This is a genomic window from Muricomes intestini, assembly GCF_004346165.1.
GTDB classification, from domain to species: domain Bacteria; phylum Bacillota; class Clostridia; order Lachnospirales; family Lachnospiraceae; genus Muricomes; species Muricomes intestini.
In genome coordinates this window covers 1-57671 of the sequence record NZ_SLZZ01000019.1, presented here as the reverse complement: position 1 = coordinate 57671, position 57671 = coordinate 1, and the positions used below count along the sequence as shown (strand labels likewise).

The following is a 57671-nucleotide window of genomic DNA, read 5'->3' as shown; positions in this document are numbered from 1 at the left end:
ACGTCCATGTACACTATGTTTGTAAACGGCGGGAATATGATACAGCCCATTATTCTCTACCAGGAGAATCCCCAGGGCAAAGTCTGGAAGAAGCAGGTAGTTTCTCAGGAAACTGCAGAGCTGGTGAAAAATGATCTGATACAGGTTATTGAGAATCCGTCCGGGACTGGGGCAAAGGCAAAGATTGACGGCGTTACTATGCTGGGTAAAACGGGAACCGCAGAAATCAAGGAAAGCCAGGATGATACTTCAGGCGTGGAGAGAGGCTGGTTTGTTTGTGAGACTACAGAGGATATTGCAAACCCCTTTGTCATAGCAGGGATGGTAGAAGATGTGAAGCAAAAAGGTGGAAGTACTTACGTGACAGAAAAGGTAAGGGAAATCGCGGCGGCATATAGCAGATAGGTGGGACTTTCATGAGAGAATTATTAGAGCGCACACTTCCTTTTTGGAAACATTTAACAAGGAGTGAGCAGAATGCCTTGGCAGAAGGAGTAGTGGAGGGTCTATATAAAAAGGGTCAGGTACTGCACTACGGAGGTAGAGAGTGTGCTGGTGTGCAAATTATAAGAAAAGGGCAGACAAGAGTGTTTGTGACTTCGGCCGGAGGCGGAGAAATCACCTTGTTCAGACTTTTGGACGGTGATGTGAGTATACTAAGCGCCGCATGTATGTTGAAGGGGCTGGATATCGAGCTAGACATGGAGATAGAGGAGGACTCATTCATTTGTACCATACCCAAAGCGCTATATAAAGATATCAGTGACCACAATGCAAAGGTAAAGGACTATACACTGGAGATGGTATCGGAAAAATTTTCAGATATCATGTGGCTGTTTAATCAGTATGTATTTTCCAACGTAGCTGCCAGACTGGCAGATGCGATACTCGAACACAGAGCACTGACCGGTTCAGACACTCTCGCGATCACCCATGATGCTCTGGCGCGGGATATCGGCACGGCAAGAGAAGTAGTGAGCAGGCTTTTAAAACAATTTCAGACAGATGGACTGGTAAAGATTACCCGTGGGCATATTGAAATATTAGATGCGGCAAAGCTGGAAAAAGTCTGACCTTGGTCAAATTAAGAAATTTCTCCTTTCTTTTGTGATTTTGTCACATAAAAATATGGAAAGTATGTTATACTTAATCATAATGAAAGATGAATTACAGATGTAAACAAAGGAGGAAATAAATATGGCAATCACGAAACTTACAGCACAAAACTTTGACCAGGAGGTTTTACAGTCAGATAAGCCGGTACTTGTTGACTTCTATGCAGACTGGTGTGGACCATGCAAAATGATGGCTCCGGTAGTAGAGGAAATTGCAGAAGAAAAGTCAGATGCTAAGGTATATAAATTAAATATTGACGAAGAGATGGAAATTGCTCAGAAATACGGGGTTATGAGTATTCCTACATTTATTGTATTTAAAGACGGACAGGTAAGTAAAAAGGATTTGGGAGCGAAGCCCAAGAGTGATGTACTCGCCCTGTTTGATTAAAAATGCGGTGCCACTAAGATAGTGGCACCCTTTTTTTAAAAAGAAATTTTATGATGTAGGGGTCAAAAGGTATTTTGCCCCCTGATACCTACGGATTGCTCCGCACTTTGTGCTCCCGCAATCCTAAAAACATTCGAAATCCGCCCTATTCGGGCTACTTTCTCATGTTTTACGGGCCCCAAGGTCATGCTTTTTCATGCAAGCATGAAACGCATGACCTTTTGACCCTGGTATCATTTTATGAAACTTCTACCACATTTGTCGATATATTATTCTGGAACATCTCATCGTGCTCAACGAACAGCATGGTTGGTTTATACTCCATAATCAAATCTTCTATCTGTATGCGTGAAAGGACATCGATAAAATTCAGTGGCTCATCCCAGATGAACAAATGTGCCGGTTCACACAAACTTTTTGCCAGAAGAACCTTCTTCTTCTGTCCTTCGCTGAATTGCCAGATGTCTTTCTCAAACTGAATCCTGTCAAATCCCAGCTTCCGCAGTAATGCTTTGAAGACACTCTCTTCCAGCTGATGAATCCGGGCAAAATCGGTGAGATTTCCTCTCAGCCAGGAGGTATCCTGGGAAATATAGGAAATCTTTACTCCCGAACCCAGGCGGAAATCACCGGTATAGGGAACCGATTCTCCGAGTATCAGCCTGATCAGGCTGGTTTTCCCACTGCCGTTCTTTCCTTTCAGACAGATACGGTCTCCCCGGTGTATTGTAAGATCAATGTCATGGCAGACATCCGTATTTTCATAGGAGATACTGACATTTTCCATGGATAGCAGGATATCTGCGTGATAGGTCAGTGGAATCAACTTTAAACTGTCCGCCAATTCTATGTTTTTCAGCAGTTTTTCCTTCTCTAAGATTGCATTTTGCTGTCTTTTTTCTATAGATTTGGAACGTTTCATCATTTTGGCGGCCTGGTGCCCGATATACCCTCTGTCAGGAACTTTGGCTCCTATTTTTGTTTTCTCAATTTTATCCGACCATTTGCCGCTTTGCCTGGCAGAGTCCTGCAGCCTGCGGATATCCTGGGAAAGGCGGGCGTTTTTCTCCAGCTCTAGATTATCCTGCGCCTCCTTGTTTGCATACCAGGAAGAAAAGTTGCCTTTCTGTACTTCGATATTGTTCTTGTTTATGGATAGCACATGATCAATACAGCCGTCCAGAAAAGTACGGTCATGGGAGACAAGTATGAAGCCCTTTTTTAAGTTCAGATATTGGGCAACCTTTTCTCGGGCCTGAATATCCAGATGATTTGTGGGCTCGTCAATGAGCAAAAAACCATTCTCTTTCAGGAACAGCGCCGCCAGCAGAACCTTTGTGCGCTCGCCGTTACTCAAGGTAAAAAAGGGACGGTAGAGAATTTCCACGTCTGTATCCAGCAGATTTAGCTCCCGCAATATCTGCCAGTTCTCCGCCGCCGGGTTGATTGATTCTACAACAGACAAAGTCATATCATTGGGATTTTTCACCTCATAAGGGAAATATTCAAAGTTAACACTGGTAGATATAATCCCGCTGTAGTCATATTTTCCCAGCAAAAGACTTAAAAAAGTTGTTTTGCCCCGCCCGTTTCTTCCGATAAATCCCAGTTTCCAGTCAGTATCTATCTGAAAGGACACATTTTCAAAAATGTTATCATAACTGCTGTCATAAGCAAAAGTTAAATTTGATACTTGAATTCTAGACATAAAAAACACCTCCTTTGGATATATAAAACCGCAGAAAAGTCATTCCTGCGGCCTCTTACAACATATCCATAACGGTACAAAGGTATCTGCCGGTTTGTTTACAAGTATTAGCAATCAAAAATTCAGCAGCCTATATGTCATGAGAAGAAAAATGAATGAGCTTTCCTGCAACAGCACAACAAAAACAAACCGATTCACTCGGCCGGATATCTTGTTATGCAATAAATAATCAGCAAGAAAACATCTTCATTCTTTCATCTCCTATCTTTCTAAGTTGGTCACATAATAACAAATAGAAAGAAAAAAGTCAACGGGGAAAAGCATATAGAAATATGGTATAATGAGAAAAACATGTCAAAGTAAGTCAAAGGGGACACTCCCCTTTTAGAATATTTCTTTCAGGAGGTTTTGTATGTCTTTACAGTTTGTCTTTGGAAATTCCGGTGCAGGAAAGTCTTACTATTTATATCAAACGGTTATTGAGGAGTCTATGAAAAGACCGGATATGAATTATCTTGTGCTTGTGCCGGAGCAGTTTACGATGCAGACCCAGAAGGATTTGTGTATGATGCATCCCAGACATGGGATTATGAATATTGATGTTTTGAGTTTCGGCAGACTTGCTCACCGTGTTTTTGAGGAGATTGGAGGGGACACGAAACAGGTTCTGGACGACGAGGGTAAAAACTTGATTCTGCGGAAGATTGCGGGGAGCTATGGGGAAGAACTGCGGGTTTTGCGTGGAAATCTCAAAAAGCAGGGGTATATCAGCGAGGTGAAGTCTGTCATCTCGGAGTTTACTCAATATGGAATTGGGCCTGGGGATTTGGACGAGTTCATGGAGGGACTGATACCGGATAGTTACCTATATTATAAACTTCAGGATATACGCAAAGTTTACAATGGCTTTGAAAAATTCCTTGCCGACAGATACATTACAAAGGAGGAATTACTGGATGTGCTGAGCGGGGTAGTGAAAAGGTCTGCCCTTCTGCAGAAGAGCGTGGTGGTACTCGATGGATTTACTGGATTTACACCGGTTCAGAATAAGCTTCTCGGGGAATTGCTGGAGACCTGTGAGCAGGTGGTCGTGACTGTGGAGATGGACAAAAGGGAAGACCCTTACGTGTACCGTCACCCCTACCAGTTATTCGCTCTAAGTAAACAAATGGTTACAGGCCTGGTCAAGATTGCCGGGGAGCACCAAGTTGCGATAGACGATGATGTTCGTCTGTACAACAGGCCGGTGTATCGTTTCAGGTATAATGAGGCTCTGGGGTTTCTCGAATCTGAGTTGTTTAGATATTCGAAGAAGCAGTATGAGAAGGAGCAGGATGCCCTGACAATGCACGCGGCGGGAAGCCCGAAAAGAGAAGCAGAGTATGTGGCCTCCCAGATCCGGCGCCTGGTCCGGGAAAATGGTTACCGCTACCGTGACATTGCGGTGATTGCAGGCGACTTGAACACTTATGCGGTGCATATGGAAAAGGCATGTGAGGCCTATGGAATTCCAGTGTTTATGGATCATAAAAAGAGTATTCTCCTCAATGCTTTTGTCGAGTATCTGCGGAGCCTTCTTGCTATGGTGGAGCAGAATTTTTCCTATGAAAGTGTATTTAGGTTTCTGCGCACCGGCATGACCGGATTTGGCCGCAGAGAAGTGGATATGATGGAGAATTATGTACTGGCACTTGGCATAAGAGGCTACAACAAATGGAATTCGGTATGGGTAAGGCACACATCCGGCATGGATGAAAAAACACTGGCTGTCTTAAATGGGCTGAGGAACCGGTTTGTGGAGCAAATAGATTCTCTGGTGATGGTTCTAAAACAAAGGAATAAGACGGTAGGTGAAGTCACAGCTGCAGTCTATGATTTTTTGGCGCGCCACCAGATGCAGACACGTCTAAAGGAGATGGAAAATCATTTCCAGGAGCAGGGAGAGCTGGCTCTGGCAAAAGAATATGCGCAGGTGTACAGAATTACGATAGAGCTGTTTGACAAATTTGTGGAGCTTCTGGGTGACGAGAGGATTTCTTTAAAAGAGTACTGTGAGCTGCTTGATGCAGGGCTGGAGGAGGCAAAGGTAGGTGTGATTCCGCCGAGCCTGGATCAGGTTGTTGTCGGTGATGTGGAGAGGACTCGTCTAAAGGACGTGAAAGCTCTGTTTTTCATGGGGGCCAATGACACACTGCTTCCGGGCAGCCTGGGACAGGGCGGCCTGCTTTCCGAGCGGGACAGAGAACACTTCGCAAAACAAAAAATCAGCCTGTCACCTGGGGCAAAAGAAAAAACTTACATCCAGAAGTTTTATTTATATATGAACCTGACGAAACCCACAGAGTATCTTTTCCTTTCTTTTTCCAAAGTTTCTGCGGAAGGGAAAACCTTGCGCCCGGCTTATTTGATACAGGATATCCGAAGGCTATACCCGCTTCTACATATTGAAGACGAAGAAACGAAAGACTTAAAGGAGAGGGAACTGACGGAGAAAACTGCGGCCGACTACCTGGTACAGGGACTTCGGGACAGGAGGCTGGGGCTTTCCCAAGAGTGGAAGGAACTTTATACATGGTATGTAAAGAAAAACCAGGCGGGTTCAATACTGGACGCTGCATTTTTCAAAAGAAAACCTGACAGAGTGGAAAAAGAAGCGGCAGTGCAGATGTACGGAGATGCATCCCGGTTCAGCGTGACCCGGCTGGAGCGCTTTGCTTCCTGTGCGTATGCACATTTCCTGACTTATGGACTGCGGCTTTCCGACAGGGAGCAGTATCAGTTTGAAGCCATGGATCTGGGAAATATTGCACATCGGTCTATGGAGCTTTTTTCCAGAAAGGCAGAGGCAGAAAGAGTACCGTGGACAGAGATGGGGGAAGACCAGCGTGTACAGTGGATTGAAGAGAGCGTGGAAAAAAGCATTACAGACTATGGAAATACCATCCTTTATAGCACCGCCCGCAATGAATATATGATTACACGCATTAAGAAATTAATCCATCGCTCCGTGTGGGCTCTCACCGAGCAGCTGAAAAAAGGAGATTTTATTCCCAGCGGCTATGAGATGAAGTTTGGCAGCGGGAAGATTGATAGGATTGATACCTGCACGGATGAAAATAAAATTTATGTAAAGGTTACAGACTACAAGACCGGTTCTAAAAGCTTTGACATTACTGCCTTTTATCACGGACTGCAGATGCAGCTTCCAGTGTATCTGAATGCCGCGATAGAGATTGAGCAGAAAAAACATCCGGGTCAGGAGGTGCTTCCGGCAGGGATTTTTTATTACCGGATGAAGGATCCGATTGTGGAAAAAGAGAAAAACGAAACTCTGCTGAGGAAAAAAATTTTGAAAGAGCTGAAATTGGACGGGCTCGTGAATTCTGATGATACAGTAATTGGGCATTTAGAGCATGATTTGATAGGAAATTCCAATCTGATCCCTGTGGGGAGGAACAAGGACGGGAGTCTTAGCCGTTATTCCAGGACGCTGGAGCCGGAAGAATTTGAAGCACTGCTGTCTTACACAAAGAAAAAGGAGCAGGAGTTAAAGGCAAGAATTTTGAGCGGGGAGACATCCGCCCGGCCCCATGAGCTGGGACTGGAAACCGGGTGCGATTACTGTGCCTATAGAGATATCTGTGGGTTTGATCCGAGACTGTACGGCTGTGAATATCAGCGGATGGAAAAGCTTGGAAAGCAGGAAGTTGTAGAAAAAATGAAGCAGACAGGGGAGGGGCGGGACAATGGGTGTGAACTGGACTGACGAACAGCAAAAAGTTATTAATTTGAGAAACCGCAATATTCTGGTTTCGGCTGCGGCAGGTTCCGGAAAGACGGCAGTGCTGGTAGAGAGAATTATCCGGATGCTGACAGATGAGAGTAACCTGGTCAATGTGGACAATCTTTTGATTGTAACATTTACAGAGGCGGCAGCGGCGGAAATGAAAGAACGTATCCGGGAGGCTGTAGAAAAGGCACTGGAGGAACACCCGGGAAATGTTCATCTGCAACGTCAGGCGACCCTGATACATAGTGCACAGATTACGACCATACACAGTTTCTGCCTTTCCGTAATACGGGATCATTTCCATATACTGGATATTGATCCGGGCTTTCGCACTGCTGAGGAAGGAGAATTGAAACTGCTCAAACAGGATGTTCTGGATGAGCTGCTGGAGGAGCGCTATGCGCAGTCAGAGGATAGATTTCTGGAGTTTGTGGAAAAGTTTGGTACCGGCCGCAATGATAAGAAAATAGAGGAGATTATCCTGCAGCTTTATGAATATTCCCGAAGTTATCCACAGCCGGATATGTGGCTGGATGACTGTGTAAAAAGCTACAGTGACGATGGGGGGGATTCTGACTGTATCCGGCGGGTGGAAATGCTGGTAAGGCAAAAGGCAGGGGATGTTCTGGATATTCTGGATGAAGGGCTTAAGATATGCAGCATGCCGGATGGGCCCTATATGTATGAGGACATGCTGGAATCGGATAAAATAATCTTTTCCGGTCTGGTGAAGGCGGAAAATTTTGAGAATATGTACCGGTTGGCGGGGGAAATCAAATGGAAACGGTTATCCGCGAAGAAAGATGAGACTGTAGATGCCGGCAAAAGGGATCAGGTGAAAACTCTTCGTGAAAAAGTGAAAAAAATGGCGGGGGATATTACGGCCATGTACTTTTATGAGGAGCCGGAAGAAATTTTCCGGGATATGGCCCAATCCGCCTCCGCGATGCAGGTACTTGTGGATATTGTAAAAGACTTTGGAACTGCGTTTTCAGAAATGAAACGGAGCAGGAATATGATTGACTTCAATGATATGGAGCAGTTTGCCCTGCAAATATTGACAGAGGAGGGGGAAGACGGACTCGTTCCTTCGAGGGCGGCATCTGAATATCAGGAACAGTTTACAGAGGTTATGATTGACGAGTATCAGGACAGCAACCTGATTCAGGAAGCAATTTTGACCAGCGTATCCCGGGTAAGTAAGGGGCAGAATAACATTTTTATGGTCGGAGATGTGAAGCAGAGTATTTATCGGTTCCGCCTTTCCAGACCGGAGCTGTTTATGGAAAAGTATGACACCTACAGCCTGGAAGAGAGTGGCAGACAGCGAATTGATCTGCACAGGAATTTCCGAAGCAGGGAAGAAGTGCTGCACAGTGTGAACTTTATTTTTGAACACATTATGCGAAAAGAATTGGGCGGGATTCGCTATAATGAAGAGGCAGCGCTTTTTCCGGGGGCAGCCTATGAGCCACTGCTGGACGAGACAGGACAGTCTGTCTGTGAGACAGAACTTTTGATTGTCGATACGGCAGAACAGCCAGAAGAAGGAGAGATGGAAGCCACCGTTGGAGGCCAGGAAAGCCCCAGGGAGAGAGAAGCCCGGGCGGTGGCACACCGCATCAAGGATTTGCTGCAGAATGGAAGCGTACTGGATAAGGCTGCGGGGACATACCGGGCTCCGGAATATAGGGATATGGTAATTTTGATTAGAAGCATAAAGGGCTGGGCAGACATATTTTCTACCATATTGGCCGAGGAAGGAATCCCGGCTTACGCTGGCAGCAGGGAAGGATATTTTGAGACTTATGAAGTCAGCGTTCTTCTGGACTATCTGAAAATATTGGACAATTTTATGCAGGAGCTTCCTCTGACTGCTGTTTTGACTTCCCCCTTCGTGGGACTGAATGCTGCCCAGCTTGCGGATATTCGAAATGCATATCCGGATGTACCGTTTTACGAGGCTGTGGAAAAATATGCTGCGGCTGAGATCCGAGAAGGAAAACTACAGGGTATTTTGAAAGAATTCCTGGAGACTTTCCGTAGTTTTCGGGAAATGGTTCCCTACACTGCAATCCATGACCTTTTATGGCATATTATTGAGGATACAGGATACGGAACCTTTATCGCGGCAATGCCGGGAGGAGCCCAGCGGACGGCAAATGTGGAAATGCTGGTTGAAAAGGCATCGGCATTTGAGGGTACAAGCTATAAGGGGCTCTTTAACTTTGTGCGCTATATCGGACAGCTGAAAAAATATGATGTAGATTATGGGGAAGCAAACATTGCGGATGAGCAGTCGAATATGGTCCGCATTATGACTATACATAAAAGTAAGGGGCTGGAATTTCCCATTGTGTTTGTGTGTGGCATGGGAAAACATTTTAATACCCAGGATATCAGAAGCAGTATTGTAATTCATCCCAAGTGGGGTGTGGGTATTGATGCCATAGATTTGGAAAAAAGGACAAAGATTCCTACGATTCTGAAAAAGGTGATTCAAGAGGAAGTTACAAGGGAAAGCCTGGGGGAGGAACTCAGGGTGCTGTACGTGGCACTGACCCGCGCGAAAGAAAAACTGATTATGACAGGAACACTGTCAGGTGCTGCAAAAGCTCTTGAAAAACAGCAGGAACAGAAAATGTGGTCGGTCAGACACAAAAGCGCACCTCTGCCTTATTATGTGCTGGCAGGCGCGCACTCCTATCTCGACTGGCTTTTACCTGTCATACCGAGTCTGTCCGGAGAGGTTCCGCTACAGGTTCGGGTCGCTGACAGTGCAGATGCAGCTTCAGTTGAAAGTGTGGAAGGCCAGGTAGAAGATTTGGCCAGAGATGTACTGGAGCACTGGAATACAGGGGCTGTTTATGACCGGGCCCTTCACAGTAAACTGGAAGAGCAGCTGGAATATGTTTACCCTTATGAACAGGAGGGTAAGCAGAAGATGAAGTTTACCGTTTCGGAGTTGAAAAAATACGCCTCTTTATCTGAGGAACCTGGAGAAGTAATGTATGAGGATTCAGAGGCAGTCCCTCTTCTGCCCAGATTCTTAAGTGAAGAGACAAAGCTGACTGGGGCATCACGGGGAAGCGCTTATCACAAATTTCTGGAGCTTTTGAATTTTTCTGGGGAATATAATGAGGAGTCTCTGGAAGAAGAGGCTGTCCGTTTGGAAGCGGAAGGAAAACTTTCCCGGGAAATGGCAGAGAGTATTGACATCCGGGATGTTTTGGGGTTTTTACAATGCAGCGGAGGACGGCGCATGCACCGGGCAGCGCAACAGAATCTCCTGAGAAAAGAACAGCCTTTTGTACTGGGGATAGATGCCGGTGAAATTTATCCGAGTGAAAAAAGTGAAGAGATGGTATTGGTCCAGGGAATCATTGATGTCTACTTTGAGGAGGACGGTGAGCTTGTTGTATTGGATTATAAAACAGATAAAGTGAAATCAATCATGGAACTGAAAGAAAAATATCATGCGCAGCTGGATTATTATGCACAGGCATTGGAGCAGCTTGTAGGGAAAAAGGTAAAGGAAAAGATTATCTATTCCTTTACACTGGGAGAGGAAATACAGGTATAAAGGGGAGATTCGATTCCGCTCTGTGCATAGCAATTCAGGAGGGCAAGCTTGATTCGCTTCGCTTCATCTCGCTTCGGCTAAACGCCGGATAGAAATATGGGGCTGTCGGTTAATACCGATTTTTAAGGCTCTTACACCAAAACAAGCATATCCTACAGAGTTCCATGCTTTTCAGCAAAGGACGCTCTGGTAGCCTGAAAAATCTAATTCCTCCATCACTTTTTTCAGGGAATAGACTGGATCGTCATCGGGTAAATGCAATTCGAAGAAACTGAAGTTAATTTTTTGTTGCCCTAATTCAAAAAATTCGTTATAATAATCTTGTTTTTGCATAGTTACATTATAACATGTAACGGAAAAAAGGTGGTTGTCGTTAGCCATCTTTTCTTCTTTTTTAGGATAAAGTTAAGAAGGAGGGTGTGACCGGCATCGGTCACACCCTCCTTCTTTGAGATTATCTATTTCCCGACAACCCCATATTTCTGCCCTCCTGAATTACTATGCAAAATTAACAGTTGACAAATTATATTATATGACATATAATATAGAAAATTGAATAATATTAATGGATAAGCAATATATACTGACTCATAATATTATAAGGGAGGAGTGATAACATGGTATTCAACACCGGAGCAGCATTGCTGGATGCAATTGTTCTTGCAGTTGTGTCACAGAAGGATGAAGGTACTTACGGATATAAAATTACCCAGGATGTGCGCAGAGCCATTGATGTATCAGAATCCACTCTTTATCCTGTGCTAAGGCGGCTGCAGAAGGATGAGTGTCTGGAAGTATATGACAGGCAGTTTGACGGAAGGAACAGGAGATATTATAAAGTGACTGACAGAGGAATGGCGCAGTTAAATTTATATAAGGCCGAGTGGAAAAGTTATTCAAAGAAGATTCATGAGATATTCGAGGGAGGTGCTAAAAATTGAATCGAAAAGAATTTATGTATAGACTGGAACAATTGCTTATGGCAATTCCAGGAGATGAGAGACGGGCAGCTCTCCAATATTATGAAGACTATTTTGAAGATGCCGGAGAGGAGAATGAAGCACAGGTCATCAGTGAACTGGGAAGCCCTGAGCAGGTGGCCGCAACGATTAAGGCAGACTTAAGGGACGGAAACAGAGAAGGCGGAGAGTTCACTGAGAATGGATATAGTTATGCTCAATCCGGCAGCAAGGGAGAGCTTATTACCAAAGCTCCTCCAAAAACAAGCAAAACATTGAAGATTATATTGATTATCTTAATTGTTCTGGCGGCGATTCCTTTTGCATGGCCGGTATTGGTCGGATGTGCGGGCATAGTTATCGGACTTGTATGTGCAGCGTTTGGAGTGTTTGCAGGATTGGTAATTGGATCTGTAGTTCTGATGGCAGTAGGGCTTGTTATTTTTATTGCAGGACTGACAAAACTACTGGCAGCGCTTCCGGTGGCACTTCTTGCAAGCGGATCAGGCCTGGTTGTATTTGCGCTGGGGCTGATTGCTACGGTGGCAGCCGTGAAGCTGTGCATGGTGGTATATCCGGCGATGATAAGAGGAATTGTAGCAATTTGCCGGTGGCCGTTTTACAGAAAGAAGGTGTCGTAAGTTATGAAAAGAGGATGGAAGATTTTTTGGATCGTGTGTGCCTGCATTGTGGGAATCGGATTGTTACTTTGCATTGCTGGGGCGGCCATGGGAGTTACGTTTTCGGCAGTGAGAAGTGCTTACGGGGTGGATCAGGCCAGATATGCATCATACTGGCATAATTGGGACAACTGGGATGATGACATAGACGACTATGATTATGACGATAATGGGGATGTGCAGGGCAGTGCAGAGGATGTATCAAGCTTTTCAGGAATCCATGAACTTAGCGTAGACGTATCCTATCTGGAGGTTATTGTCAGACCGTATACAGGAGATGACGTTACTGTAGATGTGAGCCAGGTGAATCCAAAGTTAAAAGGCAGGCTGGAGTATGAGGCTGATGAAGGTGAGCTGAGCATAGAGACAAGGGAAAGCAATTGGTGGCCAAAATCAGCCAGAAATAATACAGGTTATCTGGTTATTCAGGTGCCTGAAGGAAATATTTTAAATGAGGCATCTTTTGAGATTGGTGCAGGAATACTGGAGATAGAAAACATTAAGGCTGACAGTCTGGATATCAGTGTAGGCGCCGGAGAGGCTGTTGTGAAGCGGTTCGAGACTGCACAATTAGATGTGGAATGCGGGGCAGGCAAGGGAGCGCTGAGCGGATCCGTGACAAAAGAAGCAAGTGTGGAATGCGGTGTAGGAGAACTGGCGATGGCATTAAGCGGGAACCAGAGAGATTATGACTACCGTCTGAAATGTGGAATCGGTGAATTGACGGTGGGAAATGACTCTTATACGGGATTTGACAGTAAGCGCAGCATTGATAATGGTACCGGAAAGCTTATGGATATCAATTGCGGTATTGGTCAGGTTAAAATTACATTTACAGAAGGACTTTAATCAAAAAAGGAGGAATCATTATGGAGCCAAAAAAATTATATCGTTCAAGGACAGACCGCATGATATGCGGTGTATGCGGAGGAATCGCAGAATACTTCAATATAGATGCAACAATTGTGCGTCTGCTATTTGTCCTCCTGGGACTCACAGGTGGATCGGGTATTCTTGCCTACTTTATAGCCGCAATTATCATACCTGACGATAAATAGAAATAGCACAGAAGCTTAAAGAGATACTTCGGAGGCGGAGTATCTCTTTTTTAGATACAAATGAAAAAGACAGAATATTCTGACAATGGACGGCAAAAGGGTCTGACCCCTTTCGTGTATGTCTCCTGATTTTTCGGCAATACTTTCAGAAAAAGGAGGAGGATATTAAGATGGCTGAAAAGAAATTGAAACCAATTGATTTAAAAAATCTGGAGCCTGAGGAGAAGGCAAAGTACGAGATTGCGGAGGAATTGGGGCTTTTGGATAAAGTACTGGAACAGGGATGGCGTTCTCTCTCATCCAAGGAAACAGGACGGATAGGAGGAATGATTGCAAAAAGAAAGCGAAAGAGTTGAAAAACCTGCTGGTTTTTGATACAATTGTACGACTGGGGAGAAGAAGCATAGGTGATGAAAATGGAAGAGAAGATGAATATCTTTGACGTGGAGATTGCTGGGTTCACGGCAAAAGCGGCTATGCAGATGGCAGTTAAGTACATGCAGAGTGAGTCTGTCAATACAATTGAGATTGTCACATTGGATATGCTCATGCAGGGGAAAGACGATCCCGCATGGAAAGAGGACACAAAAGAGATGGATATGGTACTCCCGGGTGAGGGGGAGATACTGGAGGCTGCAGAAATAACAGACAGGAATTTATTAAAGGATGTGACAAATCAGACTTTCTTGAAAATGTTCCTGCGTTACTTACAGAGAAATAAAAGGAGGGTATTTCTGATTGCCGGGTCTGAAAAAGAGCTTCTTTGCCTGGAAAAGGCTATGGAAAAGTATCACAGAGGAATTGCGGTAGTGGGCCGTGGCATATTGAGCTCAGAAGGTAAATCAGAAGAAGATATTATCAATGATGTAAACGGGGCTGAGACAGACTGTATAATTTCTGCACTGCTGTCCCCTGTGCAGGAGGATTTTATTATCAGAAATAAGTCTCTGCTCAATGCAAGAGTCTGGCTGGGATGCGGCAGTATGCCGGCTGGGAATTATCATGAGAAGAACACAGGCGGTGTCCGGCGGTTCCTTATGAAAAAGGCATTCCGTTATAGGGTAGAAAAACAAAAGAAGGAGAGTTAAACCATGCATGGTTACAGGGAAAGACCGGTTTATATGAAGTATGCTTATATTGCTGTGGGGACGGGCCTTGTTTCTTTTGCAATTAAGTGCATTTACGAGCCTAACAGTCTGGTTGTCGGCGGATTTTCAGGTTTGGCTATCATTATCAAAAGCCTTACGTCGGGCCTGATGCCGGGAGGCATCCCATTGTGGTTTACAAACATTGCGCTGAATCTGCCGGTCTTTCTGGCTGCTCTGAAGGTGAAAGGGAAAGGCTTTATCGGTAAGACACTATTTTCAACTATTATGGTTTCTATATGGCTGGCAATAATTCCGACCTTTTCCCTTATAGAAAACAACATTTTGCTTGCGGCCATCTTTGGCGGGGCATTGCAGGGAATCGGTATGGGTCTGGTGTTTTCAACAAAGGCAACAACCGGCGGCACAGATATGGTAGGGGCAATCATACAGAATTATTTGCGCCAGTTTTCTGTAGCTAAGATCATGATGGTGATTGATGCCGTTATTGTGATTGCCGGCGGCTATGTATTTGGTATAGAGCGTGCGCTCTACGCAATTATTACGATTGTGGTGGTCAACCGGATAGCAGATGCGATGATTGAAGGCGTTAAGTTTGCCAAAGCGGCCTACATCATTACAGATAAATATGAGGAAGTGTCCCACGCTATTATGCGCGAGGTGGACAGGGGGCTTACCGGGATTTATGCGAAGGGAATGTATACCGGAAAAGACCGTTGCATCCTTTTTTGTGTTGTCACGAAAAAAGAGCTGGTCCATTTGAAGGAAATAGTTGGAAAAACCGATGCGAATGCATTTATTATTGTCAGCGACGCCCGCGAGGTAATGGGAGAGGGGTTTTCCCCGGTAGAATGATATTTGTGAACTATGTATAAGGCTAAAATTATGAAATATTTATAAAAAATATGAGGAAATGCATAAAAAAACCGTATTTCCCCTTTATTTTTTTAGCTTTATGCATTAATATATAACTTGTGTATGTGTATTTTGATTTTTAGTGAATTTGATATTTGTGAAAAATGCACATGGAAATGAGACGAGAGCGGAGGAGATAAATATGATTTCAAATCAAATACTGCAAAACACAATTGAAGGTCTGAAGGGTATTTCAAGAATTGATTTCTGTGTATTAGACACGGAGGGAAAAGTACTTGCAACTACATTTGATGATATGAAAGGTTATGAAAGCGCTGTACTTTCCTTTGTGGAGTCTCCCGCGGACAGCCAGGTAATTCAGGGTCATCATTTTTTTAAAATCTTTGATGAGCAGCAGCTGGAATATGTGCTGCTTGCCGGCGGCGAGAACGAGGAAGTATACATGGTAGGCAAGATTGCTGCATTTCAGGTTCAAAGTCTTTTAGTTGCATACAAAGAAAGGTTTGACAAGGACAATTTCATCAAAAATCTTTTGCTGGATAACCTCCTTTTGGTGGACATTTATAACAGAGCCAAGAAATTACATATTGACACAGAGCAAAAACGTGTTATCTTTATTATTGAAACAACCCATGAAAAAGACAGCGTGGCTCTGGATAATGTAAGAACTCTTCTGGGAGGAAAGTCGAGAGACTTCATTACAGCGGTGGACGAGAAGAATATCATTGTCGTCAAGGAACTTTCTGACAAAGATGGTGGTAAAGAGCTTGAGAAAATGGCAAAAGAAATGCTGGAGATACTGAAGACTGAATGCGGGGAAGAACGTATCCATATAGCTTATGGTACTGTAGTCGGTGATATCAAGGAAGTTTCTAAGTCCTACAAGGAAGCAAAGCTTGCCTTGGATGTGGGCAAGATCTTCTTCGATGAGAAGGACATCGTAGCATATAGTACACTTGGCATCGGACGTCTGATTTATCAGCTGCCCATTCCACTTTGTAAGATGTTTATCAAGGAGATATTCGAGGGGAAATCTCCGGACGATTTTGATGAGGAGACATTGACGACTATTAACAAATTCTTTGAAAACAGTCTGAATGTATCAGAAACGTCAAGGCAGCTGTATATTCACAGAAACACTCTTGTTTACCGGCTGGATAAGCTGCAGAAGAGTACCGGGCTTGATTTGCGCGTCTTTGAGGATGCGATTACTTTTAAGATTGCTCTGATGGTAGTGAAGTATATGAGATATATGGAATCATTAGAATACTAAGGAGTATGAATAATTAGGAGGATCTATGATTGAACTTAGAAATGTAACGAAGGAGTATTCAAAGGGGAATGCTGCTCTAAATGGTGTGTCCGTGAAGGTTGAACGTGGAGAATTCGTGTTTATCGTAGGGGACAGCGGTTCAGGCAAGTCCACTTTGATTCGTTTGATCCTGAAGGAACTGGAGCCGACAAAGGGAACTATCATTGTCAACGGACAGAACTTAAGCAGGATGAAACATCGTCATATTGCAAAGTACAGAAGAGGCCTGGGAGTTGTTTTTCAGGACTTCCGTCTTTTAAAAGACAGAAATATTTATGAAAATATTGCTTTTGCACTGCGTGTAACCGAGACACCTACGCGTGTCCTTAAGAGAAAAGTGCCGGCGGCGCTTTCACTTGTGGGATTGGCACAGAAGTATAAGTCATATCCAAAGGAGCTGTCAGGGGGAGAACAGCAGCGTGTTGCAATTGCCAGAGCAATTGTAAATGAACCTGCAATTTTGTTGGCCGACGAGCCGACTGGTAACCTGGATCCGACAAACTCATGGGAGATCATGAGTCTGCTGAAAGAGGCGAATGAGAGAGGGACAACGGTGTTGGTTGTTACTCACAACCAGGAAATCGTAAATGAGATGAACGAGCGCGTCATAACGATGAAACAGGGCGTTATCGTCAGTGATGAACAAAAAGGTAGGTATTTAGATGAGGATTAGTACATTAAGATACGTAGGAAAACAGGGGGTTAAGAACATCGGGAGAAATAAGATGTTTTCGCTTGCGTCTATCGCGACAATGTCGGCTTGTATTTTCCTGTTTGGTTTATTCTTTTCTATCTTGTTAAATTTTCAGTACATAATAAAGTCGGCTGAAGAAGGTGTGGCGATTACTGTATTTTTCGAAGATGATGCCACACAGAGCCAGATTGATGATATTGGCAATGCATTAAAAAGTAGGGATGATGTATCAGATGTGGTTTTTGTTTCCGCGGATGATGCATGGAATAAATTTAAAGACGATTATTTCGGAGACAATGCGGATTTGGCAGAGGGATTTAAAAACGATAACCCGCTGGCAGGTTCAGATAACTATGAAGTATATATGAAAACCGTGACAGATGACGGTGCAAGTCTTACAGTCAGGAGTAAATCACTGGCGGCCACTCAGCAGGATCTGGTTAAGTTTGCCAAGGGCCTGGACGGGGTGCGCAAGGTTAATAAATCCGACGTAGTGGCAAATACCCTTTCCAGTGTAAATGTACTGGTTGGTTATGTATCTGTTGCAATTATAATTATTTTGTTCGGGGTATCTATTTTCCTGATTAGCAATACGGTTACGATGGGTATCACCGTCCGCAGAGAAGAAATCGCGATTATGAAATATATCGGTGCTAAGGACTTTGTGGTCCGCTCTCCTTTTGTCATAGAGGGATTGATTATGGGACTCATCGGCGCGGTTATACCGCTTCTTTTGCTGTATGGACTATACGGGAAGGCAGTGGAGTATGTACTGACAAAGTTCAAGGTTCTAAATAATATTGTTACATTTCTGCCGGTTACGACAGTGTATCAGATTTTACTCCCAATCGGGCTTCTGCTCGGCGTGGGAATTGGTTTTATAGGAAGCTACTTTACTGTCCGCAAGCATTTAAAGGTATAGGGGGAGCTTATGAAGAGACAAAAGAGGAGTATACGAAGTATAATAAGTGTGGTTTTAGTACTGGCATTGTGTGCAGGAATGGGGATGACTGCGAATGCCGCAACTGTTGACGAGGCACAGAAGAAAGCCGATGAGCTGGCGTCAAAGAAAAAGGCTGCGGAAGCAGAACAAAACTCCCTTAAAACGCAGCTGAATGATATTGTTGCGGACATGAAAGACGCACAGGATAAGCTGGATAAAAAACAAAAAGAGATCAAAACGGCTGAAGACGAACTGGTTAAAGCTAAGGTAGATGAGAATAACCGGTATGAAAGTATGAAGAAGCGTATAAAATATATGTATGAGAATGGTAATTCTCAACTCATTGAGATTCTTGTCGACAGTGACAGCATCACAGACCTTTTGAATAAGGCTGAGTATTTTACACAGATTTCTACATATGACAGAGAGAAACTCACCGAACTTCAGCACGTAGTGCAGGATGTACAGGAAAAAGAGGATGCTCTGCAGAATGAATATACAGCACTTTCGTCTCTGCAGAATGAATTGATACAAAAGCAGAATGAGGTACAGTCTCTGCTGGACAGCAAAAAGATTCAGATCTCAGATCTTGAGAAACAGATCGGAGATAATGCTGCCACATTGCAAAAATTGGTTGAGGAGGCGGAAGCTGAGCGTCAGAAGCAGTTGCAGCAGCAGGCTGCACAACAGGCGGCGTTGGCAGCTGCACAGCAGTCAGCAGGCACGGGCAGCAGTTACTCGGAGCCTTCCTCCACCCCGGTTGTCAGCGGCAGCGGTCAGTTTACAAATCCATGCCCTGGAGCAACCATATCCAGTACCTTTGGATACAGAGATTTTGACGGGTCATTCCACAAAGGCCTGGACCTGGCTGCAGCAGAGGGGACACCTACATATGCTGCCGCGGATGGGTACGTGGTCATCGCAAACTGGAGTGACAGCGCGGGCAACTGGGTAGTTATCAATCACGGAAATGGTCTGACTACAAAATACATGCACCATTCGGCTCTCTGCGTAAGTGCAGGTCAGACGGTGGTTAAGGGGCAGCAGATTGGCTATGTGGGTGATACGGGAAATTCCTTCGGACCACACCTGCATTTCCAGGTGGAAGTCAATGATGTGGCTGTAGATCCCCTGGGATATTTATAGAACATCAAAGGTTGGAAAGAATATGAATGATAAAAAAAGTTTTAGGAAGGGGGCGCTGTGCGGCGCCCTCGTTATGCTCTTAATAGCTGCCGCAGGTTTGGGTATCCGGAAAACCGGTGAAAGGTATATTCTGGGAGACGGCGCCGCCGCAGCCCAGGTATCTTCCCAGACGCAGACGGAGAGGAAGCTCACAAATCTGGGCAGACTGATAGATCATTACTATCTCTATACAGATAAATTGAATAATAAAGCGCTGCAGGACGGCATTTATACCGGATATGTCAGCGGTCTGGGAGATCCCTATACAGTCTATTATGATAAGGAACAGACAAAGGAATTGCTGGAGACCACTTCCGGAGAATATTCCGGAATTGGAGCAGGTCTGGTGACAGACATTGAGACAAAGGCGGTAACTATTGCAAATATATATAAAGATTCTCCGGCCGAGGAAGCCGGCCTGAAAGAAGGAGATATTCTGTATCAGGTTGATGATCATGTTGTCGGCGATGAAGATCTGACAGAGATTGTATCCTGGATCAAGGGGAAGGAAGGGACCGATGTCACGCTTCATGTGTACAGGGGCAGCGCTATGGAGCAGGTTACTTGTACGGCAACCAGGCGCAGTCTTAAAGTCCAGACTGTAGACTATGAAATGAAAGAAAACCAAGTTGGTTATATTCATATCACAGAATTTGATCAGGTAACCTATGATCAGTTTAAAGATGCACTGGCGGATCTGGAAAACCAGGGGATGAAGGGTCTTGTGATAGATTTGAGATCTAATCCGGGAGGAGACTTGGACACGGTTGTAGATATGCTGAAACTTCTTCTGCCTAAAGGAATGGTTGTTTACACAGAGGATAAAAACGGAAACAGGACAGAATATAAAAACGAGAAGGACCATGAATTTACGAAGCCGCTGACTGTTTTGGTAAACCAGTACAGTGCAAGTGCAGCTGAGATATTTTCCGGTGCCATTCAGGATTATAAGGTGGGCAGCATTGTAGGCACTACCACTTACGGAAAAGGAATTGTACAGCAGCTGATGGATTTAGGTGATGGAACATGCCTGAAAGTGACCATCGCCGAATATTTTCTTCCCAGCGGCAGGAGCATACACAAAAAGGGAATCAAACCAGACGTGGAAGTAGAATACAAGGCCGATCCCGGCAATGCGGCAGCCGATAATCAGCTGGACGAAGCCCTTGAAGTGTTACAGGGCAAGATGTAGTTTTACTTAAAAAAGCCTTGCAAATGAAAAAATCCTATGTTATGATGAAAACCAGTTTTAACAAGTCAAACATAAGTAAAGGCTGTGAACAAGACTCTGGTTTTCAGAAACTGACAGGAAGTTGGCGCCACCGACTGAGAGCGCCGGACAGAGGAGAGAACTAAGGGAACACTTGGGAGCCGACCGGTTGAAATAATAAGTAAGCCGGTACGTAAGAGTGCACGTTACGCACATAGAGCGGGACAGGTGTATTGTATACCTGTTCAATGCGGGTGGTACCGCGGATTATAAATGTGAATCCGTCCCGGGATGCAGATGCATCCCGGGACTTTTTTTGCCGCTCTGCCAAAGCGGGATGAAACGAAGTGGAATCGAGCTTAGCTGAACTATAACACAGAGACTTATAGAAAAAAAGCTCTCTGTTATAAAAAGTTTGACCGGGGATGCAGCCTTAAGAGCCAGAAAGGAGAATACTATGGAATTTGTGACAGGAGTAAGGAAAAAGGATACATTAGAGCTAAATGAGCTGCTTGCAGGGGATATAATTGATGAGCATGTCAAAGTGAATGGTGCAGTCCATGCGATCCGGGATATGGGGACGGTGGCATTTATCATTCTCAGGAAGAGAGAAGGGCTTCTTCAATGTGTTTTTGAGGAAGGAGTCTCAAAATTTAACTTAAAAGATTTAAAAGAAGCTGATACAGTCGAAGTAACAGGGATTCTTGCGGAGTCAGACAAAGCACCGGCCGGCATTGAAATTAGGATTGAAGATGTAATAATTTTGAGTGGACCGGCAGAGCCAATGCCTCTTCCTATCGCCAAGTGGAAGCTGAATACATCTTTAGAGGCGAAGCTAAATTATCGTCCCATTTCACTGAGGAATATAAGGGAGCGGGTAACGTTCAAGCTTCAGGAAGGGATTGTCCGGGGGTTCCGTGACTTTCTGTACGGAGAGGGCTTTACAGAGATCCATACTCCAAAGATAGGTGCTAAAAGTGCAGAGGGAGGAGCCAATCTCTTCAAGCTGGATTATTTCCACAGACCGGCAATTCTCCAGCAAAGCCCTCAGTTTTACAAGCAGATGATGGTGGGTGTGTTTGACCGGGTATTTGAGACCGCACCGGTGTTCCGCGCAGAGAAGCATAACACGAAGCGCCATTTGAACGAGTACACGAGTCTGGACTTTGAGATGGGGTACATTGGCGGATTCGAGGACATTATGGCAATGGAGACCGGATTTCTTCAGTACACCATGGAGCTTCTTGAAAAAACCTATGCAGGAGAATTGAAAATTCTTGAAATAGAGCTTCCGAAGGCAAAGGAGATTCCGTCAGTCAGGTTTGACGAGATTAAGAAGCTTGTATCAGAAAAATATGGGCGGAAAATGAGAAATCCGTTTGACCTTGAGCCTGAAGAAGAACAGTTAATAAGCCAATATGCAAAAGAGGAATGGGATGCAGATTTTGTCTTTGTTACCCACTACCCCTCCAAAAAGAGGCCGTTTTATGCTATGGATGACCCGGAGGATACAAACTATACACTGAGTTTTGATCTGCTGTTCCGAGGGATGGAAATAACAACCGGCGGACAGAGAGTTCACGATTACCATGAACTGTTGAAAAAAATGGAAGCAAGAGGTATGACAGAGGAGGGTATGGAGCAGTATTTAAGTGCATTTAAATATGGAATGCCGCCTCACGGGGGTCTCGGAATCGGGTTGGAGCGGCTGACCATGAAATTAATCGAAGAGGATAATGTGCGGGAAGCGACGTTGTTTCCAAGAGACTTAAGCAGGCTGGAGCCATAAACAGGAAAGGCGGTTATTATGAAAAATAAAATAACAGATGAAGTTATTGATTATGTAGGTATTCTTGCAAAGCTGGAGCTGTCACCGGCGGAAAAAGAAGCGGCGAAGAGTGACATGGAGAAGATGCTGGATTATATTGACACACTTAATGAACTTGATACAGAGGGGATTACACCCATGTCTCATGTCTTTCCGGTAAATAATGTGTTCCGGGAGGATATAGTGACAAACGGAAACAACAGGGAGGCAATCCTGTCAAATGCACCTCTCAGAAAAGATGACAGCTTTGAAGTGCCAAAAACCATAGGATAGGAGGAACTGGTGTGGATATATTAAGTTTAACGGCCCTTCAGCTGGGAAAGGCCATAAAGGAAAGAGAAGCCTCTGCCGCAGACGCAGTCCGTGCAGTGCTTGACAGAGTAAAGGAAGTGGAGCCGGAGGTAAACAGCTACGTGACTTTGGATGAAGAGGGGGCGTTTCAACAGGCCGAAGAAGTACAGAGATTAATAGAGGCTGGGGAATTCACCGGGCCTCTGGCAGGTGTTCCGGTTGCAGTGAAGGATAACATATGCATAGAGGGGCAGCTTACCACCTGCGGCTCGAGGATTCTGTCCAATTTTAAGCCTGTATATACGGCTGAGGCCGTACTGAATCTCAAAAAAGCTGGAGCTGTTGTCATCGGAAAAACTAATATGGACGAGTTTGCCATGGGAAGTACCACGGAGACTTCATATTATGGTTCCACTAAAAACCCACATAATCTGAATCATGTACCAGGGGGCTCTTCTGGAGGCTCCTGTGCGGCGGTAGCTGCCCGGGAATGCTATTATGCTCTGGGCTCTGACACAGGCGGCTCTATCCGTCAGCCCAGTTCCTTCTGCGGAGTGGTTGGCTTAAAGCCTACTTATGGTACAGTGTCCCGGTATGGGCTGGTAGCCTATGGCTCTTCCCTGGACCAGATAGGGCCGGTGGCAAAAGATGTGCCGGACTGTGCGGCAATACTGGAAATAATATCCTCCCATGATACAAAGGACAGCACTTCTGTAAAAAGAAAGAATTATCACTTTACAGAAGCTCTTACTGAAGATGTGAAAGGTCTGAAAATAGGCATCCCAAGAGACTATATGGGGAAAGGGCTGGACAAAGAAGTGGAGGAGGCAGTCAGAAAGGCGGCAAAGGTTTTAGAGGAAAACGGTGCCATAGTAGAAGAATTTGACTTAAGCCTGGTGCAGTATGCGATTCCGGCATATTATGTGATTGCTTCTGCGGAGGCAAGTTCGAATCTGGAGCGTTTTGACGGTGTCAAATACGGCTACCGTACAGCTGACTACAGAGATCTTCACAATATGTACAAGAAAACCCGCTCGGAAGGTTTTGGAGCAGAAGTAAAGCGGAGAATTATGCTGGGCTCTTTTGTGCTAAGTTCCGGCTATTATGATGCCTATTATCTGAAGGCTCTGCGCACAAAAGCTCTGATTAAACAGGCCTTCGACCGGGCATTTGAAAAATATGATGTGATCCTTGGACCTACAGCACCTTCCACGGCCCCGGAACTCGGGAAAAGCTTAACCGACCCCATGAAAATGTACCTTGGGGATATTTATACAGTGGCGGTCAATCTGGCGGGACTGCCGGCAATGTCTGTCCCGGTGGGAAAAGACAGCCGGGGGCTGCCCATCGGAATACAGCTTATAGGAAATAGCTTTCAGGAAAAGACCCTACTTCGCGCTGCTTACATGTATGAATGCGCTACAGAGAAGTGGCATGAAACCTCAGCAAATATAGGAAAGGAGGCACAGGAAAATGGCAAAACAATATGAGACAGTCATTGGCTTGGAGGTTCATGTGGAGCTGGCCACAAAGACAAAAATCTTCTGCGGGTGCAGCACGGAGTTCGGCGGTGCCCCCAACACCCATACCTGCCCGGTATGCACAGGAATGCCGGGCTCCCTCCCGGTTTTGAACAAACAAGTCGTGGAATATGCTATGGCGATCGGTTTGGCTTCCAACTGTAAAATAACCCAGGTATGTAAATTTGACAGAAAAAATTACTTTTATCCGGATAACCCTCAAAACTACCAGATCTCCCAGCTATATCTGCCCATTGCAAGAGACGGGTATCTGGAGATAGAAAGTGGAGGCCTGAAGAAAAAAGTATGTATCCATGAGATGCATATGGAGGAGGATGCGGGAAAATTAGTCCACGACGAATGGGATGATACCTCTTTGGTGGACTATAACAGAAGTGGTGTTCCGCTGGTAGAGATTGTGTCGGAGCCGGATATGCGCTCTGCGGAGGAAGTTATCAGCTATCTGGAAAAACTTCGCATGATGATCCAGTACCTTGGTGCCTCCGACTGTAAACTGCAGGAAGGCTCTATGAGAGCCGATGTGAACCTATCTGTGCGGGAGGCAGGAAGTGAGACACTGGGAACCAGAACGGAGATGAAGAATCTGAACTCCTTCAAGGCTATAGCGAGAGCAATCGAAGGAGAGCGGGAGCGGCAGATCGAATTACTGGAGGAAGGAAAACCGGTGATTCAGGAGACAAGGCGGTGGGATGACAACAAAGAGCATTCCTATGCCATGCGCTCCAAGGAGGACGCCCAGGATTACAGGTATTTTCCTGAGCCGGATCTGGTGCCGATTGTAATCAGTGATGAATGGATTGCCGAGATAAAATCCAGACAGCCGGAGCTGCGCTCTGAAAAGCTGGAGCGCTATAAAGCAGAGTTTGACATTCCTCAGTACGATGCAGAAATCATCACAGAATCTAAAAGAATGGCAGATATCTTTGAGGCGGCGACAGCGGTGTGCAAAAAACCTAAAAAGGTGGCCAACTGGCTGATGGTGGAAACACTGCGCCTGCTGAAGGAACACAACATGGAGCCGGAGGATATCCGATTTTCCCCTGAAAATCTCGGGAAACTTGTGGAATTGACAGAAGCAGGGACAATCAACAGCTCTGTGGCAAAAGAAGTGTTTGAAAAGATATTTACAGATAACATTAACCCGGAAAAATACGTGGAAGAGAACGGATTAAAGACTGTAAATGATGAGGGGGCCATGAAAGCGGCAATCGAAAAAGCAATTGCAGACAATCCAAAATCAGTGGAGGACTACCTGGGCGGCAAGGAAAAGGCTATAGGATTCCTTGTAGGACAGGTGATGAAAGCCATGAAAGGAAAAGCAAATCCGGGCATGGTGAACCAGATGCTGAAGGAGGCACTGCAGGAGCATTAAGAATCTGGTCGGCTTTAACGTTCCCCTACTGAAGCCGGAAGAGAACAAGGAATAAAAGTTTATGCCCTTCAGTTTTATACTTTCTGAGGGGCGTTTTTTGATGCCTTCTCCTCCGCCAGCAGTGCGGCTCCTAATGCACCTGCATATCTTCCATTTGCCGTAGAAGCAACCGGATGTCCTATTTTCTGGGACAGTATTTTTGTAAAGTATTCATTATGGCTTAAGCCGCCTGTCAGGATAGTATTCTGGGAAAGCACTTTTCTCTGGCACAGCTGTGCTACTTTTGAGGCAACAGAGTCCACGACTCCGGCGGCAATATCCTCCCGGTTTCTGCCTTCCCCAATGTAATTGATGACTTCGGATTCTGCAAATACTGTGCAGAGGGAACTGATGGGAAGCACGGTTCCTTTTTCCGCCATCTCGAATAATTCCTGCAAGGTGACTCCAAGCCGATTTGCCATAATTTCAAGAAACTTTCCTGTCCCGGCAGAACACTTGTCATTCATCTGAAAGTCCTGTACCGTACCGTTTACCACGATAATAACTTTTGTATCTTGTCCGCCCACATCAATAATACTGCAGTTGTCCCCGGCCAGCTCTCTACCTCCTCTTGCATGACAGGTAATTTCGGTGATTGTATAATCGGAAAAGTCTACAGCCGCCCGCCCGTATCCTGTGGATACTGTTTTTGTGTCATCTGACAGGACATCGATGCCCTTTTCCAGCAGAGTATCCTTTATTGACATGGTTGTCTCCTTGCTGCTCCAGCCGGTGGGAAGGACAAAATGAAAGGCATTAGGCCCCCTTGCTACCACCTTGGATGCGGTTGAGCCAATATCAATTCCTACATAATTCATAAATAATACTCCTTTTTCTAACAATACTTATCTCTGTGAGGATTTATATTCTTTTCAACAGCCGTAATCTTTAGAATTTCGATATGATGTTCTTCACTGCACTGTCTGATTGCTCCAATATCTTTTTCGTCAATCATAAGCGAGATACCGCAGCATTTACTTGCAGTTCTGGGAGTAGGGGCAATAACCGCCCCGACTCCCAGAGCCTTTAATTCATTGTAAAGCCGCATACCGCTGTCATGATTGGGAAATAACACATAATGCTGTATATCTGGCATGGTATGTATACCTCTTTTAATTAATTATTCAGCATTTCTACAAATGCACTGATTCTCGTGCGAAGCTGCTGTGCATCACTGTCTGTATAATCGGTCTCTATTCCAAGAACCGGAATACCTGCGTCCTTTAAGGCGCGTTCCACGAGAAAACCTTCGGTGTCGTAAAGGTTACAGAACTTAAGATTGACATCAATAATCCCGTCAGCCTTATATTCCTTTGCAAGACGGAGAATATCATCGATCCGGCCCTCATTGGGCGTAAAACAGGCACAGTTGATCTGCATGTATCTCTCTGCAAGCGCCTGCATCTGCTCTTTCAATGTATCCTTGGTCTCGTCCACCTGGTTTTCGAAGTACCGGGTGCCCGTGCACATTTCTTCACAGACAACGGCAGCTCCGCTGGTTTCGATGATGTGGTGCAGCTTCCAGTTCGGAATTGCCAGAGGCGTACCTGTCAGCATGATCCGTTTCGTTCCTGCGGGAACTACACTCACGCCGTCTTTTACGCGCTGCTCCAGTTCGTCACAGAGCTTATTTGTCATCTGTGTGAATCTTGCCGGGTCGTCATAAAAGGCAATCTGGGAAATCATCAGGACATCGGCGCCGCTGATTGGCAGGTTCTCATTTTTACGGTAGCTGTATAGCCGCTCCAATGCCTTCCTCTTATTATTTATTAATTTGATACTCTCTCCAAGCTTTTTTGCCGTCACTTTATTGCCGGTAAACTCTTCAACTGTATCCTTTAATGTTTCGATTTCTTCCGCCCATGCCTTGATGTCTTTTGCGCGTTTCATCTGGGGCAGGTCCATGACATGCATGGGGACATCTTCGCCCAAAATCTCCCATGCCTTTTTCTTGCCATCGCAGGTTGTTTCTCCAATGTACATATCTGCGATTCTAAAAAACGGACAGGTGCGGTCAAGTCTTGCACCTACGGATGCCTTGATAAGCGGACATGTATTGGTTGGAAGAACCTTTTCTCCTCCAGGAACCCAGAACTGCGACCCTCCGCAGAGTCCTGTGGCAATTGCATCTGCCGCAAATATAATTTCGTCCGGGACATAGATACAGAACGTACCAAACACCTTGCCGCCTTTTTTCTGATGCTCAATGAGTTCTGCCGGGCGGATACCGTGGATATCTGCCACCACCATGTTATAATAGTCCATGCTCTCCGGGCGGTTTTCCTGTGATAAAAAGACATCCCCAAATGCCTGCGGAAGAACTTCGCACAGCTGGTCGTGAAGCTCAAGATTCATCCCCAGATCGCTCCACATTTTGTGATTATTGTCCATAATAACTTTTCCTCCTCTGTGTATTTTCTTATCTCGTTATAAGACCATAATTACCATAACACCAATTTCTTCTAAGAACAATGAAAGAGAGAGGAAGATACAATAGTTTTTTTACATAAATAAGAACTAATTATTGACAGAACCTATAGATGATAAATTTCTCAGCCCAATCACGCATATATCGATTTCTTCAGGTGTATTAGATGCACCAAAAGAGAACCTCACGGTTCCCTGCGGGAATGTTCCGAGAGACTTATGGGCGAGAGGAGCGCAATGCAGGCCGACCCTTGTCATAATGCCATATTGCTGCTCCAGTTCAAAGGCCGCCTGTGCATTATCCAGAGTTAGAAAATCTAAGGATACCACCGCCGTGCGGTTAGAAATATCCTGACGGCCGGCAACGCGAATATTGGGAAGCCCCCTGATATCATCCAGAAAACGCCGGGTCAGCTCCATTTTTTTATGGCGGATTTTAGTAAGGCCGGTCTCCTCTATATAAGAAAGGGCCGCATGAAGCCCTACAATGCCTGGAAGGTTTAAGGTTCCGCTTTCGTATTTGTCGGGTAGATTTTCCGGCATTTCCAGGGAATCGGATTGGCTTCCGGTTCCACCGGCCATAAAAGGAGCCAATTGTGCATCCAGCGCATCTGATATAAGAAAGCCGCCCGTTCCCTGGGGGCCAAGCAGGCCCTTGTGTCCCGTAAATGCGAGAAAATCTATTCCACATTCTTCCATATTTATATCCAGTGTACCTGCACTTTGTGCTGTATCAACGGCAAAAAGCACATGTCTGCGCCGGCAGATTTCTCCGATTTCCTGAATAGGAACAATGGTACCGCATACATTTGAGGCATGTGTGGCAATGATTGCTCTTGTCTGAGGTTTCAGCAATCTTTCGATTCCTTCCGGGGTAACATTTCCCTCTCTGTCCGTGGGAGCTACAGCATAAGTGACACCGTCTTTCACAAGCTGGTTCAGCGGACGCATCACCGCATTGTGCTCCAGCCCGGTTACAACAACGTGATCTCCGGGCTTTAACAACCCTTTGATGAAATAATTTAATGAACAGGTGATTCCCGATGTAAAGATTACACACCTGGAATCAGGTGCATGAAAAAGTCTTGCCAGCTGATTGCGCGTTTCCAGCACCAGACTTTCCACAGCATAGGCCCCTGCATAATTCCCCCTGTTAATGTTAAATCCTCCCTTGGCGAGAAACTCCGACATGGCTGAGGCTACGTTCGGTGCTTTTGGAAAGGAAGTACTGCCGTTGTCGAAATAAATTGTATTTTCCATGATTGGATTCCTCCGTGACATATGTACTTTTGAACTCTGATAGCTATAGATTGCTGCATATTTTATGCTATTGTATTTATTATACTACGAACCATTCATTATTGCTATTGCTCTGAAACAGTAGTATTCTTTGTATATACTAAAATGTAGAGGAGGACTATGTATGACGAAAGTAATTAGAAATGGAATGATTGCAACAGATTCTCAGGTGTTTCAAGGAGATATATTAATAGAAAATGAGACAATTAAAGCCATAGGAATAGATTTATCTGCAGATGGCGCCGAGGTGATTGATGCCGCCGGAAAATATGTCCTTCCGGGAGCAGTGGATGTCCACACCCATATGGATTTGCAGTCAGGAAAGTACCGGGCTGTAGATGATTTCTATGATGGAACAGTTGCGGCGGCGTGCGGCGGCACAACTTCGATTGTCGACCACATGGCATTTGGACCTGTGGGCTGCAGCTTATGGCATCAGGTAGAAGAATATCACAGACTGGCAGACGATAAAGCTGTCATTGACTATGGATTCCACGGTGTCATCCAGCATGTAAATCCTTCTGTATTAAAGGAAATGAAAGAGATTGCGGAAAAAGAAGGGATTACAAGTTTCAAAATCTATATGACCTATGATTTTATGCTGAAAGACGAAGATATTTTCCGGGTATTAAAACAGGCGAAAGAAGATGGGATTGTAATCGCTGTACACTGCGAGAATGACGGAGTTATCAATTATCTGAGGAAGACCTATGTGGAGGAAGGCTGCATGGAGCCGAAATATCACCCTTTAAGCCGTCCTGCACGCTGTGAGGCAGAGGCTGTCAACAGAATGTTGCATTTGTCAGCGATGGCAGGAGGCGCACCTTTGTATATCGTACATCTGTCCAGTAAGGAAGGTCTTCTTGAGGTTATGAAGGCAAGAGCTTCACACCAGGAACATTTTGCAGTGGAAACCTGCACACAGTATCTGACACTGACAGATGATTTATATCAAGACAGGCAGGAAGGTTTAAAAGCAATCATGTCACCTCCGCTGCGCAAGAAAGAAGATATCGAAGCATTGTGGGAAGGGCTGCATGACAATATCATAGACACTATAGGAACCGACCACTGTCCTTTTAATTTTGCAAAAGAAAAGCAGGCAGGTGCAGATGACTTTTCAGCGTGTCCGGGGGGAGCTCCGGGAGTGGAAGAAAGACTGCGGGTGATATATTCTGAAGGCGTTGCAAAGGGAAGAATTACACTTTCCCAGCTGGTAAATTATCTGTGCACCAATCCAAGCCGTATGTATGGGCTGTATCCTCAGAAAGGAACACTCTTGCCGGGCTCCGATGCCGATCTGGTCATATTAGATCCGGGGAAAGAGCGCATGCTTACCCATGCAGACATGCACAGTGCAGTAGACTATACCTGTTATGAGGGCATGAAAGTACAGGGGGATATAGATCTGGTTATGCAGCGCGGAAATGTGATTGTAAAAGACAATCAGTTCCTGGGCAGCAGAGGAGACGGAAAATATCTGAAACGCCACAAAAGTATACTGGCGGACTAAAATGGGGACTGGTTCCCTTAAGCTTATAGAAATTTTATATTTCTAATGGTTTTATTAGCACTCTTATCTAAAGAGTGCTAATTTTCTGTTGACTTTTAACCGGCAGTGTATTAGAATACATTTTAGTTGATAAATGCCTGGACAGTAGGCTCTATCAGTTATTACATTGAAAAGGAGTGTAACACATGGGAACAAAAAAAGGTAATTTGTCCATCGACAGCGAGAATATATTTCCAATTATAAAAAAATGGGTGTATTCTGATCATGACATTTTTTTCCGTGAACTTATATCGAATGGGTGTGATGCTATTACAAAGCTGAAGAAGCTGGACATGATGGGAGAGTATGAACTGCCGGATGATTATAAGGCAAAGATTCAGGTGATTGTAAATCCAGAAGAAAAAACGCTGAAATTTGTTGATAACGGACTTGGTATGACGGCGGATGAGGTGGAGGAATACATCACACAGATTGCTTTTTCCGGCGCCACACAATTTCTGGAAAAATATAAGGACAAAACAAGCGAAGACGAGATGATCGGGCACTTTGGACTTGGCTTCTATTCCGCATTCATGGTTGCAGACGAAGTGCATATTGATTCCCTGTCTTATCAGGACGGTGCAGTTCCTGTACACTGGGCAAGTGAAGGCGGCACTGAGTATGAGATGCAGGATGGTAACAAAGAGGAAGTCGGCACGGAGATTACACTGTTCTTAAATGAAGACAGTCTGGAATTTGCAAATGAATACAGGGCAAGAGAAGTGTTGGAGAAATACTGCTCCTTCATGCCTGTTGAGATTTTCCTCTCTAAGGAAAATGCAGAGCCTGAGTATGAGACTATTGACGAGGAAGATGTCCTGGATACGGATGAGGTAGTGGAACATATCACAGAGGAAGAAAAGGAAGATGAAGAAAAGGAAGATGAAGAGGGCAAAAAGAGTGAGCCGAAGAAGAAAGCCAAGATTGTAAAGCGCCCTGTTTCTATCAGTGACACTCATCCTCTCTGGGCAAAGAATCCAAGCGAATGTACAAAAGAGGAGTATTTGGAATTCTACCGCAAAGTGTTCATGGATTATAAAGAACCTTTATTCTGGATCCACTTGAACATGGACTATCCATTTAATCTGAAGGGAATCCTGTATTTCCCGAAAATTAACATGGAGTATGATTCCCTTGAGGGAGTGATTAAACTGTATAACAATCAGGTTTTCATCGCAGATAATATTAAAGAAGTAATCCCGGATTTCCTGATGGTTTTAAAAGGAGTCATCGACTGTCCGGATCTGCCGTTGAATGTGTCAAGAAGTGCTCTGCAAAATGATGGGTTTGTAAATAAAGTTGCAGATTATATTTCTAAAAAGGTTGCAGACAAGTTGACCGGAATGTTTAAGACAGACAAAGAAAATTATGAGAAATACTGGGATGACATCAGCCCGTTTGTGAAATTCGGCTGCCTGAAGGATGAAAAATTCGGTGAGAAGATAAAGGATTCTATCATTTTCAAGGATCTGGATCACAAATATCTGACGTTGGAAGAGTGTATCGAGGCAAACGGCGGCTCTGTAGTGACACCGGCTGAGGAAACGAAGGAAGAGAAAAGGCCGGATGCAGCAAAAGAAGGGGCAGAGGAAAAGGCTGCAGAGAATGAAGTAGAGGAAATTAAGACAAATATTTACTATGTGACGAATGAGCAGCAGCAGAGCCAGTACATCAACATGTTTAAAGAACAGGGACAGGATGCGATTCTGCTGACACACAACATAGACACCTCTTTCATTACTTATCTGGAACAGCACAATCCAAATATAAGATTCCAGAGAATTGACGCGGAAGTTCATAATTCTCTGAAGGATGAGGTGGCAGAGGAAGAACAGGAGGAATTCAAGAAGACAACAGACAGTCTGATTGAGGTTTTCCGCAAGGAATTAAACAATGACAAGCTGGATGTAAAAGTAGAAAGACTGAAAGACGATAATGTGGCTTCCATGGCGGTTCTCCCGGAACAGTCAAGACGTATGGAAGAGATGATGAAAATGTACAACATGGGAGGGATGGATACAAGTGCATTTGCAACCCCGGCTACATTGATTCTGAACTCTAATCATCCGCTGGTAAAATTTGTTGTAGAGCACAAACGCAGCAAGAGCGTGCCTGTTATCTGCAGACAGCTGTATGATCTGGCAATGCTGGCACACAAGCCGCTAAGCCCGGCAGAGATGACAGCATTTGTACAGAGAAGCAATGAGATTATGATGCTTTTGACAAAATAGACAGTTTTTAAGACCATCATACAATGGCCATACAAGAGTAAAAATGCTCTTGTATGGCCGTTTTGCATGTAATGATAAAAAATGATACAGTTTTAAACGGTTTCCCAGGGGATACTCTTTTGGGCAAAGAACTTCTGCACAAAAGCATCCCAGGTTTGCTCCAGTGATTTGTCCATAGAAAAAGTTTTGAGTGAGGTTCCGGTTATACACTGGAGGCTGCTGCCGTCGTAACGGATATTCAGATATAATCCCTGTACCTGATCCGCCCGAAAATCTAGATGGTTCTGCTCAATGAGACGGGCGATGTTTTCCGGGGACAAACTAAAGATAAACTTAAAACTTAAGGGTGTTTTTTTCCCCTTAATCAATGAGAAACCAAAATTTTTAAGATTTTTCCAAGAAGAATATTCAGGAATATTCTCCTCTTCCGAAAAAAATGATTTCTGCATAAAACCGTCCATTGTAAAGGTGTTGAAGGTGACAATCTCTCCTTCGATAAAAAGAAAGTTATCAAATGTTTCCGACAGTAACAGATGTGCCATAAAATCCTTGACACTGGTAAGATGCAGTGCAATCATGTATTATACCCTCCGCGATGATAATCCAATAAGACCTGTCAGATATTGTACCACAAAACTAAAACTTGTGAAAGATTGACTTTTACACACAAAAAAAGTATGATAGAAAACAAAGAATCAAATATCACCCCCGGCATTTTCCCCGGGTATAGACAAAATTGACTATGGCAAGACAACTATGCCATGATAATAGAGGACATAAAACGAAAAATGAAGAGAAAAACACGAAGGTTAATCATATATAGCGGTGCTCTGATTATTGTACTTTTTGCCGGTATTTTGATGGCAGAAGTGCTGAGTATTATTACACATAAAAAAGTGGATACTTCCGAGGGAATGAAGATTTTACAGGCAGCCGATTCTGCGGACTCAAAGGAAATCGAAGAAAAGATGGAAAAATTGGCGGAGAAGCAGCAGAACAGTGAAGAGGCTTCGAAAGAAGATATGGCCGGCAATTACAAGGCTGTATTTGAAGATTCGGTGGTAATGGGGGATTCTATATCCGGAGCATTGACAGACTATGACCTCCTGAACGCGTGCAGTGTTGTATCGAAAATAGGAGTGGAACTTGACGACCTGGATTCCCAGGTGGAGAAAGTAAAGGAAATCAATCCTCAGGTGATTTTTCTGAGTTATGGAATCAATGATATCCCGGCTACAGACGGGGATGTGAAACTGTTTGTAAAAGAATATGAGACTTTGATTAAAAAGCTTCAAAAGCAGCTTCCAAATACAAGGATTTTTGTGAACTCTATCTTCCCGGTAAGGTTGGAAAAAGCAAAAGAAGAACCTGTTTATGCGAATCTTGAAGAGTATAATAAAGCGCTGAGTTCAATGTGCGATGAGAACCAGATTGGCTTTATAGATAATACGGCTCTGGTGTCAGACAGCTATTATGAAGATGACGGTGTGCATTTTAAGGCGGCCTTCTATCCATACTGGCTGGCGCGGATGGCGGAGGTGGCGTCTTTATGACGGAGTTTTTAAAATATGTCACACTTACAGTGATTATAGGTTATGTGGTACTGCTTATAGTGTTTACCAGCGGAAGTACAAAGCCTTTTCAAGAGATTGAGCAGGGTGTGGAGAATTCTATTGACACAGAGAAGCTGGAGAAGTCGGACATGCAGGCTCTGAAGCGTTATTATGGCCTAAATGCCGCCGACTACGCGGGGGTTATGCTGTACACGTCGGAAAGCAGCATGTCTACGGAAGAAGTACTCCTGATTAAGGTGAAGGATGACGGGCAGATGCAGCAGTTAATGGGGACTGTAGAAAGGCGGATTGAAAGCAGGAAGAATGATTTTGAAGGCTATTCTCCAAAACAGATGCAGCTGCTTGAAGAGGCACAGGTATCTGTCCGCGGAAAATACCTGTTTATGGCCATTTCTCCCAGAGCAGAAGAGTACAAAGCAGCCTATATGAAAAGTCTGTAAAAAGGCTGCAGTGAGGGGTAACTAAAAGATGGTATTTAGCAGTATCACATTTTTGTTTATATTTTTGCCGGTTATTCTGGTTTTGTATTATATTATCCCAGATAAGTTCAAGAATGTTGTTATGTTGTCGGCAAGCCTGATTTTTTATGCCTGGGGAGAGCCGCTTTATGTGATTTTTCTCATCCTTTCCATTCTGTTCAACTATGTTTGCGGACTGGATATCGGGGCAAAACAGAAGGATTTACGCAAAGCAAAGCTCAGTCTTGTTTTTGCTGTGACGGTAAATATATGCTTTCTGGGATTTTTTAAATATTATGGATTTCTAATGGACAGCCTGAATGCAGTTCTTCCTGTAAATATTCCTTACAGAGAGCTTCCCCTGCCCATTGGGATTTCTATCTATATTCTTCAGGCCATATCTTACCTTGTTGATGTCTACAGAAGAGAGGCAGAGCCCCAGAAAAATATTCTGCACCTCGGATTATATATTTCCATGTTTCCGCAATTGACGGCAGGGCCCATTGTGCGGTACATTCATATAGAGGAGCAGTTAAAGAGGCGGACATTGTCCACGCGCAGATTTGGGCAGGGAGCAGTGTATTTTATAACTGGTCTTGGGAAAAAGGTCATACTGGCAAATTCAGCAGGAAATGTTTTTGAACATATATGGGGGCTGCAGGCGGGACATGTTTCAGTCCTTACAGCCTGGATTGGCTGTATCTCCTTCGGGTTTCAAATTTATTTTGAGCTGAGCGGCTATTCGGATATGGCTATGGGGCTGGCGAAGATGTTTGGGTTTGAGTTTCCGAAAAACTTTGATTATCCTTATACGGCTTCCAGTATCAGTGGGTTTTGGAAAAGATGGCATATTTCTTTGGGAAACTGGTTCAGGGAATATGTCTATATTCCTCTGGGCACAGGACATCAGGGGCGTTCCCGGCAGGTGCTGAATCTTCTAATTGTGTGGATGCTTATTGGATTCTGGTATGGCGATTCCTGGACCTTTTTATTCTGGGGGCTGTATTATGGAATTCTGCTTATAATGGAAAGATTTTGGTGGGGCAGGAGCATGAAACGGATGCCTTCAGTGGTAAGACATATTTACACAATGGCACTTATTTTAATTGGGTGGGTGTTCTTTTTCAGTCCCAGTCTCGGTGCTGCCGTGAAGTATATGGGCGTGATGTTCGGGCCGGGAGCAAGTGGATTTATTGATAAGCAGGCGTTTTTCTATGTAACTACGCACTGGCTTTTGTATCTGACAGCCATATTGGGATCGTCCACTGCAGGATATAGAGGAATCAGGTATATAATAGATAGCTTTGAAGATGGCAGGGCGAAAAAAGCAGCGGCGTCCGTCATTTATATAGGAATATTTCTGATTTCTATCGCCTATCTGGTGACTGAGCCCTCCAATTCGCTGTTATATTTTAAGTTTTAGGTGGGAAACATGAGAAATAGAAGAAAGAAAATTAGAACAGACAGTTTTGTCGGTAAGGCATTTATCATTTGTCTGCTTGTGCTTATACTGGGAAATTTTCTGGTGCCGAATAAAAAGGAATCCGAAGAGGAAAACAAAATGCTTGCCGGCAGGCCGCGGATTACCCTCAGCGGTATTATATCGGGAAGCTACGCCCAGCAGTTTGAAAAATACCAGTCCGATCAGTTTATGGGAAGAAATGCCTGGAGGAAACTGAAAGTAACGCTGAACCGTCTTGGAGGAAGCCGTGAGGAGAACGGCATTTTTATCGGGAAAAAGGGTCAGCTTTTGGAGGATATTACAGTCCCTGACAATGAAACACTGGAAAGCAGTGTGACGGCGATCAAGGAATTTACTGAAGAATATCCGGATATTTTGATGAGCTTTCTTCTGGTGCCGGATGCCGCAAATGTAATTAGCAGCAGTCTTCCGCCTCTGGCTGAGACGGCAGATCAAAATGCAGGCATCTCTCTGGTTAAGAAGAAGCTGGGGAATTCTGTACAGTGGATAGACGGAGTCAAGGCCCTTAAGGAGCACAAGGACGAGAAAATATATTATAAAACTGACCCTCACTGGACGACACTGGGAGCGTTTTATGCTTTTGAAGAGGCTGCGCCGGTACTTGGGATTACGGCAGATGTTTCCAGCAGCTATGCGTCTTATCCAGTTACGGCGGACTTCAATGGTTCCCTGGCTTCAAGGAGCGGACGTGAACTGGATGCAGAGGAAGAGATTTCTATTTATGTGCCAAAGGATATAGATAATGATGTCATTGTCAATTATGTGGATGAGCAGAAAAAGACCACATCTTTATATAGTCGTGAAATGCTGAAGACCAGAGAAAAGTACAATGTCTTTCTGGGCGGAAACACATCGGTCGCCGACATTAAAACTATGGCGGATAATCAGAAAAAGCTGCTGATTATAAGAGATTCACAGGCCAATTGTTTTGCCCCCTTTCTGACACCGTATTTCCAGGAAATCGTGATGGTGGATCCGAGATACTATTCGGGTACAATAGACGATATTATGAAGACATATCAGATAACGGATGTTTTGTTTCTTTACGGCGGCAATACATTTTTTGAGGATAATAATATAAGTGGAGTATTAAACAGTGAGTAATCGTATAAAAGAGGAATTTGAACAAAAAAAAGGGCCGGTCAGGCTAAATAAGTTTTTAAGTGAGTCGGGGGTATGCTCCCGGCGGGAGGCGGACCGTCTGATTAAGAGCGGAAAGGTCACAGTGGACGGCAAACGGGCCGCAGTCGGGATGAAGATATTGCCGGGGCAGGTAATAAAGGTAGGAAACAAGCGGGTGTCCCGGAATGATGAGATGGTAGTGCTGGCAGTAAACAAGCCGGCGGGTATTATCTGCACCCAGGAGCGCAGGGAGCGCAACAGTATTGTGCGGTTTTTGGATTTCCCTGTCAGAGTCACTTATGCGGGGCGGCTGGACAAGGATTCCCGGGGGCTTCTTCTTATGACGAACAACGGGGATATCATCAATAAAATGATGCGTGCAAGAAACCGGCATGAAAAGGAATATAAAGTGACAGTAGATAAAGCTCTGACCTCGGATTTTCTTGAGAAGATGTCTTCGGGGGTATCTATACTGGACACAGTAACAAGACCCTGCAAGGTGGAGAAGCTTGGAAAATATACTTTTTCTATTATACTGACCCAGGGACTGAACAGGCAGATACGCAGAATGTGCGAGGCCTGCGGATATCAGGTGAAAGATTTAGTGAGAATCAGAATTATGAATATTGAATTGGGAAGACTAAAAGAAGGTGAGTACAGGAAGCTGACAGATGCGGAGCTAAACCGCCTGTACAAACAACTTCAGCAGGCAGGAGAGTAGATATGGCAGAGAAAAAAAAGAGAATGCGGGAGCTGGTAGAGCTCTTAAATCATGCGCGCCGTGCTTATGAGCAGCAAGATATGGAGATCATGAGCAATTACGAATACGATAAGTTATATGATGAACTTTTGGGACTGGAACAAGAATTGGGAACAACCCTTGCATCCAGTCCCACTGTAAATGTAGGGTATGAAGTATTGAGCGAGCTGCCCAAAGAACGCCATGAACGTCCCATGCTGTCATTGGACAAGACTAAAGATGCGAATCAGTTCAAGGAATTTCTTGGAAATCAGAAGGCAGTCCTCTCGTGGAAGCTAGATGGGCTTACCATTGTTCTGACATACCGGGATGGAACACTGGCAAAGGCAGTCACAAGAGGAAACGGAGAAGTGGGGGAGGTCATTACAAACAATGCAAGGGCATTTAAAAACCTGCCCCTTTGCATACCTTACAAAGGAGAACTGGTCTTAAGAGGCGAGGCAATCATCGGATATAAGGATTTTCAGAGGATCAATGAAGAGATTGCGGATGTAGATGCGAAATACAAGAATCCTAGAAACCTCTGCAGCGGCTCCGTCCGCCAGCTGAACAGCGAGATTACGGCGAGAAGAAATGTCCATTTTCTGGCCTTCACACTGGTGAGTGCCGGGGAAGTAGATTTTCATAATTCCCGGCACGGACAGCTAAAGTGGCTGGAGGAGCAGGGCTTTGAAGTGGTGGAAAACCATCTGGTGACAGCAGATAAGCTGGAGGAAGAAGTGGCATGGTTTGCAGAAAGAATTTTGGAAAATGATTTTCCTTCGGACGGGCTTGTTCTTGTCTATGATGATATTGCTTATGGACAGTCCCTGGGAAGCACAGCAAAATTTCCCAGAGATTCTTATGCCTTTAAATGGATGGACGAAGTGAAAGAAACAAAACTTTTGAAAATACAGTGGAGTCCTTCCAGGACAGGGCTTATCAATCCCATCGCAGTTTTTGAGCCTGTGGAGCTGGAGGGGACGACGGTCAGCCGTGCCAGTGTCCACAATATCAGCATAATGGAGAGTCTGGAGCTGGGAGAAGGGGATGAAATACAAGTTTACAAGGCGAACATGATTATCCCGCAAATTGCGGAAAACCTAACCCGCAGCGGAGTGAAGGACATTCCCACAGTCTGTCCGGTGTGCGGCGGTGATACAAAAATTTCCATGGAAAATAATACGAAAACCTTATACTGCACAAATCCTCTCTGTCAGGCGAAACAGATTAAAGCCTTTGATTTGTTTGTCAGCAGGGATGCGCTGAATATAGAAGGCCTCTCAGAAGCAACACTGGAAAAATTTATTGCCAGGGGCTTTATAAAAGACTTTTCAGATATTTTCTATCTGGACAGATATGAAGAGGAAATTAAATCCATGGAAGGATTTGGGCAAAAATCCTATGAAAATCTAATTAAGAGTACCGAGCGTGCAAAGGATACTACTCTGCCCAGGCTTGTGTACAGTCTTGGCATTGCCAATGTGGGGCTTTCTAACGCGAAAATGATATGCAGAGAGCTGGACAACGATCCAGAAAAACTGATGAATGTCACTGCTGAGGAATTAAATGCAATTTCCGGAGTGGGCAGCGTGATTGCCCGAAAGTTTGTGGATTATTTTGCGGAGAAAGAGCACAGGCAGCTGTTTGAGAAGCTTTTAAAGGAAGTGCATATTCCACAGAAAGAGACTCAAAGAAAAGAAGAACAGATATTTCAAAATATAAATTTCGTTATTACAGGAAATGTAGAGCATTTTGCGAACCGTAATGAAATAAAAGAGCTTATTGAAGCCAAAGGCGGCAAAGTGACAGGCTCGGTGACATCTAAAACAAATTATCTGATTAATAATGATGTACGGTCCTCATCTTCAAAAAACAAAAAGGCAAAGGAGCTTAATATTCCGATTATATCAGAAGAAGATTTCCTGAAAATGTTGTAACAGTTCAGCCATGCGAATTTTCGGCAGGATAGGCAGGAGAAAGCTTGCTTTTGTATGCAGATCCTGCCGAAAATTCATATGGCGTTCTGCCACAGCGAGATGAAGCACAGCGGAATCGAGCTGATGGCTGAACTGTTACAATATGACTAGGTTTAGAAAAAGTTCATTTGTGTCTGAATCACAACTGTACTATAATAGTCTTGTAATAGAAAGGAAGGGTACTATGTCAGATAAAGATTTTATTATAGAAGAAACCAATTATACAGAAGAATCAGATAACAAAGATGAGAAGGAACGCACAGGCGATACGGGGACGGATGACCGGGCCGACATGTGTGACGACAAGGAGGAGGTTACTGCCCAAAGCGAGGACGACAAGGATGACGATGAGTATGAAAAGTATTGTATCATCTGTCACCGGCCGGAGAGTGTTGCAGGCAAGATGGTGGATCTCCCGAATAATATGACCGTATGCTCAGACTGTATGCGGAAAAGCTTTGATGCAATGACCGACGGCTCTATCGACTATAGTAAATTAATGAATATACCGGGTGTACAGTTTTTGAATTTGTCAGATATGGAGAATGTAACCCCTAAGAGTCAGAAGATAAAGAAGAAAAAGGAAAAACCAAAAGAGTATCATACACTGAGCATTAAGGATATTCCGGCTCCCCATAAGATTAAGGCACAGTTGGATGAATATGTGGTCGGACAGGAATATGCAAAGAAAACAATGTCCGTGGCAGTATATAACCATTACAAGCGGGTTGCCACCAACATGATGGATGACATAGAGATTGAAAAGTCCAATATGTTGATGATAGGGCCTACCGGGAGCGGAAAGACCTACCTTGTAAAAACACTTGCCAGACTTCTGGATGTACCTCTGGCGATTACAGATGCCACTTCTTTGACAGAGGCAGGCTACATAGGGGACGATATTGAGAGTGTTGTATCAAAGCTGCTGGCGGCTGCGGATAATGATGTGGAGCGTGCTGAGCAGGGAATTATTTTTATTGATGAGATTGATAAAATTGCAAAGAAACGGAATTCCAGTCAGAGAGATGTCAGCGGAGAGTCCGTACAGCAGGGAATGTTAAAACTGCTGGAGGGAAGTGAAGTGGAGGTGCCCGTGGGTGCAAACAGCAAGAATGCCATGGTTCCTCTGACTACAGTGAGCACAAAGAATATTCTTTTTATCTGTGGCGGTGCATTTCCGGACTTGGAGGAGATTATCAAAGAAAGACTGTCCCGCAAGACCGCGATGGGATTCAACGCAGAACTGAAAGATAAATATGAGCATGGCAAGGACATTCTCTCTAAGGTGACCGTGGAAGATTTGAGAACCTTTGGGATGATACCGGAGTTTATCGGGCGTCTGCCCATTATCTTTACCCTCAAGGGACTGGATAAGGATATGCTGGTTAAGATACTCAAAGAGCCAAAGAATGCAATCTTAAAGCAGTATCAGAAGCTTCTTGCACTAGATGAGGTGAACCTTGAATTTGATGACGGTGCACTGGGCGCTATAGCGGAAAAGGCAATGAAAAAAAACACAGGAGCCAGAGCGCTGCGTGCAATCATAGAAGAATTCATGCTCGATATTATGTATGAGATTCCCAAGGATGACAATATCGGACAGGTTACCATTACCAGGGAATACATAGAAGGAACCGGGGGCCCTATCATTGAATTAAGAGGACAGAGAATGCCACTGTTGGGCCAGAACGGGGCGGCAGGTATTTGAGTTAAGCCGTCTGTCTTAGTTTGTAGGGGGAAAATCATAATGCAGGAATTGGATTTTGAGTCCTTGGAAAAGAACCTGATAGATGTTATTGCAGAATCACATATTAAACTTGGATATACAAAAAGCCCCATGGGATTTTATTATCCCCTGGAGTCACTGAACAGCCTGCTGGGGACGGAATTATCCGTTTCTGAGATGGAAGAGGTACTGGAGATGTTCCGCAAGTTCGCCAAAGACACGTTGGGAAAGGTGTCCTGTTCTCACAATCATACGCGTTTTTGCATTCTGATACCCGCAGAAGGTATGGAATATGTACACAATACAGTGAAGGATACGGGGTTTTTAAAGGAATTTATTGAGAAAGTTCAGTATGGTAATTGCGATATTGAGGACATTAAAGAAGTATTCTCCAGATATTCTGGGAATGTGAGGTGTGAAGAGATACACAATGGAGAGTTCGATTACTTATTGTATTTCGAAGAAGGGATTCCGGATAACTACCGGTACTGCATCAAACTTGAAGGTGGGCATATCACTTATCATCGCTTTATGCAGAAAGATTATGAGGCACTGGGGTTTTAGTAATACAAAAACAGATTCAGACAGAAAAGTTCTTATTGAATTAGTGGATAAATTTATTATGGTAAGAAAATAAAATTGTAAAACAATTCTGAAAATGGAGTGCAAAAGGGACTGACCCTTTTAGCAATTTAGCAGGTTCTTCGGAACCTGCTTTTCTGTTGGGGAAAATGTAAAAAAAGAAAATATTTAAAGGTATAAAATGCGAAATAAAATCATACATATTGAACAGATTATGAAATAAAATTTATAAATAATGATGAAATGAAATTTAATTATATCGAAATATCAATATTTTATTTTACGAAGGACATTATGAAGCTACAAAATTGCATAAAAGCCAAAAAAGAAAAGGAGGGTAACTATGAAAAGGGAAACGTTTGTGAAAAAAAGCCTGTCCGTAGTTTTGACGGGAGCTATGGTGCTGGGACTTGTTGCTTGCGGCGGGGGATCTGGAGGCGAAACCAAGGATGATTCTGGCAGTAAAAGTGTAGCACTTAAATGGCAGCAGTGGTGGGCTGTAGAATGTCCGGAAGGTTATGTACAGAATATTGTAGATAAGTATGAGGAAAAAACCGGTGTAAAAATTGAATTATTAAGTGCACCTTTTGCTGATACGAAAACACAGATTACTTCTGGTGCAAGTACGGGAACAGTAGCGGATATTGTCGGCGTTGACAGCAGCTGGGTATATGATTTTGCAAAGCAGGGAATTTTAACAAACCAGAGTAAATTGATGGATGATGATGGATTCAATCAGGAAATCGTTGACAGTGAGTGGCAAGTCGATAGTTCAACATATGCGGTTCCGGTTGTCAACTTTGCCTACCCGATGTATGCAAATCAAGACATCTTAGATAAAGCCGGAGTTACAGAATTACCGAATACCTGGTCTGAATTTGAAAATGCCTGTCAAAAAATTAAGGATGCCGGTTATTATCCATTTGCATTAAATCTTGATACCACATCTCCATCAGGAATTCAGAATTCTTACATGGGTTTCGCGTGGGCATCCGGTATAAAGATGAAGGACGATGCAGGAAATTGCAAATTAACGGGTAACGAAGAGCTGAAAGAATTTGCAGAATTTATGAAGGGATTATATGACAAAGGATATATTTATCCCGGTATGAGCGCATTAACAGAAGCAGATATGTCTTCTAAATTTTGCAGTGGTGAAATTGCATTCCACATTAATTCAGCGGCCCTGCTAACCTCTTATCGTAAAGAAGCTCCAGATATGCATATTACAGCTGCTCCGATTCCTATAAAGGATGATTATACAGGAAAAAGAGGGATGTGTGTTGCAAGCTGGGCGCTTGGTGTGACTGAAAAGAGTGAAAATAAAGCAGAAGCCATGAAATTCATAGAATATCTTCTAAGCGGACTAGAGGGCAGGGAGGGTTCTATTTGTGCGGATTTAGCGATGACGCAGTCGGCCTTTCCAAATAGTACTTTAGCTGAACCGGATTATAGTAATGCAGATGAAGTATTTCAGGATATTTATGATATGTATCAGAAAGGTTATCCAATTAATGAGTTTACAGGTATGAAAGAGGCAAACACGATTATGACAGATTATATTAACGAGTTAGTTCCATATATGGATGGTGAGCAGGACACCACCGCTTTCTTAGAAAATGTACAGAAAAGCATAGATGATATATATGATAATTAAATCAGACGAGAATTCTGGAATCTAATTATAGCGCAATGAAAATAGAGTCATAGTTCTTGTGGCTCCATTTTCTTTTGAAGAAACTGGAGTGAGATAAAATGATGAAAAATAGAAGCAAATCAAAATTGAGAAGGAAGATTACACCTTACTTATATCTGTCTCCAACAATCATTCTTATGCTTGTTTTAATGGTTGTTCCCATTTATCTGATTATAAAATATTCTTTCCAAAATAATGCAATTGTGGTGGCTGATCCTGAGTTTGTGTGGCTTGATAATTATAAGAAAATTCTATCAGACAGTGAATTTTGGGGTGCTGTTAAAACCACATTTGTATTTGTGACTGTTAGTGTTGCTGCCCACATTATTCTGGGAATGTGCTTTGCATTGCTTTTGAATACAAAATATTTTAAGACAAGAACAAAAACAATTGCTAGGGTAATCTATGTTCTTCCATGGGTGTTTACAGCTTCAGTAATTGCTATTTTGTGGAAAATGATGCTCCAACCGGCAGGAATTGTAGACTATATACTTTCAATTTTTAATTTAGCGGCTAAAGATACGGAATGGTTAAGTAATAAGGATGTCGCACTGGCAACTATCACACTTGTGAATATCTGGTGTGGTTACCCATTTTATATGATAAGTATTTTGGCAGGCTTACAGGGAATTCCGGAAGATTTATATGAAAGCTCTGCACTTGATGGCGCAACAAAATGGAAATCTTTTTTACATATTATAATTCCTCAATTAAAACCCATCCTAATTAGTATTGCAATGCTCGATTTTGTATGGACGCTGCAGTCTTTTGCTCTCATTTGGATGATGACCGGGGGCGGACCAGTTAATTCAACGCAGACATTAAGTATTTATATTTACAAATTAGCATTTAACAGTAGTCAATATGGACTTGCATCTGCGGTGGCTGTAATTCTACTGCTATTGTGTGTGATTGTGGCAATTTTCTATGTCAAACAGCAAAAGAAGGTGAGGGAATAAGCATGGTAGGAGGTTACAAAAGGCCAACAAAGGTAATATTAAGCATCCTATTAATTTTAGGTGGGCTATTTGCAGGCTTTCCAGTTTTATGGATGCTTGTGTCCTCACTTAAATCTAATACTGAAATTTTTTCATGGCCGCCGAAGTTTATTGACAAATCATTTAGCATGCGCTCATATATTGAGATTTTGACTGATTCAGAAAAAGTCAGGTACTTTTTGAATAGCTATTTTGTTTCCGCATGTGTGGTAATTCTGACATTGGTAATCGGAATTATGGCCGCCTATGCGTTTAGTAGATTTGATTTTCCATTAAAAGGAGTAATTAATACAATTATAGTCAGCGTACAGGCAGTGCCAGCTATTGTATTATTAATTCCATATTTAAGTTTAATTGTAACAATGAAATTATTTAACACTTACTGGGCCCTGATATTAACCTATCTGGTGTTCACACTGCCATATTGTATTCTCATGATTACCGGCTATTTTAATACACTTTCTACAGATTTAGACGAAGCTGTTATGATGGATGGCGGATCGAGAATGAAAGCACTTTGGAGGATATTGGTTCCTATTTCAGTACCGGGCCTTGTTTCTGTTGGAATGTACACATTTATGCAGGCGTGGAATGAATACTTATTTGCACTGGCATTAACACAGACAGCAAATATGCGAACAATTCCAGTAGGAATTAATATGCTTATGGGCCAGCACACGTATGATTGGAGTCAGATGATGGCAATGAGCTTTTTGGGATCTATTCCTGTATTATTATTGTTTATATTTTTTCAGAAATACTTCATTGCAGGGATGTCATCTGGAGCTATAAAGGGATAATCTGAAAAATCAGAAAGGAACGAGATACTATGGGTGAAAAAATAGCATTAGGTTTTCACACCTGCATTGATTTTGAAACAGCCTGGAGTACTGAGACAGTGGAGAAAATGATCTGTGAATTTGATGTCCACGAAAATGACATAGCTGCAGGCGATATTCAAATTGCTTCTGAACGTGCTCTGCTTATATCAAGCCTCTGGCACATGAAACATGGAATGGGGTGTGAATTAATACCTGATACGAACCAGATTTGTTTGGATTTTGCAAATCGATTTCAATATCGCGTTACAATCGGCGGTACGGCAACACGTGCTGCAATAGCAATTAGTAAGCTTGGATACGAGAGTACTATACAGTTAAGCAGTTTTAACAGGTACATGAAGGAACTTTTGCCTGAGGAGATTCACTATATGATTGGGGTAAAACATGAGAGTAAGGAAATCTATCCCCATGTTATTTTGTCTTATCAGGCAGGGATAAGAATTAAGGCAAATGATATTGATTTTGTTACTCCAAGGGAAAACAGAGTAATGTTCTCCAGGGATATTGAAAGTCTTCATTTAGTGGTGTCGCCTGAGTATGCTCCGTATATACAGGATGCGGAAGTTTTTCTCCTTTCGTGTTTTAGTGAAATTTTGGAAAAAGAAGTGATTGAGGATCGCATGATGCACACCAGGAACTTGCTAAAATCACTGCCCCAAAAGGCTATCGTCGTGATGGAAGATGGGTGTTATATACGCAAGGATTTCCGCATCTTTGTTCACCAGGCACTGCGTCAAGTAATAGATGTTCTCAGCATGAATGAGGAGGAACTACAAGAATATGTTGATCATAGAATTAATATTTTAAATGAGAATGAAGTATTGTCGTCAGTCGAGCTGGTATATGCGAAGGTGAAAATTCCAATCCTTCTTATTCATTCTGCTTCGTGGGCTTTAGCTTACGGAAAAGATGCAAAAAAATACAAACGGGCTTTAAAAGGCGGTATTACAATGGCTTCAACTCGTTTTTGGTATGGCGATGAATTTGGTAAAAAGGAATATGAAGAAGCAGAAAATCTCCCTGATAAGAAAGAGAGCAAGGAATTTTGCAAAAAAATTGAAGCAAAAGCCGGAGATGTAATTTGCTGCCTCCCTGCCAAGGATTTAACTTTTGTTGAGAATCCGACAGTTGTTGGCTTGGGTGATTTTTTTGCAGGAGGACTTCTTGCTCAGCTTACTGTAGAACGCCGATTATAAGACTTTTACTTGAAAGGGTAACAATCAACTTTATAATTATTTTCATAGAAAGAAGGACGCATTATGTACGAGAAGGCAGAAAATATTTTAAAAATGGCAGAGGAGAGCAACACAGCAGTTATTTCATTTATTTGTATGGACCACACTATGGCAACAGCTGTAGTTTGTGCTGCAGAAGCAGCCAATACACCTGCATTGGTTATGCTTTATCCAGAGCATGTAACGAATCAGAAAACATGTAATTTTAGTGGGTATGCCGCCGCGGTTAAAGAAATGGCAGAAGAAGTGAAAGTCCCAATAGGTCTTCATGCTGACCACGATTATGCGTATGATTCAATTATTAATACAATTAGTAAAGGCTTTCGCTCAGTAATGATGGATGGATCTATGAATGATCTAAATACTAATATTACCATTACAAAGAAGGTTGTTGATAAAGCTCATTCGCTGGGAGCGGTTGTGGAAGGGGAAATAGGACACGTGGGTATTGCTGCAAAATCCGATAATCATAATGAAGATTTATATACAAAGGCAGATGCGGCCGAAAAGTTCTGCCGGGAAGCAGAAGTAGATTCTTTAGCAGTTTCAATTGGGAATGCACATGGAGAATATAAAGATACACCACATCTGGATATTAAAAGATTAGAAGAAATTCATGCGGCTGTTTCTGTACCACTTGTACTTCATGGGGGAAGCGGTATTCCCGATGACCAGCTGTTGGATGCATTTTCAAAGGGAATTCGTAAGTTTAATCTGGGAACTGAATTTCTGGGAAAATATTACGATGCTGCTGCAGAATTTGTAAAAGAAAATGAAAGTAATGCAGATCCTGTTAAAATTATTAATATGTCAGAATATGTGAGGGGACGTCTTGTTCCCTACTTGGAGAATAGGATGAAAACATTGTGCAGATTTTGAGTTATACCCTGAAGCGTATATAGTCCGGAAGAATTTCTCAAGATATGAGAGGTGAAACATGAGTGAAAAAAGTGTAATAGATAATATTCAGAAAAGCCAAAGTATTTTTTCCCCCACTGAACGAAAGGTGGCAGAATATGTACTGAGATATCCTAACCAGGTAACAGAATATACAGTCAAAGAATTGTCAATAGCGAGCGGAGTAAGTGAGGCCACTGTTGTGCGGATGTGTCAGCACGCAGGCTATACAGGATACTGGCCATTTAGGACGATGTTGGCCCGTGATATGGGAATGATGGAAAGAACAAGAAATATAGAGCAGGATAAAGAAAATATAGCGGATGATATCTTTCAGAAATATAGTAGTATTATACAAAACATTAGCAATAACTTAGATACCACGACATTAAGTGAATCTGCCCGGCTTATTGATAATTGCAATGAAATTCATGTGATAGCAGCAGGAGACACAGGTACTTTAGCCAGGCACATGGGGTTTTGTCTGGGCAGAATTGGCATTCGGGCAACTTATAGCGGCCTGGCGGATTACTATTTAAATACTATAAATTTAGCAGATAAGAATGACGTAGTATGTGCAATATCTAAATCAGGGGTTACAAAAGCGGTTATCCAGGGAGCAGAGCTAGCCCGGGAAAAAGGGTTAAAAGTCATCGCAATTACTGAATATAATAATTCAAGATTAGCAGAGCTGGCAGACTACGTTCTTCTTTCGAAAGGAGATTCCTTACGGTTCGATTATTACAAAAATTATAATCATTTGAGTGAAACAGTAGTTATTGAGGCACTTCTTGAATTAGTAAAAAATGTTGATAAAATCGTAGAAAAAAAGGCTGATCAGTTAGAATTTATGCTATCGGAGGCAAAATTATAATTTCTCGGATATCCTCTTTTTTGGCGAATATTGGTGAATTGTGGCAATATTTATGCTCATATTTGTTGACATGACGGCTAAACAACGATAAACTAAACTTATATGAAATGTTAGGGCTTATTTTCAATGTGATTTTTCAAGAGTGAATATATCGCAAAGATTGGATTTTAAAATATTAGAGTATTAGAGGACTAGCCAAATGGAAAGATATATTGACATGCATTGCCATATACTTCCCGAAGTGGATGACGGTGCTGCGAGTATCAGTGAAACACAAAAGATGTTACAGATTGCCTATGAAGAAGGAATACGCTGTATCATTGCCACACCCCATTATCACCCCCGCAGAGGACATGAACATCCTGCTGTACTGAGAAAGAAGTTGTCTGAGGTGCGAAAGCTTGCACGGCAGATAGATGAAAAGTTCCGCATCTACTTGGGTACGGAGATCTATTTCGGACAGGATATCATGGATAAGCTGCGCCAGGGTGATATTTTGACGCTTAACAGACGCGATTACGTACTTGTTGAGTTCTCACCGTCAGAAAGCTTTAACTACATACAGCAAAGCCTGCAGCAAATACAGATGGCAGGATATCAGGTGATTTTAGCTCATGCTGAGAGATATACCTGTTTAAGAGATGATATCGAAGCAGCAGAACATATCTGGGACATGGGAATCAATATCCAGATTAATGCAGGAAGCATAATCGGAGAGAGCGGGGGTAAGGTCAAACGATTTGTAAAAGAACTGATGGAGCGGGATATGGTATTTGGAGTAGGAACCGATGCCCACAGCGCTGACAAACGTGCTCCACGGATGAAAAAGGCGGCAGCCTATGTAAAGAGAAAATACGGAGAAGACTATATGAGGGGGATATTCTTCAGCAACGCTGCAACCTTGCTGAGGAAGAGGAAATAATAATGAGCCAGAATACAACAATGAATCCTGAAATCGACAATGATGAGATAACCATAGACCTGACTGAGTTATTTATGATCTTATGGAGACGACTGCATTTGATAATATTGGCAGGGATTGCTATGGCGATGGTTGCGTTTATCGGGACAAAGCTGTTTATCACGCCAATGTATACCTCGGTAACCAAGGTGTATGTACTATCGAAAGAGGAAGGAAGTACAAGTCTTACATACAGTGATGTCCAGACAGGAACATCACTGACGAAGGACTATATGGAGCTGGTCAAAAGCCGGCCGGTGCTGGAACAGGTTATTGCGATACTGAATCTGGATATGAAAGCAGAGGACCTGGCAGGCACGATTACAGTAGATACCCCACAGGATACACGTATCTTAAGGATATCTGTGGAAAATGAAGATCCCAAGAAGGCTAAGGAGATTGCCGATGCAATCAGAGAGGCCGTCAGCATACAGATTAAGGAAATTATGAATGCGGATTCCGTAAATATTGTAGAAGAAGGAAACCTTCCCACAGATCCTTCATCTCCCAGCACCTTGAAGAATATGATGATTGGAGGGATACTGGGAGTTATTTTGGCAATTGGAATAATCGTGCTTATTTATATATTGGATGATACAATCAAAACACCGGATGACGTAGAACATTACCTTGGATTGAATGTACTGACATCCATCCCAATTCAGGAGGGAATGAAAAAGTCTAAGAAGACCAAAGGATTGTCAACCAGACAGTACACGAAGAATATGAAGAGGTAGAGGGAGGGGAGCTTAAAATGCAGGAAATTGTTTTAAAGGGATTAAAAAAGGACCATAGGAGCAACGAAGCCTATAAAACCTTACGTACTAATATTGAATTTTCCGGGGCGGATAATAAGGCAATTGTGCTTACGAGCTGCACCCCAAATGAGGGCAAAAGTACAGTTTCACTGGCACTGGCAGCTTCTCTGGCAGAGGCCGGGAAAAAGGTCCTGTTTGTAGATGCCGATTTGAGAAAGTCTATATTAGCCGGACGCCACAAAGTCACAGGGGCAATCAAAGGACTGTCTCACTTTCTGGCAGGACAGGCCAAGGTCGGCGAGATTATGTACCAGACACAGGAACCGGGACTGGTTGTGATCTTTGCAGGGGTTGTTCCGCCAAATCCGGCAGAACTTCTGGGACAGCACATATTTGAATCCCTGATAGAAAGTGCAAGGAAAGTTTACGATTACATCATTATAGACGCACCTCCCCTTGGAAGCGTTATTGACAGCGCAATTATAGCAAAACAGTGCGATGCTGCTGTTCTAGTAATCGCAGCAAATACAATCAGCTATAAGTTTGCAAAAGCAGTAAAGGAACAGTTGGAGAAATCAGAGTGTCCAATTCTTGGAGTGGTGCTGAATAAGGTCGACATGAAACAAAATAAGTACTACGGCAAATACTATGGAAAATACTATGGAGAATATGGAAAAAGTTAGGAGATGCAAGAGATGAAACAGCGGTTACTTACAGTTATGTTACTGATGGGCTGTGCCATTTTGGGTGTCATTGGATTTTTTCTGTATGTCGGACAGGATAAACAGGCCCCTAAAATCAGTGTCAAGAAAATGGATATTACATATCGCGAAGGTGACAACTATAACGTCTTACTGGAGGGAGTAAAAGCAGAGGACAACAGGGACGGTGACTTAAGCAGCAAGGTCTTTGTGGACAGGATTATTCCCACAGAGGATGGAAAAGCAGTTATAAGTTATGGGGTTATCGACGACAGCAAAAACGTAGGAACCGCCACCCGGATTGTTACATATATAGCAGATGCTCAGAAAGAGTCAAATCAGGATGCAGATGCCTGGGAGCAGGAAGACACAGGCGAAGGTACAGAGGGGGCAGAGAATAAAGCAAAGGAAACTGATCAGGCTGCAGAAAAAATGGAACAGGCTAATGTGGTCCCTGACATTGTATTGAGCACTGGACAGGCAGTCATTCCAGCAGGGAGTGAATTTGATCCTTTAAGCGTTGTGGCGGGTGTTTCGGACGAAACAGATGACCCCAATGCATTACTACAGCAAGTTACTGTAGAGGGCGACTATGATATTTACACTCCCGGCGATTATCAGCTGAATTATTACGTGACAGACAGTGACAAAAATACATCAGAGGTAAGGTCATTTATTCTGACTGTACAATAAGAGGGGGACATACTTATATGGGAAAAAGAGGAAAAACCCTTCATATGGGCGGAAAACTACTGACTTTACTGCAGCTAATCCTTTCGGCGGGGTTATTGATAGTGATCTGGAATAGCAGTGTGCTCCCAATGAAGTACATAATTGCGGCGGGTGTCATGATGCTGGCATTATTTGGAGTTACTTTTGGACTTCAGTTTCTGAGGAATAAAATATATATTACCGGCATTGTCTTAAGCGTTCTTATCAGTATTCTGCTCAGCATAGGAATTGTTTACATGCTTAAGGCTGATAAGCTAATGAAGGATGTGGGAGGCGCTACCTATAAAACAGACAATATGATTGTCGTGGTGAAAAACGACAGCCCTGCCTCAAATTTGTTGGATGCCAAGGGCTACCGGTTTGGGATGCAGACAGCTGTGGATCAGGAAAATAACCGACTGATGAAAGAGGATATAGAAAAAGCTCTGGGCGGTGAGATAAAGATAGAAGAATATGCAACACTGGCCGATGAGGCGGAGGCCCTTCTCAAAGGAAGAATTGAAGCGGCCATCTATAATGAAGCATTTGCTGGGATTATTGACGATGCTGTGGAAGGGTATTCCGATCAGGTGAGAATATTGTATCAATATGGGATTGATACAGAGATTGAGCAGGAAGAGACAAATATCGAAAAACCGTTTCATGTGTATATCAGTGGAATTGATGTAGACGGTCCTATTACGACGAACAGCAGAAGTGATGTAAACATTATCATGACCGTAAATCCCAATACAAGGAAAATTCTGCTTACAACAACACCGCGGGATTACTATGTGCCGCTTCCGGGAGTCTCTGGAGAACAGAAGGACAAGCTGACCCATGCAGGCATTTATGGGGTAGATGTTTCCATGAAAACCTTGGAGGGTATTTATGGAATAGATATCTCATATTACGCAAGAGTAAACTTCACTTCTCTGATAAATATTGTGGATGCCCTGGGCGGAGTCGATGTGAATTCAGAATATACCTTCACAACAGCACACGGCGGATATGAAATACAAAAAGGTATGAACCACATGGACGGAGCAACAGCTCTTGGATTCTCAAGAGAAAGATACAGCTTTGAGGCAGGAGATAACCAACGGGGAAAAAATCAGGAAGCTGTACTTACAGCAATTTTAAATAAAGCTATGTCACCGGCGATTCTGACAAATGCAAATCAGGTTATAGCAAATGTCAGCGACAGTGTAGAGACAAACATGACCCAGGAGGAAATGGCAAAATTCATCAATTTACAGCTTTCTGACAGCTCAGCCTGGTCAATCGAATCAGCAGCGGTTACAGGAACCGGGGATAACCAGGCGTGCTTTTCGTCCGGGGATGAAATCTTGTATGTGATGAATCCAAACGATGAATCTATACAAGGTGTATCGCAAAAGATGGAGCAGATATTGGAGGCAAAATAATATCTGAAAGTCTTCGGGGAGGGAAAAATCATGTATCAGGATATTATAAAGGGCTGGGTGAAACATTTAGACTTTATGATATTGGATGTTGTAAGTTTGGAGACAGCATTTTTCGTTTCATACTTCATAAGGAACAAAAGCCTGGAAAATGGTTTTTCGGAGCATTATCAAAATATGATTTGGACAATCATTTTGCTGAGTATTATGGCCGCCTTTTTTCTGAGCAGCTATAGAGGAATTATACAGCGGGGATATATGAAAGAAATAAAGCAAACCCTCTCTCACTGTGGATTCATAAGTTTAGGGTTAATTGTATGGATGTTTGTATTTAAAGAATCCAGTTCATACTCCCGAATTATCGTGGCAGCTATGTATCCGGCCAGTGTCTTTATCACGCTGGCGGCCCGCTTGCTTTGGAAGCGGGTTATTCGCATACGGATACGCAGCAGAAAGAAAATGCGGAAGGTTCTGATCATATCAACAGAAGGCCGGATAGAAGATGCTATTGAGGGGCTGCTGCAGCCATACAGAAATTATCAGCTAAGTGCCTGTGCACTGTATGATACCTCCGACAAAGTAGGTACAGAAATAAACTATGTACCGGTTGTGGCTGACAAAGATCATATGATTGAGTATATCCAGGAAAACATTGTGGATGAGGTATTCATTGATCTGCCGGGATATGAAAAAGAAGCAGAAAGACTTATGGGAATCTTTGTGAGTATGGGTCTGGTGGCACATATAAATCTCGCCAGGTTTACGCCAAACGTAGAGAATAAAATGATAAACCAGTTTGCGGGCTTTATGGTTCTTTCCTCCGGAATAAAATTTGCTTCCTCACAGCAGCTGTTTTTCAAGCGGCTCATTGATATTTTTGGAGCTGTAGTAGGCCTGCTGGCAACAGGTATTGTTTTTATTATATTTGCCCCAATTATAAAAAAACAGTCTCCCGGACCTGTGTTCTTTTCTCAGGAGCGTGTGGGGCGAAACGGGCGCCGTTTCAAAATATATAAGTTTCGTACCATGTACCCTGATGCAGAAGACAGGAAGAAAGAATTGATGGTACAGAACAAGATGAACGGATTTATGTTCAAGATGGATAATGATCCCAGGATTATACCTATAGGACATTTTCTGAGGAAGAGCAGCATTGATGAATTCCCACAGTTCTGGAATGTGCTGAAGGGGGAACGTAGTATAATCGAGACAACCAAGAAAAACCTTTGTTTTGCAAGGATTGTGCCGGCCTGAGTCATCCATCCGTTTTGTGTTGAACACGTTTGGATGAAGTAGATAAAGCAATCCTAGGAGATGAAGAGTAGGCTTCTTGATTGCTCGATTTTGACCCAAACGAAATGAGCGCTAAAAATATAAGGAGAGATGACTTAGCCTGTAATGAAAGGTTACAGGCTATTAGTCGTGTCACAAACTATTGATAACAGAAAATTATTTCAGCTTTATGTAAGTTGGATTAATATAAAATACTTCATTTAAAATCCTTCTCGAACATATTTTCGGGGGGGGTGAGGAGAGAGTGATATGTATAAAAAAAGTTCCAGTGGCTGGTTTAAGCATTATGATTTTATTATTTTGGACTTGATATGTGTTCAAGTCGCATTTCTTTTGTCCTTTGTTTTGAGACACGGGATGACAAATCCGTATATAATCCCTATTTATAGAAATATGGCTATTTTTGTAGAACTAGCAGATGTACTTGTTCTTTTCTTTTTTGAAACTGTAAGAAATGTTTTAAAAAGAGGTTGGTACAAAGAATTTGCAATAACCATAAAGCATGTAATTTTGGTTGAACTTTTTTCAGTATTGTATCTGTTTACAGTACAAGAAGGAGAGGAATATTCTCGAACAGCTTTATATTTGATGGGCGTACTGTATGTAATTATTGCATACATTGTTAGGGTTGTATGGAAAAAGTTGATACAGAGGAAAATGATATTAGGAGGAGATAAATCTTTAATAATTATTACTACACAAAACATTGCCTCTGCAGTGATTAAAAAAATTAAGAATAATAATTTTGAACTATTTAATATCGCAGGAATTGTGATTGTGGATCAGGATATGCAGGGCGATAACATTGACGGAATTCCAGTCGTTGCAAATGAAAATAATGCAGCAACCTATGTCTGTAGGGAGTGGGTTGATGAAGTTTTTATTAATGTTGATTCAAATTATCCATATCCACAAGATTTAATAGATCAGATCGTGGAAACTGGTGTCACTGTTCATCTAAATTTAGCTAAGGTTTCAGAAAATCTTGGAAGTAAGCAGTTTGTTGAAAAAATAGGTGGATATACAGTTCTTACAGCTAGTATGAACTATGCTACTTCTAAGCAATTGGTTGAAAAAAGATTACTAGATATAATTGGTGGATTATTTGGTTGCTTATTAACAGGGATCATATTTATTTTTGTAGCACCGGCTATATATATAAATTCACCGGGACCAATTTTCTTTTCACAAATCCGTGTTGGGAAAAATGGAAAGAAATTTAAAATGTATAAGTTTCGTAGTATGTACATGGATGCTGAAGAACGAAAAAAAGATTTGATGAAGGAGAATCGTATCAAAGATGGAAAGATGTTTAAAGTAGACTTTGACACAAGAGTAATTGGAAATAAAAAATTATCTAATGGTGAGAAGAAAACAGGAATTGGTGATTTTATAAGAAGAACTTCACTAGATGAATTTCCCCAATTCTTCAATGTTTTAAAAGGCGATATGTCGCTTGTTGGTACAAGACCGCCCACTTTGGACGAGTGGTCTTCCTACGATTTGCATCATAGAGCTCGTTTGTCTATAAGACCAGGCATTACTGGTTTATGGCAAATAAGTGGTCGAAGTGAAATAACAGACTTTGAGGAAGTGGTTAAATTGGATACAAAATACATATCTGAATGGAACATGGGATTAGATTTGCGTATATTGTGGAAAACATTTTTCTCGGTATTAAAACAAGAGGGTTCTATGTAAATTATTAATTATTAAAAAATACATATTTTGAAATAGCAATAGGCGAAAGAAGGAAATTGATAATGAGAAAAGTGGAATTTAAAGGAAAAACAATTTTGGTAACAGGTGTTGCTGGATTTATAGGTTCGAATTTAGCTGAAAGGCTTCTTGCTGAAGAACCAACAATAAAAGTAGTTGGTATAGATAATATGAACGATTATTATGATGTTGAAATCAAGAAATCAAGATTAGACAAATTATTACATCAGCATAATTTTATATTTATTCAAGGTTCAATTGCCGATAAATCATTAATAGAAAAACTTTTTGCAGAATATCAGCCGGAACTTGTTGTTAATTTAGCGGCTCAAGCGGGTGTGAGATATTCTATTACAAATCCAGATGCTTATATTGAGTCTAATTTAATAGGATTTTATAATATACTTGAAGCATGTCGTCATTCTTATGATAATGGAAACAGTGGCGTTGAGCATCTTGTTTATGCTTCTTCATCTAGTGTATATGGTTCAAATAAGAAGGTTCCATACAGCACTGATGATAAAGTCGATAATCCAGTTTCTTTATATGCTGCGACGAAAAAAAGTAATGAGTTAATGGCGCATGCATATTCAAAACTTTACAATATACCATCATGTAAACGGCAAGTACTTTCCAGCAAAAAGTGGAAATTATTTTCCAGCGTTTTTTGGCAAATAAAATCCAGCACTTTTGCTTATAGCACTCCGTG

General features: G+C 43.0%; 51 protein-coding genes and 1 pseudogene (1 of these 52 running past the window's edge). 45 read left to right on the top strand and 7 right to left on the bottom strand.

Annotated elements, in window-relative coordinates:
* The 3 genes from EDD59_RS12785 to trxA form a co-directional block, all read left to right on the top strand.
* Window positions 1-405, top strand: partial view of a penicillin-binding transpeptidase domain-containing protein gene (locus EDD59_RS12785; protein ID WP_243117422.1) — the final stretch only. It extends 1746 nt beyond the left edge of the window; the window shows 405 of its 2151 coding nt (coding positions 1747-2151); its start codon lies off the left edge, out of view; the stop codon is at window positions 403-405.
* Window positions 406-416: 11 nt separating this feature from the next.
* The gene (locus EDD59_RS12780) at window positions 417-1073 is read left to right on the top strand and encodes a Crp/Fnr family transcriptional regulator (RefSeq protein WP_132382467.1); all 657 of its coding nucleotides are present in this window, start codon (window positions 417-419) and stop codon (window positions 1071-1073) included.
* 124 nt (window positions 1074-1197) lie between these two features.
* Entirely contained in the window at window positions 1198-1506 is a 309-nt protein-coding gene (trxA, locus tag EDD59_RS12775) for a thioredoxin (RefSeq protein WP_132382465.1), read from the top strand.
* 238 nt (window positions 1507-1744) lie between these two features.
* Here the strand turns inward: trxA and abc-f are convergent, their stop codons facing one another.
* Window positions 1745-3214 (bottom strand): ribosomal protection-like ABC-F family protein, encoded by a 1470-nt coding sequence (gene abc-f / locus EDD59_RS12770; RefSeq protein WP_132382463.1) that lies wholly within the window; start codon window positions 3212-3214, stop codon window positions 1745-1747.
* Between the two features lie 412 nt (window positions 3215-3626).
* Between abc-f and EDD59_RS12765 the strand changes: the two genes are divergently transcribed.
* Both EDD59_RS12765 and addA read left to right on the top strand, forming a co-directional pair.
* Window positions 3627-6980: a PD-(D/E)XK nuclease family protein gene (locus tag EDD59_RS12765; protein WP_132382461.1), complete on the top strand. Its 3354-nt coding sequence runs from the start codon at window positions 3627-3629 to the stop codon at window positions 6978-6980.
* Window positions 6961-10587, top strand: a complete 3627-nt coding sequence (gene addA / locus EDD59_RS12760; RefSeq protein WP_132382459.1) for a helicase-exonuclease AddAB subunit AddA — start codon at window positions 6961-6963, stop codon at window positions 10585-10587. Before EDD59_RS12765 ends, addA begins: the two co-directional genes overlap by 20 nt.
* 192 nt (window positions 10588-10779) lie before the next feature.
* On the opposite strand, the pseudogene EDD59_RS12755 reads toward addA, so the two are convergent.
* Window positions 10780-10920: pseudogene (locus EDD59_RS12755) on the bottom strand (transposase); the annotation flags it as partial.
* Window positions 10921-11204: 284 nt separating this feature from the next.
* On the opposite strand from EDD59_RS12755, the gene EDD59_RS12750 reads away from it, so the two are divergent.
* The 16 genes from EDD59_RS12750 to gatB all read left to right on the top strand — a co-directional run bounded on the left by EDD59_RS12750 (window position 11205) and on the right by gatB (window position 25642).
* Window positions 11205-11528, top strand: coding sequence for a PadR family transcriptional regulator (locus EDD59_RS12750; RefSeq protein ID WP_132382457.1), 324 nt, complete (start codon window positions 11205-11207; stop codon window positions 11526-11528).
* Window positions 11525-12187, top strand: a complete 663-nt coding sequence (locus tag EDD59_RS12745; protein WP_132382455.1) for a DUF1700 domain-containing protein — start codon at window positions 11525-11527, stop codon at window positions 12185-12187. The genes EDD59_RS12750 and EDD59_RS12745 overlap by 4 nt, the downstream gene beginning before the upstream one ends.
* Before the next feature lie 3 nt (window positions 12188-12190).
* Window positions 12191-13075: a toast rack family protein gene (locus tag EDD59_RS12740; RefSeq protein ID WP_132382453.1), complete on the top strand. Its 885-nt coding sequence runs from the start codon at window positions 12191-12193 to the stop codon at window positions 13073-13075.
* Window positions 13076-13095: 20 nt separating this feature from the next.
* The gene (locus EDD59_RS12735) at window positions 13096-13284 is read left to right on the top strand and encodes a PspC domain-containing protein (RefSeq protein WP_132382450.1); all 189 of its coding nucleotides are present in this window, start codon (window positions 13096-13098) and stop codon (window positions 13282-13284) included.
* A gap of 170 nt (window positions 13285-13454) precedes the next feature.
* Window positions 13455-13640, top strand: coding sequence for an alpha/beta-type small acid-soluble spore protein (locus tag EDD59_RS12730; protein ID WP_132382448.1), 186 nt, complete (start codon window positions 13455-13457; stop codon window positions 13638-13640).
* A gap of 54 nt (window positions 13641-13694) precedes the next feature.
* Entirely contained in the window at window positions 13695-14372 is a 678-nt protein-coding gene (locus tag EDD59_RS12725; RefSeq protein WP_243117423.1) for a WecB/TagA/CpsF family glycosyltransferase, read from the top strand.
* A gap of 3 nt (window positions 14373-14375) precedes the next feature.
* The gene (locus tag EDD59_RS12720) at window positions 14376-15245 is read left to right on the top strand and encodes a YitT family protein (RefSeq protein WP_132382446.1); all 870 of its coding nucleotides are present in this window, start codon (window positions 14376-14378) and stop codon (window positions 15243-15245) included.
* Between the two features lie 202 nt (window positions 15246-15447).
* Window positions 15448-16539 (top strand): PucR family transcriptional regulator, encoded by a 1092-nt coding sequence (locus tag EDD59_RS12715; protein WP_132382444.1) that lies wholly within the window; start codon window positions 15448-15450, stop codon window positions 16537-16539.
* Between the two features lie 25 nt (window positions 16540-16564).
* A complete protein-coding gene (ftsE, locus tag EDD59_RS12710) occupies window positions 16565-17251 on the top strand; it encodes a cell division ATP-binding protein FtsE (protein ID WP_132382442.1) in 687 nt (228 codons plus the stop codon).
* Complete coding sequence (locus EDD59_RS12705; protein WP_132382440.1) at window positions 17241-18194, top strand: permease-like cell division protein FtsX; 954 nt, start codon at window positions 17241-17243, stop codon at window positions 18192-18194. Before ftsE ends, EDD59_RS12705 begins: the two co-directional genes overlap by 11 nt.
* Before the next feature lie 9 nt (window positions 18195-18203).
* Window positions 18204-19361 carry a murein hydrolase activator EnvC family protein gene (locus EDD59_RS12700; protein WP_132382438.1) on the top strand — a complete coding sequence of 386 codons (1158 nt, stop codon included), beginning with the start codon at window positions 18204-18206 and terminating at the stop codon, window positions 19359-19361.
* A 22-nt stretch (window positions 19362-19383) separates the two neighbouring features.
* Window positions 19384-20592 (top strand): S41 family peptidase, encoded by a 1209-nt coding sequence (locus EDD59_RS12695; protein WP_132382436.1) that lies wholly within the window; start codon window positions 19384-19386, stop codon window positions 20590-20592.
* Window positions 20593-21067: 475 nt separating this feature from the next.
* Complete coding sequence (gene aspS, locus EDD59_RS12690; RefSeq protein WP_132382434.1) at window positions 21068-22399, top strand: aspartate--tRNA(Asn) ligase; 1332 nt, start codon at window positions 21068-21070, stop codon at window positions 22397-22399.
* 18 nt (window positions 22400-22417) lie between these two features.
* Window positions 22418-22711, top strand: coding sequence for an Asp-tRNA(Asn)/Glu-tRNA(Gln) amidotransferase subunit GatC (gene gatC / locus EDD59_RS12685; protein ID WP_132382432.1), 294 nt, complete (start codon window positions 22418-22420; stop codon window positions 22709-22711).
* A gap of 11 nt (window positions 22712-22722) precedes the next feature.
* The gene (gene gatA, locus EDD59_RS12680; RefSeq protein ID WP_132382430.1) at window positions 22723-24219 is read left to right on the top strand and encodes an Asp-tRNA(Asn)/Glu-tRNA(Gln) amidotransferase subunit GatA; all 1497 of its coding nucleotides are present in this window, start codon (window positions 22723-22725) and stop codon (window positions 24217-24219) included.
* The gene (gatB, locus tag EDD59_RS12675) at window positions 24203-25642 is read left to right on the top strand and encodes an Asp-tRNA(Asn)/Glu-tRNA(Gln) amidotransferase subunit GatB (protein ID WP_132382428.1); all 1440 of its coding nucleotides are present in this window, start codon (window positions 24203-24205) and stop codon (window positions 25640-25642) included. Before gatA ends, gatB begins: the two co-directional genes overlap by 17 nt.
* Window positions 25643-25716: 74 nt before the next feature.
* Here gatB and EDD59_RS12670 read toward each other — a convergent pair whose 3' ends face one another.
* The 4 genes from EDD59_RS12670 to EDD59_RS12655 form a co-directional block, all read right to left on the bottom strand.
* Complete coding sequence (locus EDD59_RS12670; RefSeq protein ID WP_132382426.1) at window positions 25717-26499, bottom strand: acyl-CoA dehydratase activase; 783 nt, start codon at window positions 26497-26499, stop codon at window positions 25717-25719.
* 17 nt (window positions 26500-26516) lie between these two features.
* The gene (locus tag EDD59_RS12665) at window positions 26517-26777 is read right to left on the bottom strand and encodes a putative Se/S carrier protein (protein ID WP_132382424.1); all 261 of its coding nucleotides are present in this window, start codon (window positions 26775-26777) and stop codon (window positions 26517-26519) included.
* Window positions 26778-26797: 20 nt separating this feature from the next.
* On the bottom strand, window positions 26798-28072 hold the full coding sequence (locus EDD59_RS12660) for a double-cubane-cluster-containing anaerobic reductase (RefSeq protein WP_132382422.1): 1275 nt from the start codon (window positions 28070-28072) through the stop codon (window positions 26798-26800).
* Between the two features lie 126 nt (window positions 28073-28198).
* Window positions 28199-29368 (bottom strand): aminotransferase class V-fold PLP-dependent enzyme, encoded by a 1170-nt coding sequence (locus tag EDD59_RS12655; protein WP_132382420.1) that lies wholly within the window; start codon window positions 29366-29368, stop codon window positions 28199-28201.
* 163 nt (window positions 29369-29531) lie between these two features.
* Between EDD59_RS12655 and hydA the strand changes: the two genes are divergently transcribed.
* Both hydA and htpG read left to right on the top strand, forming a co-directional pair.
* Complete coding sequence (gene hydA, locus EDD59_RS12650) at window positions 29532-30920, top strand: dihydropyrimidinase (RefSeq protein ID WP_132382418.1); 1389 nt, start codon at window positions 29532-29534, stop codon at window positions 30918-30920.
* A 185-nt stretch (window positions 30921-31105) separates the two neighbouring features.
* On the top strand, window positions 31106-33190 hold the full coding sequence (htpG, locus tag EDD59_RS12645; RefSeq protein ID WP_132382416.1) for a molecular chaperone HtpG: 2085 nt from the start codon (window positions 31106-31108) through the stop codon (window positions 33188-33190).
* A gap of 92 nt (window positions 33191-33282) precedes the next feature.
* Here htpG and EDD59_RS12640 read toward each other — a convergent pair whose 3' ends face one another.
* Window positions 33283-33768: a DUF5721 family protein gene (locus EDD59_RS12640; protein WP_132382414.1), complete on the bottom strand. Its 486-nt coding sequence runs from the start codon at window positions 33766-33768 to the stop codon at window positions 33283-33285.
* A 210-nt stretch (window positions 33769-33978) separates the two neighbouring features.
* Here EDD59_RS12640 and EDD59_RS12635 point away from each other — a divergent pair, with 210 nt between their 5' ends.
* From EDD59_RS12635 to EDD59_RS12530, 22 genes are all read left to right on the top strand, one after another.
* Window positions 33979-34743 carry a GDSL-type esterase/lipase family protein gene (locus EDD59_RS12635; RefSeq protein WP_132382412.1) on the top strand — a complete coding sequence of 255 codons (765 nt, stop codon included), beginning with the start codon at window positions 33979-33981 and terminating at the stop codon, window positions 34741-34743.
* Window positions 34740-35204, top strand: a complete 465-nt coding sequence (locus EDD59_RS12630; RefSeq protein ID WP_132382410.1) for a DUF4358 domain-containing protein — start codon at window positions 34740-34742, stop codon at window positions 35202-35204. Before EDD59_RS12635 ends, EDD59_RS12630 begins: the two co-directional genes overlap by 4 nt.
* 28 nt (window positions 35205-35232) lie before the next feature.
* Window positions 35233-36645 (top strand): MBOAT family O-acyltransferase, encoded by a 1413-nt coding sequence (locus tag EDD59_RS12625; RefSeq protein WP_132382408.1) that lies wholly within the window; start codon window positions 35233-35235, stop codon window positions 36643-36645.
* A gap of 9 nt (window positions 36646-36654) precedes the next feature.
* Entirely contained in the window at window positions 36655-37809 is a 1155-nt protein-coding gene (locus EDD59_RS12620) for a DHHW family protein (protein WP_132382406.1), read from the top strand.
* Entirely contained in the window at window positions 37802-38548 is a 747-nt protein-coding gene (locus EDD59_RS12615) for a pseudouridine synthase (RefSeq protein ID WP_132382404.1), read from the top strand. The genes EDD59_RS12620 and EDD59_RS12615 overlap by 8 nt, the downstream gene beginning before the upstream one ends.
* A gap of 2 nt (window positions 38549-38550) precedes the next feature.
* Window positions 38551-40506 carry an NAD-dependent DNA ligase LigA gene (ligA, locus tag EDD59_RS12610; RefSeq protein ID WP_132382402.1) on the top strand — a complete coding sequence of 652 codons (1956 nt, stop codon included), beginning with the start codon at window positions 38551-38553 and terminating at the stop codon, window positions 40504-40506.
* A 331-nt stretch (window positions 40507-40837) separates the two neighbouring features.
* Window positions 40838-42253, top strand: a complete 1416-nt coding sequence (clpX, locus tag EDD59_RS12605) for an ATP-dependent Clp protease ATP-binding subunit ClpX (RefSeq protein WP_408632285.1) — start codon at window positions 40838-40840, stop codon at window positions 42251-42253.
* A gap of 39 nt (window positions 42254-42292) precedes the next feature.
* A complete protein-coding gene (locus EDD59_RS12600) occupies window positions 42293-42835 on the top strand; it encodes a DUF3877 family protein (RefSeq protein WP_132382398.1) in 543 nt (180 codons plus the stop codon).
* 361 nt (window positions 42836-43196) lie between these two features.
* Window positions 43197-44510 carry an ABC transporter substrate-binding protein gene (locus EDD59_RS12595; protein WP_132382396.1) on the top strand — a complete coding sequence of 438 codons (1314 nt, stop codon included), beginning with the start codon at window positions 43197-43199 and terminating at the stop codon, window positions 44508-44510.
* 98 nt (window positions 44511-44608) lie between these two features.
* Window positions 44609-45508, top strand: a complete 900-nt coding sequence (locus tag EDD59_RS12590; RefSeq protein WP_330572112.1) for a carbohydrate ABC transporter permease — start codon at window positions 44609-44611, stop codon at window positions 45506-45508.
* Between the two features lie 2 nt (window positions 45509-45510).
* A complete protein-coding gene (locus EDD59_RS12585) occupies window positions 45511-46347 on the top strand; it encodes a carbohydrate ABC transporter permease (RefSeq protein ID WP_132382394.1) in 837 nt (278 codons plus the stop codon).
* 29 nt (window positions 46348-46376) lie between these two features.
* On the top strand, window positions 46377-47585 hold the full coding sequence (locus EDD59_RS12580) for an ADP-dependent glucokinase/phosphofructokinase (protein ID WP_132382392.1): 1209 nt from the start codon (window positions 46377-46379) through the stop codon (window positions 47583-47585).
* 63 nt (window positions 47586-47648) lie between these two features.
* Window positions 47649-48503, top strand: a complete 855-nt coding sequence (locus tag EDD59_RS12575) for a class II fructose-bisphosphate aldolase (protein ID WP_132382390.1) — start codon at window positions 47649-47651, stop codon at window positions 48501-48503.
* A 58-nt stretch (window positions 48504-48561) separates the two neighbouring features.
* On the top strand, window positions 48562-49395 hold the full coding sequence (locus EDD59_RS12570) for a MurR/RpiR family transcriptional regulator (RefSeq protein ID WP_132382388.1): 834 nt from the start codon (window positions 48562-48564) through the stop codon (window positions 49393-49395).
* Between the two features lie 199 nt (window positions 49396-49594).
* Window positions 49595-50317: a CpsB/CapC family capsule biosynthesis tyrosine phosphatase gene (locus tag EDD59_RS12565; protein WP_132382386.1), complete on the top strand. Its 723-nt coding sequence runs from the start codon at window positions 49595-49597 to the stop codon at window positions 50315-50317.
* Between the two features lie 2 nt (window positions 50318-50319).
* Window positions 50320-51093 carry a YveK family protein gene (locus EDD59_RS12560; RefSeq protein WP_132382384.1) on the top strand — a complete coding sequence of 258 codons (774 nt, stop codon included), beginning with the start codon at window positions 50320-50322 and terminating at the stop codon, window positions 51091-51093.
* 17 nt (window positions 51094-51110) lie between these two features.
* Window positions 51111-51797 (top strand): polysaccharide biosynthesis tyrosine autokinase, encoded by a 687-nt coding sequence (locus EDD59_RS12555; protein WP_132382382.1) that lies wholly within the window; start codon window positions 51111-51113, stop codon window positions 51795-51797.
* A gap of 12 nt (window positions 51798-51809) precedes the next feature.
* Window positions 51810-52508, top strand: coding sequence for an immunoglobulin-like domain-containing protein (locus tag EDD59_RS12550; protein WP_165920938.1), 699 nt, complete (start codon window positions 51810-51812; stop codon window positions 52506-52508).
* Between the two features lie 17 nt (window positions 52509-52525).
* A complete protein-coding gene (locus tag EDD59_RS12545; RefSeq protein WP_243117421.1) occupies window positions 52526-53953 on the top strand; it encodes an LCP family protein in 1428 nt (475 codons plus the stop codon).
* Window positions 53954-53983: 30 nt separating this feature from the next.
* Window positions 53984-55204 carry a sugar transferase gene (locus tag EDD59_RS12540; RefSeq protein WP_132382378.1) on the top strand — a complete coding sequence of 407 codons (1221 nt, stop codon included), beginning with the start codon at window positions 53984-53986 and terminating at the stop codon, window positions 55202-55204.
* Between the two features lie 288 nt (window positions 55205-55492).
* Window positions 55493-56944 carry a sugar transferase gene (locus EDD59_RS12535; protein WP_132382376.1) on the top strand — a complete coding sequence of 484 codons (1452 nt, stop codon included), beginning with the start codon at window positions 55493-55495 and terminating at the stop codon, window positions 56942-56944.
* Window positions 56945-57006: 62 nt separating this feature from the next.
* A partial coding sequence (locus EDD59_RS12530) for a GDP-mannose 4,6-dehydratase (RefSeq protein ID WP_132382374.1) occupies window positions 57007-57671 on the top strand: 665 nt, incomplete at its 3' end.

Coding starts and splice junctions, on each gene's coding strand:
- EDD59_RS12780 (WP_132382467.1), top strand. CDS start 417: ATGAGAGAATTATTAGAGCGCACACTTCCTTTTTGGAAACATTTAACA.
- trxA (WP_132382465.1), top strand. CDS start 1,198: ATGGCAATCACGAAACTTACAGCACAAAACTTTGACCAGGAGGTTTTA.
- abc-f (WP_132382463.1), bottom strand. CDS start 3,214: ATGTCTAGAATTCAAGTATCAAATTTAACTTTTGCTTATGACAGCAGT.
- EDD59_RS12765 (WP_132382461.1), top strand. CDS start 3,627: ATGTCTTTACAGTTTGTCTTTGGAAATTCCGGTGCAGGAAAGTCTTAC.
- addA (WP_132382459.1), top strand. CDS start 6,961: ATGGGTGTGAACTGGACTGACGAACAGCAAAAAGTTATTAATTTGAGA.
- EDD59_RS12750 (WP_132382457.1), top strand. CDS start 11,205: ATGGTATTCAACACCGGAGCAGCATTGCTGGATGCAATTGTTCTTGCA.
- EDD59_RS12740 (WP_132382453.1), top strand. CDS start 12,191: ATGAAAAGAGGATGGAAGATTTTTTGGATCGTGTGTGCCTGCATTGTG.
- EDD59_RS12735 (WP_132382450.1), top strand. CDS start 13,096: ATGGAGCCAAAAAAATTATATCGTTCAAGGACAGACCGCATGATATGC.
- EDD59_RS12730 (WP_132382448.1), top strand. CDS start 13,455: ATGGCTGAAAAGAAATTGAAACCAATTGATTTAAAAAATCTGGAGCCT.
- EDD59_RS12725 (WP_243117423.1), top strand. CDS start 13,695: ATGAAAATGGAAGAGAAGATGAATATCTTTGACGTGGAGATTGCTGGG.
- EDD59_RS12720 (WP_132382446.1), top strand. CDS start 14,376: ATGCATGGTTACAGGGAAAGACCGGTTTATATGAAGTATGCTTATATT.
- EDD59_RS12715 (WP_132382444.1), top strand. CDS start 15,448: ATGATTTCAAATCAAATACTGCAAAACACAATTGAAGGTCTGAAGGGT.
- ftsE (WP_132382442.1), top strand. CDS start 16,565: ATGATTGAACTTAGAAATGTAACGAAGGAGTATTCAAAGGGGAATGCT.
- EDD59_RS12705 (WP_132382440.1), top strand. CDS start 17,241: ATGAGGATTAGTACATTAAGATACGTAGGAAAACAGGGGGTTAAGAAC.
- EDD59_RS12700 (WP_132382438.1), top strand. CDS start 18,204: ATGAAGAGACAAAAGAGGAGTATACGAAGTATAATAAGTGTGGTTTTA.
- EDD59_RS12695 (WP_132382436.1), top strand. CDS start 19,384: ATGAATGATAAAAAAAGTTTTAGGAAGGGGGCGCTGTGCGGCGCCCTC.
- aspS (WP_132382434.1), top strand. CDS start 21,068: ATGGAATTTGTGACAGGAGTAAGGAAAAAGGATACATTAGAGCTAAAT.
- gatC (WP_132382432.1), top strand. CDS start 22,418: ATGAAAAATAAAATAACAGATGAAGTTATTGATTATGTAGGTATTCTT.
- gatB (WP_132382428.1), top strand. CDS start 24,203: ATGGCAAAACAATATGAGACAGTCATTGGCTTGGAGGTTCATGTGGAG.
- EDD59_RS12670 (WP_132382426.1), bottom strand. CDS start 26,499: ATGAATTATGTAGGAATTGATATTGGCTCAACCGCATCCAAGGTGGTA.
- EDD59_RS12665 (WP_132382424.1), bottom strand. CDS start 26,777: ATGCCAGATATACAGCATTATGTGTTATTTCCCAATCATGACAGCGGT.
- EDD59_RS12660 (WP_132382422.1), bottom strand. CDS start 28,072: ATGGACAATAATCACAAAATGTGGAGCGATCTGGGGATGAATCTTGAG.
- EDD59_RS12655 (WP_132382420.1), bottom strand. CDS start 29,368: ATGGAAAATACAATTTATTTCGACAACGGCAGTACTTCCTTTCCAAAA.
- hydA (WP_132382418.1), top strand. CDS start 29,532: ATGACGAAAGTAATTAGAAATGGAATGATTGCAACAGATTCTCAGGTG.
- htpG (WP_132382416.1), top strand. CDS start 31,106: ATGGGAACAAAAAAAGGTAATTTGTCCATCGACAGCGAGAATATATTT.
- EDD59_RS12640 (WP_132382414.1), bottom strand. CDS start 33,768: ATGATTGCACTGCATCTTACCAGTGTCAAGGATTTTATGGCACATCTG.
- EDD59_RS12635 (WP_132382412.1), top strand. CDS start 33,979: ATGAAGAGAAAAACACGAAGGTTAATCATATATAGCGGTGCTCTGATT.
- EDD59_RS12630 (WP_132382410.1), top strand. CDS start 34,740: ATGACGGAGTTTTTAAAATATGTCACACTTACAGTGATTATAGGTTAT.
- EDD59_RS12625 (WP_132382408.1), top strand. CDS start 35,233: ATGGTATTTAGCAGTATCACATTTTTGTTTATATTTTTGCCGGTTATT.
- EDD59_RS12620 (WP_132382406.1), top strand. CDS start 36,655: ATGAGAAATAGAAGAAAGAAAATTAGAACAGACAGTTTTGTCGGTAAG.
- ligA (WP_132382402.1), top strand. CDS start 38,551: ATGGCAGAGAAAAAAAAGAGAATGCGGGAGCTGGTAGAGCTCTTAAAT.
- clpX (WP_408632285.1), top strand. CDS start 40,838: ATGTGTGACGACAAGGAGGAGGTTACTGCCCAAAGCGAGGACGACAAG.
- EDD59_RS12600 (WP_132382398.1), top strand. CDS start 42,293: ATGCAGGAATTGGATTTTGAGTCCTTGGAAAAGAACCTGATAGATGTT.
- EDD59_RS12595 (WP_132382396.1), top strand. CDS start 43,197: ATGAAAAGGGAAACGTTTGTGAAAAAAAGCCTGTCCGTAGTTTTGACG.
- EDD59_RS12590 (WP_330572112.1), top strand. CDS start 44,609: ATGATGAAAAATAGAAGCAAATCAAAATTGAGAAGGAAGATTACACCT.
- EDD59_RS12585 (WP_132382394.1), top strand. CDS start 45,511: ATGGTAGGAGGTTACAAAAGGCCAACAAAGGTAATATTAAGCATCCTA.
- EDD59_RS12580 (WP_132382392.1), top strand. CDS start 46,377: ATGGGTGAAAAAATAGCATTAGGTTTTCACACCTGCATTGATTTTGAA.
- EDD59_RS12575 (WP_132382390.1), top strand. CDS start 47,649: ATGTACGAGAAGGCAGAAAATATTTTAAAAATGGCAGAGGAGAGCAAC.
- EDD59_RS12570 (WP_132382388.1), top strand. CDS start 48,562: ATGAGTGAAAAAAGTGTAATAGATAATATTCAGAAAAGCCAAAGTATT.
- EDD59_RS12565 (WP_132382386.1), top strand. CDS start 49,595: ATGGAAAGATATATTGACATGCATTGCCATATACTTCCCGAAGTGGAT.
- EDD59_RS12560 (WP_132382384.1), top strand. CDS start 50,320: ATGAGCCAGAATACAACAATGAATCCTGAAATCGACAATGATGAGATA.
- EDD59_RS12555 (WP_132382382.1), top strand. CDS start 51,111: ATGCAGGAAATTGTTTTAAAGGGATTAAAAAAGGACCATAGGAGCAAC.
- EDD59_RS12550 (WP_165920938.1), top strand. CDS start 51,810: ATGAAACAGCGGTTACTTACAGTTATGTTACTGATGGGCTGTGCCATT.
- EDD59_RS12545 (WP_243117421.1), top strand. CDS start 52,526: ATGGGAAAAAGAGGAAAAACCCTTCATATGGGCGGAAAACTACTGACT.
- EDD59_RS12540 (WP_132382378.1), top strand. CDS start 53,984: ATGTATCAGGATATTATAAAGGGCTGGGTGAAACATTTAGACTTTATG.
- EDD59_RS12535 (WP_132382376.1), top strand. CDS start 55,493: ATGTATAAAAAAAGTTCCAGTGGCTGGTTTAAGCATTATGATTTTATT.